Annotated in this window: 54 protein-coding genes (2 of these 54 running past the window's edge); 7 read left to right on the plus strand and 47 right to left on the minus strand. The window is 40.6% G+C overall.

The annotated features are described in order from the left end of the window. The 8 genes from I858_RS12555 to I858_RS12590 form a co-directional block, all read right to left on the minus strand. On the minus strand, window positions 1–103 hold the 5' portion of the coding sequence (locus I858_RS12555; RefSeq protein WP_049694702.1) for an MOP flippase family protein. The gene continues 1373 nt to the left of window position 1, outside the view; only the first 103 of its 1476 coding nucleotides appear in the window; it begins with the start codon at window positions 101–103; its stop codon lies off the left edge, out of view. A gap of 21 nt (window positions 104–124) precedes the next feature. Next, window positions 125–2242 carry a hypothetical protein gene (locus I858_RS12560; RefSeq protein ID WP_239457155.1) on the minus strand — a complete coding sequence of 706 codons (2118 nt, stop codon included), beginning with the start codon at window positions 2240–2242 and terminating at the stop codon, window positions 125–127. Between the two features lie 45 nt (window positions 2243–2287). Continuing rightward, window positions 2288–3304 (minus strand): dTDP-glucose 4,6-dehydratase, encoded by a 1017-nt coding sequence (rfbB, locus tag I858_RS12565; protein WP_049694701.1) that lies wholly within the window; start codon window positions 3302–3304, stop codon window positions 2288–2290. A 12-nt stretch (window positions 3305–3316) separates the two neighbouring features. Continuing rightward, window positions 3317–4207 carry a glucose-1-phosphate thymidylyltransferase RfbA gene (rfbA, locus tag I858_RS12570; protein ID WP_049694700.1) on the minus strand — a complete coding sequence of 297 codons (891 nt, stop codon included), beginning with the start codon at window positions 4205–4207 and terminating at the stop codon, window positions 3317–3319. A 17-nt stretch (window positions 4208–4224) separates the two neighbouring features. Then, window positions 4225–5376, minus strand: a complete 1152-nt coding sequence (locus I858_RS12575; RefSeq protein ID WP_049694699.1) for a DegT/DnrJ/EryC1/StrS family aminotransferase — start codon at window positions 5374–5376, stop codon at window positions 4225–4227. Between the two features lie 50 nt (window positions 5377–5426). Beyond that, the gene (locus tag I858_RS12580; protein WP_049694698.1) at window positions 5427–6893 is read right to left on the minus strand and encodes a lipopolysaccharide biosynthesis protein; all 1467 of its coding nucleotides are present in this window, start codon (window positions 6891–6893) and stop codon (window positions 5427–5429) included. 466 nt (window positions 6894–7359) lie between these two features. Further along, window positions 7360–8271 (minus strand): glycosyltransferase family 2 protein, encoded by a 912-nt coding sequence (locus I858_RS12585; protein ID WP_049694697.1) that lies wholly within the window; start codon window positions 8269–8271, stop codon window positions 7360–7362. Window positions 8272–8443: 172 nt separating this feature from the next. Continuing rightward, window positions 8444–9571, minus strand: coding sequence for a right-handed parallel beta-helix repeat-containing protein (locus I858_RS12590; protein WP_049694696.1), 1128 nt, complete (start codon window positions 9569–9571; stop codon window positions 8444–8446). A gap of 365 nt (window positions 9572–9936) precedes the next feature. Between I858_RS12590 and I858_RS12595 the strand changes: the two genes are divergently transcribed. Continuing rightward, window positions 9937–10926, plus strand: coding sequence for a GNAT family N-acetyltransferase (locus I858_RS12595; protein WP_049694695.1), 990 nt, complete (start codon window positions 9937–9939; stop codon window positions 10924–10926). Between the two features lie 48 nt (window positions 10927–10974). Here I858_RS12595 and I858_RS12600 read toward each other — a convergent pair whose 3' ends face one another. The 10 genes from I858_RS12600 to I858_RS12645 all read right to left on the minus strand — a co-directional run bounded on the left by I858_RS12600 (window position 10975) and on the right by I858_RS12645 (window position 21736). After that, window positions 10975–12438 carry a lipopolysaccharide biosynthesis protein gene (locus I858_RS12600; protein WP_049694694.1) on the minus strand — a complete coding sequence of 488 codons (1464 nt, stop codon included), beginning with the start codon at window positions 12436–12438 and terminating at the stop codon, window positions 10975–10977. A gap of 31 nt (window positions 12439–12469) precedes the next feature. Then, entirely contained in the window at window positions 12470–13435 is a 966-nt protein-coding gene (locus I858_RS12605; protein ID WP_049694693.1) for a glycosyltransferase family 2 protein, read from the minus strand. A gap of 253 nt (window positions 13436–13688) precedes the next feature. Continuing rightward, on the minus strand, window positions 13689–14654 hold the full coding sequence (gene galE / locus I858_RS12610; protein ID WP_049694692.1) for a UDP-glucose 4-epimerase GalE: 966 nt from the start codon (window positions 14652–14654) through the stop codon (window positions 13689–13691). Window positions 14655–14817: 163 nt separating this feature from the next. Then, window positions 14818–15945, minus strand: coding sequence for a right-handed parallel beta-helix repeat-containing protein (locus I858_RS12615; protein ID WP_049694691.1), 1128 nt, complete (start codon window positions 15943–15945; stop codon window positions 14818–14820). Window positions 15946–16064: 119 nt separating this feature from the next. Further along, window positions 16065–16316, minus strand: coding sequence for a hypothetical protein (locus I858_RS12620; protein ID WP_049694690.1), 252 nt, complete (start codon window positions 16314–16316; stop codon window positions 16065–16067). 188 nt (window positions 16317–16504) lie between these two features. Next, a complete protein-coding gene (locus I858_RS12625; RefSeq protein WP_049694689.1) occupies window positions 16505–16981 on the minus strand; it encodes a VanZ family protein in 477 nt (158 codons plus the stop codon). 614 nt (window positions 16982–17595) lie between these two features. Then, window positions 17596–18600: a GNAT family N-acetyltransferase gene (locus I858_RS12630; RefSeq protein ID WP_049694688.1), complete on the minus strand. Its 1005-nt coding sequence runs from the start codon at window positions 18598–18600 to the stop codon at window positions 17596–17598. 297 nt (window positions 18601–18897) lie between these two features. Then, window positions 18898–19770, minus strand: a complete 873-nt coding sequence (gene galU, locus I858_RS12635) for a UTP--glucose-1-phosphate uridylyltransferase GalU (RefSeq protein WP_049694687.1) — start codon at window positions 19768–19770, stop codon at window positions 18898–18900. Between the two features lie 340 nt (window positions 19771–20110). Then, the gene (locus I858_RS12640; RefSeq protein WP_049694686.1) at window positions 20111–21304 is read right to left on the minus strand and encodes a cation:proton antiporter; all 1194 of its coding nucleotides are present in this window, start codon (window positions 21302–21304) and stop codon (window positions 20111–20113) included. A gap of 84 nt (window positions 21305–21388) precedes the next feature. Further along, a complete protein-coding gene (locus I858_RS12645; RefSeq protein ID WP_049694685.1) occupies window positions 21389–21736 on the minus strand; it encodes a helix-turn-helix domain-containing protein in 348 nt (115 codons plus the stop codon). Between the two features lie 186 nt (window positions 21737–21922). On the opposite strand from I858_RS12645, the gene I858_RS12650 reads away from it, so the two are divergent. After that, complete coding sequence (locus I858_RS12650) at window positions 21923–22687, plus strand: SGNH/GDSL hydrolase family protein (protein WP_049694684.1); 765 nt, start codon at window positions 21923–21925, stop codon at window positions 22685–22687. A gap of 48 nt (window positions 22688–22735) precedes the next feature. Here I858_RS12650 and I858_RS12655 read toward each other — a convergent pair whose 3' ends face one another. From I858_RS12655 to I858_RS12700, 11 genes are all read right to left on the minus strand, one after another. Next, on the minus strand, window positions 22736–23710 hold the full coding sequence (locus tag I858_RS12655; RefSeq protein ID WP_338046091.1) for a N(5)-(carboxyethyl)ornithine synthase: 975 nt from the start codon (window positions 23708–23710) through the stop codon (window positions 22736–22738). 326 nt (window positions 23711–24036) lie between these two features. Then, a complete protein-coding gene (locus I858_RS12660; protein ID WP_049694683.1) occupies window positions 24037–24792 on the minus strand; it encodes an SDR family NAD(P)-dependent oxidoreductase in 756 nt (251 codons plus the stop codon). 110 nt (window positions 24793–24902) lie between these two features. After that, window positions 24903–25865, minus strand: a complete 963-nt coding sequence (locus I858_RS12665; RefSeq protein ID WP_049694682.1) for a hypothetical protein — start codon at window positions 25863–25865, stop codon at window positions 24903–24905. A 94-nt stretch (window positions 25866–25959) separates the two neighbouring features. Continuing rightward, window positions 25960–26985 carry a lipid II:glycine glycyltransferase FemX gene (locus I858_RS12670; RefSeq protein ID WP_049694681.1) on the minus strand — a complete coding sequence of 342 codons (1026 nt, stop codon included), beginning with the start codon at window positions 26983–26985 and terminating at the stop codon, window positions 25960–25962. 18 nt (window positions 26986–27003) lie between these two features. Beyond that, a complete protein-coding gene (locus I858_RS12675) occupies window positions 27004–28008 on the minus strand; it encodes a GNAT family N-acetyltransferase (RefSeq protein WP_049694680.1) in 1005 nt (334 codons plus the stop codon). A 134-nt stretch (window positions 28009–28142) separates the two neighbouring features. Continuing rightward, window positions 28143–29087: an acetamidase/formamidase family protein gene (locus I858_RS12680; protein ID WP_239457157.1), complete on the minus strand. Its 945-nt coding sequence runs from the start codon at window positions 29085–29087 to the stop codon at window positions 28143–28145. 55 nt (window positions 29088–29142) lie between these two features. Further along, entirely contained in the window at window positions 29143–30555 is a 1413-nt protein-coding gene (locus I858_RS12685; RefSeq protein WP_049694768.1) for an amidase, read from the minus strand. Next, a complete protein-coding gene (locus tag I858_RS17055) occupies window positions 30555–30731 on the minus strand; it encodes a hypothetical protein (protein WP_157886520.1) in 177 nt (58 codons plus the stop codon). Before I858_RS17055 ends, I858_RS12685 begins: the two co-directional genes overlap by 1 nt. A 273-nt stretch (window positions 30732–31004) precedes the next feature. After that, window positions 31005–31796: an ABC transporter ATP-binding protein gene (locus I858_RS12690; protein ID WP_049694767.1), complete on the minus strand. Its 792-nt coding sequence runs from the start codon at window positions 31794–31796 to the stop codon at window positions 31005–31007. Window positions 31797–31798: 2 nt separating this feature from the next. Further along, window positions 31799–33535, minus strand: a complete 1737-nt coding sequence (locus I858_RS12695) for a DNA/RNA non-specific endonuclease (protein WP_204249424.1) — start codon at window positions 33533–33535, stop codon at window positions 31799–31801. A gap of 145 nt (window positions 33536–33680) precedes the next feature. Further along, window positions 33681–33971 carry a hypothetical protein gene (locus tag I858_RS12700; protein ID WP_049694677.1) on the minus strand — a complete coding sequence of 97 codons (291 nt, stop codon included), beginning with the start codon at window positions 33969–33971 and terminating at the stop codon, window positions 33681–33683. A gap of 498 nt (window positions 33972–34469) precedes the next feature. On the opposite strand from I858_RS12700, the gene I858_RS12705 reads away from it, so the two are divergent. Together I858_RS12705 and I858_RS12710 are read left to right on the plus strand one after the other, a co-directional pair. Continuing rightward, on the plus strand, window positions 34470–35294 hold the full coding sequence (locus tag I858_RS12705) for an aldo/keto reductase (RefSeq protein WP_049694676.1): 825 nt from the start codon (window positions 34470–34472) through the stop codon (window positions 35292–35294). An 83-nt stretch (window positions 35295–35377) separates the two neighbouring features. Then, window positions 35378–35776, plus strand: a complete 399-nt coding sequence (locus I858_RS12710; RefSeq protein WP_049694675.1) for a DUF2512 family protein — start codon at window positions 35378–35380, stop codon at window positions 35774–35776. Between the two features lie 44 nt (window positions 35777–35820). On the opposite strand, the gene I858_RS12715 is transcribed toward I858_RS12710, so the two are convergent. The 6 genes from I858_RS12715 to I858_RS12740 all read right to left on the minus strand — a co-directional run bounded on the left by I858_RS12715 (window position 35821) and on the right by I858_RS12740 (window position 42987). Then, on the minus strand, window positions 35821–36348 hold the full coding sequence (locus I858_RS12715) for a DUF6241 domain-containing protein (protein ID WP_049694674.1): 528 nt from the start codon (window positions 36346–36348) through the stop codon (window positions 35821–35823). A 157-nt stretch (window positions 36349–36505) separates the two neighbouring features. Beyond that, window positions 36506–40654, minus strand: coding sequence for a tetratricopeptide repeat protein (locus tag I858_RS12720; protein ID WP_049694673.1), 4149 nt, complete (start codon window positions 40652–40654; stop codon window positions 36506–36508). Between the two features lie 220 nt (window positions 40655–40874). Continuing rightward, complete coding sequence (locus tag I858_RS12725) at window positions 40875–41360, minus strand: VanZ family protein (RefSeq protein WP_239457159.1); 486 nt, start codon at window positions 41358–41360, stop codon at window positions 40875–40877. Between the two features lie 117 nt (window positions 41361–41477). After that, window positions 41478–41774, minus strand: a complete 297-nt coding sequence (locus I858_RS12730; RefSeq protein WP_049694672.1) for a putative quinol monooxygenase — start codon at window positions 41772–41774, stop codon at window positions 41478–41480. Window positions 41775–41811: 37 nt separating this feature from the next. Next, complete coding sequence (locus I858_RS12735) at window positions 41812–42240, minus strand: MarR family winged helix-turn-helix transcriptional regulator (protein ID WP_049694671.1); 429 nt, start codon at window positions 42238–42240, stop codon at window positions 41812–41814. 99 nt (window positions 42241–42339) lie between these two features. After that, window positions 42340–42987, minus strand: coding sequence for a nitroreductase family protein (locus tag I858_RS12740; RefSeq protein ID WP_049694670.1), 648 nt, complete (start codon window positions 42985–42987; stop codon window positions 42340–42342). An 886-nt stretch (window positions 42988–43873) separates the two neighbouring features. On the opposite strand from I858_RS12740, the gene I858_RS12745 reads away from it, so the two are divergent. Next, complete coding sequence (locus I858_RS12745) at window positions 43874–45244, plus strand: LA2681 family HEPN domain-containing protein (RefSeq protein WP_049694669.1); 1371 nt, start codon at window positions 43874–43876, stop codon at window positions 45242–45244. Between the two features lie 54 nt (window positions 45245–45298). Here I858_RS12745 and I858_RS12750 read toward each other — a convergent pair whose 3' ends face one another. Beyond that, window positions 45299–45571: an AbrB/MazE/SpoVT family DNA-binding domain-containing protein gene (locus tag I858_RS12750; protein ID WP_049694668.1), complete on the minus strand. Its 273-nt coding sequence runs from the start codon at window positions 45569–45571 to the stop codon at window positions 45299–45301. Between the two features lie 220 nt (window positions 45572–45791). Between I858_RS12750 and I858_RS12755 the strand changes: the two genes are divergently transcribed. Beyond that, window positions 45792–46550 carry an SDR family oxidoreductase gene (locus I858_RS12755; RefSeq protein ID WP_049694667.1) on the plus strand — a complete coding sequence of 253 codons (759 nt, stop codon included), beginning with the start codon at window positions 45792–45794 and terminating at the stop codon, window positions 46548–46550. 172 nt (window positions 46551–46722) lie between these two features. Here I858_RS12755 and I858_RS12760 read toward each other — a convergent pair whose 3' ends face one another. Then, window positions 46723–47382: a class D sortase gene (locus I858_RS12760; protein WP_049694666.1), complete on the minus strand. Its 660-nt coding sequence runs from the start codon at window positions 47380–47382 to the stop codon at window positions 46723–46725. A 164-nt stretch (window positions 47383–47546) separates the two neighbouring features. Between I858_RS12760 and I858_RS12765 the strand changes: the two genes are divergently transcribed. Continuing rightward, complete coding sequence (locus I858_RS12765; RefSeq protein WP_049694665.1) at window positions 47547–48134, plus strand: CHRD domain-containing protein; 588 nt, start codon at window positions 47547–47549, stop codon at window positions 48132–48134. Window positions 48135–48271: 137 nt separating this feature from the next. Here the strand turns inward: I858_RS12765 and I858_RS12770 are convergent, their stop codons facing one another. The 10 genes from I858_RS12770 to I858_RS12810 form a co-directional block, all read right to left on the minus strand. Then, window positions 48272–49300 carry a threonine aldolase family protein gene (locus tag I858_RS12770; protein WP_049694664.1) on the minus strand — a complete coding sequence of 343 codons (1029 nt, stop codon included), beginning with the start codon at window positions 49298–49300 and terminating at the stop codon, window positions 48272–48274. A 137-nt stretch (window positions 49301–49437) separates the two neighbouring features. Then, the gene (locus I858_RS12775) at window positions 49438–50364 is read right to left on the minus strand and encodes a GntG family PLP-dependent aldolase (RefSeq protein WP_083553710.1); all 927 of its coding nucleotides are present in this window, start codon (window positions 50362–50364) and stop codon (window positions 49438–49440) included. 5 nt (window positions 50365–50369) lie between these two features. Beyond that, a complete protein-coding gene (locus I858_RS17060; RefSeq protein ID WP_157886521.1) occupies window positions 50370–50504 on the minus strand; it encodes a beta-eliminating lyase-related protein in 135 nt (44 codons plus the stop codon). Between the two features lie 81 nt (window positions 50505–50585). Continuing rightward, complete coding sequence (gene prpB, locus I858_RS12780) at window positions 50586–51497, minus strand: methylisocitrate lyase (protein ID WP_049694662.1); 912 nt, start codon at window positions 51495–51497, stop codon at window positions 50586–50588. Between the two features lie 10 nt (window positions 51498–51507). Beyond that, the gene (locus I858_RS12785; protein WP_049694661.1) at window positions 51508–52926 is read right to left on the minus strand and encodes a bifunctional 2-methylcitrate dehydratase/aconitate hydratase; all 1419 of its coding nucleotides are present in this window, start codon (window positions 52924–52926) and stop codon (window positions 51508–51510) included. 45 nt (window positions 52927–52971) lie between these two features. Then, complete coding sequence (locus I858_RS12790; protein ID WP_049694660.1) at window positions 52972–54480, minus strand: tripartite tricarboxylate transporter permease; 1509 nt, start codon at window positions 54478–54480, stop codon at window positions 52972–52974. Window positions 54481–54495: 15 nt separating this feature from the next. Continuing rightward, window positions 54496–54942: a tripartite tricarboxylate transporter TctB family protein gene (locus I858_RS12795; RefSeq protein WP_338046062.1), complete on the minus strand. Its 447-nt coding sequence runs from the start codon at window positions 54940–54942 to the stop codon at window positions 54496–54498. An 83-nt stretch (window positions 54943–55025) separates the two neighbouring features. Continuing rightward, window positions 55026–56051, minus strand: a complete 1026-nt coding sequence (locus tag I858_RS12800; RefSeq protein WP_049694658.1) for a Bug family tripartite tricarboxylate transporter substrate binding protein — start codon at window positions 56049–56051, stop codon at window positions 55026–55028. A 126-nt stretch (window positions 56052–56177) separates the two neighbouring features. Next, window positions 56178–56846 carry a response regulator gene (locus I858_RS12805; protein WP_049694657.1) on the minus strand — a complete coding sequence of 223 codons (669 nt, stop codon included), beginning with the start codon at window positions 56844–56846 and terminating at the stop codon, window positions 56178–56180. Window positions 56847–56864: 18 nt separating this feature from the next. Then, window positions 56865–57671: the 3' portion of an ATP-binding protein gene (locus I858_RS12810; protein WP_049694656.1), read on the minus strand. 774 nt of this gene lie beyond the right edge of the window; the window shows 807 of its 1581 coding nt (coding positions 775–1581); the start codon falls outside the window, past its right edge; the stop codon is at window positions 56865–56867.

The raw sequence follows: 57671 nt of genomic DNA on the forward strand, positions 1-57671 counted from the left end.
TCCCCAAAATCAGCAATTGACCCATTTGCAAAATGCTAGTGACGAGCATAGATACGGAAGTGAGCTTTACACTAGTTACTGCTTGATTTTTCAAAGACGCCATAAGCCACTCCTCTAATCGCGTTTAATATAAAATTTTTTTCCACATGTTTCGGCGTTGCTTTGGAAAAATTCCATACGGTCTGTCTGCAGTGAAATCTTCCGGAAAGCCATTGAGATCAAACGATTCTGTAACCTTAAGTGGTAAGTTGTCGTATCGGTACAAAAACTCAAAATCGATAATCTTTAATCCTTCAGAAGTAAGAAGAAGATTTCCCGGATGAAAGTCTATTAACGCGTATCCTTTGTTATAGAAAAATTCATTGATGCTGAAAATTTCTTGCTTATATTTTCGTTTCAAAATTTGCTTTTTAATATGCCAACTTTCCGATAACGGATTTGTTTTCAAATAAGGAATAATAATATAATTGTCACCACTGCTCAGTAGAGGCGGTATAAAATCACATTCTTTGCTCAGTTCACCGTAAACAAATTTTTCACGGTTTAAAAATCGTTCTTTGCCTGCTTTATACGTTTTTTTCACAGCTTTCTTGCCTTCATATCGAATCACTTCTACTTTGGCTCGTCGTTTTTTTTCAGAAACGTCTGCAATCACTTTTTCAGGTGTTCGATATGCCTCATCCCACTCTACAATGATTTTTTTGACTTCTGTTAACAAATCCGGTGTTATCGCCGCCATATAATCTAACGCTTCAATTTCATCATCTGCACTATGAAGTGGATTGGCGCGTTGATCTATAGCCAATGTAAAATTGATCTCTGAACGTAGTTGTTCTTTTAACAAATAATGCTCATTTGACACATGCGGATATTTTTTCTTCATTTTTGCATTTAGTTGTTTGGGATGATAGTCATACATCACCAACAACGTGGATGGCTTGCCTCCACTAACAGCCCATGGGCCTTGCCCCCAATTTCCACCTCTTAAATTTTGAGTTGCGTTTCTTTTTTGTTCTTCATTTAGTTTCACAGCTCGTACAAGACACAAGCCATTGCGTTCAAACCAATCCACAATTTTGCTTGTCAGTTGTCGCTCTTCTGCCCATTCGCGCACTACAAAGACCATCAACTCTCCGTCTTTTTCGAAATTATGTTCACTCGATTGAATAATCGATTCGAGCCATTTACCGCTAACGCCAATCAATTTGCGGATTGTATCTGTTGAAGGAGCCCAGCCGTGTTCATCCAATACGCGGTGAAAGGATTCAAGACTAACTTCATCAAGCTGGATCTTGTTTTCATCAGCTAATCGCTTTAGAATTCCCGGATAATCGTGGTCTTGTGGAATTTGTTTAACAACTTCTCCAGACCTTACGGGAATCCCTGATTTTTCTCCTTTATGATACACCGCATGATACATCAAACTGAGAAAATGATGAAAGCTTGACGGAACGTAATACTTGTCTTTCCACAATTGTCGTTGGTCAACAATTGTTTCAGCGATATACGGAGGATAATAAGCAATGTTTTTAAAATTACTTCCTGTTAGTCCGCCAACGCTATAAATATCAAATGGTAAAATGCCAACCGTTTCATTTAATAAGTCGCGTACGAGTTCGATGTGTTTATCGGAAACAAGTAAATCTACATCTTCATCGAGATCTAGAAAAGGAAGTTCATCAAACCAACGCAAAACCACATACTCCAACTGACGTTTGTTGAGAAGTTCAAAAAACCCTTCTATTCCAAGCTCAGGCGATAAGTATTGTCGTGCTGTTTTTTCTTGTGGATAGTTCCGTTTAAAAACAATTCCTGTTCTTGCTTTATCGGTATTGTCGAGAAAAGTTTCAAAAGAGAACTCCCAGTTTTTCTTTCGTGCCATTTTATAAGCCCAAAGCGGTAAAAAACTAGCGCGATCGATGATGTTTAAAGGCATATACACAATCAATTCAGCTGACGAATGAAACGCATTTTTCAAATCTAAAAAGTCAGCTTTGTTTATAACTAATACGTTTGCATTGTTTTTATACGTAATTGTTTTTTCAACAGTGTAATACAAATTAGGATCTCGACTAATTTTAGGCTTTTGTGTGCAAATACCTATAAAATTTTCATAGCCTGAAAATGCTAGTTGTTTTTTCAAGCTACTCGTTTCAGCATTGTATTCTAGTATTTTGACTGTTTTTTCAGTTGGATATGCAGCTGTTATAAATTCACTGATTGTCGGCTGATTTGCCATCATCCAATTCCTCCTCGTCCACCGGCAAGTCAGGTCATGCGCATTCTTTTATTTCTGCGCATACTGCCTGTCATAATACTGTTGGTATTCGCCACTGATGATTTGTTTCCACCAATTTTCGTTTTCTACAAACCATTTAATTGTTTGGGCAATCCCTGTTTCAAAATCGTATACAGGCTTCCAACCTAATTGCTCAATTTTTGTTGGGTCTATTGCATATCGTTTGTCATGTCCTAATCGATCTTGTACAAATTCGATGAGATTTTCTGATTTTTTAAAAGCTTGGATAATGGTTTGAACAACTTGTAAATTGGTTTTTTCGTTATGGCCTCCAATATTATAAACTTCACCAATTTTCCCGTTATGCATCACCAAATCGATCGCTGTGCAATGATCATGAACATGTAACCAATCTCGAACGTTTTGACCATTTCCATAGACCGGCACAGGTTGATTGTTTAATACACGTGATATAGTCAGCGGGATCAATTTTTCTGGAAAATGAAAAGGTCCATAATTATTCGAGCAGCGTGTAATATTGACAGGTAATCCATAAGTTTCGTAATACGCTCTCACTAACAAGTCCGACGATGCTTTGCTTGCGCTATACGGGCTACTTGGTTGCAACGGCGTTTCTTCTGTAAAGAACGTGTCGGGATCAAATTCTAGCTCTCCATACACTTCATCTGTCGAAACATGAACAAATTTTTTAATGCCTGCTCGTTTTGCAGCTTCAAGTAATACTTGCGTTCCCAATACATTGGTTCGGATAAAAATCTCTGGTTCCGTAATCGAACGATCCACATGACTTTCAGCAGCAAAATGCACAATATAACTAAAATTTACTCGCTCAAACAACGATTCTACTGCTTGACGATCTGCAATATCGATTTGGACAAAGCTATAGTTTTCATTGTTTTCGATGGATTGATGTTTGGATAAATCTCCAGCGTAGGTTAAAGCGTCTAGGTTATAAATATGGTAATTCGGATACGCAGCGACCATGTATTGAACAAAATTTCCTCCGATAAATCCCGCTCCACCCGTAACAAGAATATTTTCCATAGTTGTGCTCCTTTATAACTTATTCGGTAACAGTGTTTTTTCATGGGCAATATCCAATAAATATTGGCCGTAATCTGTTTTTTTCAATGACTGAGCGAGCTCGATTAAATCTTCTTGTGAGATATACCCTCTTCGGAAAGCAATTTCTTCAATGCACGAAACATACAAGCCTTGTCTTTTTTGAATCGCTTCTACAAAATTTGAAGCTTCTAACAAAGCTTCATGTGTCCCTGTATCTAGCCACGCAAGTCCACGCCCCATAATATTGACATGTAATTCACCTTGCTTTAAGTATTCGTTTATAATAGAAGTAATTTCTTTTTCTCCTCGTTCTGAAGGCACCACTTGTTTGGCTATTTTAACCACTTGATTGTCAAAGAAGTACAGACCAGGTATCGCATAAGACGATTTGGGTTGTTCTGGTTTTTCTTCAATCGACACGATATTGAGTTCATCATCTACTTCCACTACCCCGTAAGCTCTCGGGTCTGCTACATGACACCCAAAAATAATGCTTCCGGTTGTGAGTTCTGCCGATTCTTGCAAACGACTCCCAAAGTCAGAACCGTAAAACACATTGTCTCCTAGTACTAGCGCAACTGGAGAATCACCGATAAAGCTTTCCCCAATCGTAAACGCTTCCGCTAATCCATTGGGTTCTTCTTGAATAGCATATTCCAGTTTAATCCCTAACTTTTGACCATTTCCAAGTAAACTCAAAAATCCAGCAACGTCTCGCGGAGTAGAAATGATTAAAATCTCTTTAATGCCTGCAAGCATTAAAACCGATAATGGATAGTAAATCATGGGCTTGTCGTATACCGGCAACATTTGTTTTGAAATGGACTTGGTTAGCGGGTACAAACGTGTCCCAGTCCCACCAGCTAAAATAATTCCTTTCATGATCAGTCCCTCATTTCTTATAGTTGAGATAAGCTTTTTTGTTTTACATAAAGTTCACGAATAATCGTACAAATTTCAACTACTGATTGGATTGGCAATGCGCCGTAATAAGGCATAGCTAACACTTGTTGCACAGCCCTTTGAGCATTTGGTAAGTTTTCAGGGTGTGCCGATGGCAACTCGTTATACCATTCAAAATCACTGCACAAAGGATAAAAGTACTTTCTCGCAAAGACGTTGTATTTTTGAAGCTCTTTGTGAACGTAATCTCTCGATTGACCAAACAGCGTTTCATCAATGCGAATAACAAAATACTGGTAGCTGCTAGATTCACCTTCAAGTGTTGTTAATACACGAATGCCTTCGATTGCTGCCAAGTGTTCTTCGTATGCTTTTTTAACAGCATGGCGTTTCAGTCGCTCATCTTCCACCACTTTTAATACTTCTAACCCAACGCCTGCTTGCAGTTCATTTAGTTTGGCATTTAACCCTGACAACACGACTTCTTCTGTATTTAAAATGCCAAAGTTTCTCAGTAGCCCCAGTCGCTTATCAAGTGCTGGGTCACGATAGATTAAAGCGCCGCCTTCTATCGTATTGAAGAGCTTTGTTGCATGAAAACTAAACATGGTCATATCACCAAAGCCACTAATTGGTAGACCATTAAGTTTAGAGCCAAAAGCGTGCGCTCCATCGTAAATCACTTTTAAGTGATGCTTATCCGCAATGGCCTGTATTTTTTCCACATCACATGGATTTCCAAAAACATGAACAGCTAAAATCGCCGTTGTTTTGTCGGTAATCAAGGACTCAATTTTATCGGCATCAATATTGAACGTAGTAGGATCAATATCACAAAACACAGGTGTTAAATTGTTCCAATCTAAAGCTTGAACCGTTGCTGGAAACGTAAAAGGCGTTGTAATGACTTCACCGGTTAGCTCTAATGCTCTCAAACCAAGTAATAATGCGAGCGTACCGTTAGAAAAGATGGACATATGATCACTTTCTAAATAACGCTGAAGTTTCGTGCTCAGTTCATCATGTTGTGCACCGAAATTCGTGAGCTGTTTACTTTCCCAAACTGTTTTTAATCGATCGGTAACTTTTTCGAAATCTGGCAGTAAAGGCCGCGTCACATGTATTGGTTGTTGAAAAACTTTAGCCATTTCATTTCCTCCCAAGGGTCTGAATTTGTATTGTGACAAATCATTTCGTCTCAACGCTTACTTTTTTTAATCAGTGGCAATAATAGCTCGTAAACAGTAGCAAATTCTTCAATTTTCAATAATTTAGATACCGTGATGTAGAGCACTGCACCAATTCCAACCTGTAGAAGTAACGTTAAAAGCTCTGCGAACGGAACGACCGCACCTACACCATAAACAATCGCTCCCATTCCTAACGAAATCATGTAGATTGGCAATAAATCCAGCACTTGTTCTTTAATGCCGTATGCTATTTCACGTCCTGAAAAATAAATATTAATAAATAAAGATAAATGCGAATCCAGCACTATTGTAGCTACTAGCAGCGTAATTCCCCAATCCATCCATATCACAACCACTATTAAGATTGTTGGAATGATGGTTTTAATAATTTCTAAATAAAGAAATAAATCAGAACGTCCTTTAACTTGCAAAATATTCAAGTTTAACGCATGAATAGGGTACAACATGCTCGCAATGCACAAAAGCTGAAAATAAGGCACCATAGTCATCCATTTTTCTCCGAAAATCAGGAAAACTAATGGCTCTGCAACTGCTGCTAACCCAACCATCAGTGGAAAGATCAAGAATCCCGAAAGCTTAATGACTTTTTTAAAGCTTCGTTTTAGTCGTTCTTCTTGGTCTTGAATACCGCTCAATACGGGGTAGGTCACTCGCTGAATGGTCGCCGTTAAAGATTGTGTCGCTACATCACTAAATTTAGAAGCATTGGTATAGTAGCCGAGTGCACCAGCCGAATACTGCTTACCGATAATTAAGTAATATATATTGTTATAGGTTGTATCTATTAATCCTGAGACTAGGAGCTTCCAGCCAAATCCAAACAGCCGCTTGAAAGATGCCATGCTAAAAGCGAGTGAAGGCATCCATCTTCTAGTGAACACTAGCAATAATGCTTGCACTAAATTTAATGCCAACATGCGAACCACAAGGCTCCATACGCCAAATCCCACGAATGCCATAGCGACAGCAACTATTCCTGACAAAACACTTGCTGCTACATTGACCTTTGCTTGGACCTTGAAATTTACTTCTTTAGTAAACATCGCTCTTGGAATAATCGAGAATGCATTGATGATGACACCTAATGTCAGCACTCGAATAATAGACTTTAATTGAGACTGATCAAAGAAATTGCTGATGAGAGGTGCTGAAAAGAACAGAATACCGTAAATAAAAATGGAAACTACTAAGTTAAAATAGAAGACTGTTGAGTAATCCGTTTGATTGGCTTTTTGATCACGAATTAATGCTTGCGTAAAGCCACTATCAACAAGTGAATTCGACAGCGCCACAAACACCAAAATCATTCCAATCAGTCCAAAATCAGCAGGAGTCAATAGTCGTGCTAAAATAATTTGGATAATAAACTGAATGCCTTGATTGCCTATCATGTCTCCAAAACTCCAAAGCAGTCCACTGATTGTTTTTTTCTTTAATGAGTTTTCTTGTTTCATCAGCTTGCTCCTATCTTTATTTAAAAAAGGTTATTCACAATTCTTAAAACGCCATACATTTACCTATAAGAGTAGGTAAATTAAATCTATTTACTAAATCAATAAAGTTACCTCCATTTCAGATACATTACTTTGTGCTTATTTCTAGTACTTGCTTTTCATTCTAACACACTACATGTCTTAAATAACAGATAATTTAGATTATTTTTTATTTTCTTTTTTGCAAATTATTCCACTCTTTTTTATTAAATCAATAAATTGATTGTTTTTAAGTTGGAGTTCTAAGTAAGATTCTTCATATAACTGTTAGATATTTACTGTTTATTGGATATCTTTATAAAGGGTAACTTTTCAGCTTGTGTATAGATCAATTTTACTAATTTAAAATTGAACAAAACAAAAGACAAGTTTGAATAGCTGATGGTGCCAGCTGTCAAAATTGTCTTTTGTTGGTTTCTTATTCTTTTCAAATGATGATTCGTTTAAAGATCCGCTTAAAAAATTCAGGCTTTGCATAAAACTGTCGATATCCTTTTTTCAAGGTTTCTTTAATTTTTAATTGCTTGAGTAAGACGTAAAAACTGTCTCGCTTTTTAGTACGTTTAATCACTTGATCATACTTAAAATTCGTAAAGACATTTACTTCATCGAGCAAGTTTGCAACATCTTGAAGGTGTTTTTGCTTTGCGGAAATGTCATTCAAGTTGGTATCTGTCCAAGACCCTTTGACTTCTACTCGGTATGCAGCCATAGGTCGATCCATGTAATAAAACGTTCCACTCAGCGCTCCACAAATTGCTAGCGGGTAGTCACCAATTGTAGCATTCATATAATACGCTGGCATTTCGGGCATTTTTTCACGGGAATACAAAATTGAATTGGTGGCAAACAGTGCCCCTCCACCTTCAATCACTTCTTCCACAGAAAAAATTTTGTCTTTATGACTTGGACGAATAACATCCACTCTTTTTTTAGTTACTGCAGAGACCTTTTCTGCTGCATGCACGCACATGCTACATTCTGGATGTGTCTCCATATAGTCGACTTGTCTTTGTAGTTTTTCTGAGTCAGTCCAATAATCATCACCTTCGCAAATGGCAATATACTTACCTTCTGCACGCGCCATATTGGACAATTCAAAAGAGATGTTTTGTGAATATTGATTGATGGTTTGATAAATTGGTTTAACGATATCCGGGTATTTTTGTTCATAGCTTTTGATAATATCAGCAGTTCGGTCAGTAGATGCATCGTCATGCACTAAAATTTCATAGGCAAAATTCGTTTTCTGCATCAGCAGGCTATCCAATGCTTCCGCTATAAATTCTTCATGATTGTAAGCATTGCATTCAATACTCACTAGTATCTCGTTCGTCATAAGTGGCCATGCCTCCCGCAATCGAGTCGTTTTCTTTTTTAGTTACTGTGGATTGTGTTCTATTTTCACTAGTGGCACTATAGGCTCACAAATTTCTGTATGTTCTTACCGTTAGGATAAATACCGTAAAAGTAAATAGTCAACTACCATTTATATTGACTTGAACTTAAATTTACTTTGTATCAGAAACCATAAAGTTTTCTTTTAAATATCTATTCCTCAACTCTTTATCACGCAGAATCAGCTGGTTTTCCTCAACGGTATTTCCTTGGACAATGTGCTCATCTCCAATATTAATATAAATGCCTCTTTCTGAACTGTCGCGCGGATTTACTGCAAGATTGTTTAAGATACTAATAGCATGACTCGGAGCCATCAAGTTTTCCCCTCCATCTCCCGGTCTCACTGCAATATTGTATTCATTGTTATAAACCAGATTGCCTTTAATAACAGTAGATTCTGCTCCATTCTTGATATCGATGCCATAATAAAAGCCGCTAACTACATTTTTTTCAATCTTGCTTTCTTTTTCACTTTCAACTGTAATTCCTTGCTGGTCAGTATAGCCCGGACGATCTTCAGTCACCATACAGCCTTTTACTAGATTGTGTTTGCCTCCACCAAATAAAGAAAGATGACCATCTCCTGAATTTCTGACCACGCAAGATTCAATTGTGTTATAGTCCGATGCAAAATTAATAATACCAGAACCATAATTAAATTCACTCGTTACATTTCGAATAACATTGTTGTTGGCGTGGTGCAAATGAATGCCTTGTGAATAGTTTTTTGTATAAACGTCTTCAATCAGACTTTCTTGGCTACCTTGAAGTAAAATAGCAATATGAGAAACTAGCGATCCCGTTTCTGGCAGTGTGTCTCCCATTAAAAAACCGCCTTTGAGATGGACATCTGCTGTTGCCATAATCCAAAAAACTCCGTATTCACCAGCTGATTCTGTTTTAAAAATCGCCTGATCCATACGGATGGTAATAGGTTTGGAGATCTTCAAAGCAAAATAACTGTCACCGTATCCCGTACTGGCTTTTAAATTAGGATTTTTGGATAATTTGTAGATACCTGGTGGTATGTGTAGTTCTCCACCTATTGGCGTTTCGTCAATAGCTCGTTGAATTGCTTTCGTATCATCTGTCACGCCATCACCCTTTGCTCCGAATTGTGTTTTTGCACCATTCTTCTCTTCTGCGAAGAAAGAATGTTGTCCCATGATCAAAACAGCAACCAGTCCACATATCCCCAGCATGTATAGCAGCATATTTCTAAATTTCTTGTAGATCATTAACACCTCTCCCTCACCTTAAACACCTTACCGAAAGGTTTTGACACTGTTTTCTCGTTAATTACTTCTAGTATAAGCCAAAATTTCTTTAAATGCATACTTTTCCGAATATTTTGCTTTTAAACCGGCTTTATATTGATTTTCTTTCTCTAAAGTACAAGCCTTTTCCGTAAAGTTAACCAACAAAATGAAGAACTTCCTCGTATTTGCTCTTGTTCTTCGCTATAATTAATAAGATGACTATTTTATTTGAATATTTAGATATATTTTAAAAGAATTTTCTCGTTTGTCACACATTTATTTTGACTTAGTGAAACGATTGCTGACAAAACCAATTATAAAACAAAAAGAAATGGGGTTTTATTTTGAGAGATTTATTTTTTATAAAAGATTATGCCGAGCTATACGAAGAAATAGAAGGTGGAAACTGTGAAGTTTTTGAATTCGAACATCCCACTGGGTCGGTTTATCATCAATTTATTAAAAGAGAAATCCCTATCCCTTTAGAAGGTGGTCCTTATTTTGACTTGATGACGCCTTACGGTTACGGAGGTCCTGTCATTACAAAACTAGTGGAAGAAGCACGTAAAGATGAATTGGTTAGCCATTTTTGCAAAGCATTTAAGGATTATTGTCAGAAACACAACATCGTCAGTGAATTTGTTCGATTTCATCCACTTGCTTGTAATGCTAAAGACTTCAATTCCTGCTACACCGTTCATTTTAGGCGAAATACCACAGGCATCACGTTAAAAGGCTTTGAAGATCCAGTGCAAGAAGAATTTTCAAGTTCGACACGCAAGCGCATTCGGAAAGCATTAAGAGACGGTGTAACTTACCGCATCACCAGAAATCCAACAGACTTAAATCACTTTCAAGACATCTACACAAAAACAATGGAACGAGTCGGTGCCGAAGACTTTTATTTCTTCGACGATGTCTATTTCTCAAAAATGATGGATAATTTAGGTGAACAAATTATATTGGTCGAAGCTATCTTCGATTCCCAAGTGATTGGTGCAGAGTTGCATTTTCACTCAGGCTCCGTTATCCATACACACTTATCAGGCACTGTAGAAGGTGATATTAATCATTTGTCTCCTGTTTACGTCATGACTTACGCCATTGTCATGTGGGCCAAAGAAAATGGCGTGGAATATATCCATTCAGGTGGCGGGGTTCATCCTGGTCACGATGACTCCCTGTATTTATTTAAAAAGAGGTTTGGTAAAAACACAGAGTTTGATTATTATGTTGGCAGTAGAGTGTGGGATAAAGCTATGTATGACCAATTAAATCGAGTGACAAATGCCGATTCAGAAAACGAGCTTTTCCCTGCTTATCGCTGGTCATAAAAATAGAAGACGTACAAAACGGCAAGCAGTCGATCTGCTTGCCATTTTTTAGTTGATTTTTTTCAATAGCGGCTTGATTAGCCCATAAACTGTTTTTAGTTCTTTGATGTTCGCAAGGCGACACGTCACAACATAAAACACACTTCCTACAGTAACTTGTAAAAGCAGTTGAATAAGCAAATTTGTATCTAGTAGCGAACCAAACGTCCATACTACTCCACCCATCAAAAACGACAGCACATATACCGGCAACAAATCGTTCAGTTTTTCTCTAGCTGGATAAGGTATTACTTGTTTTGAGAAATGACTGTTAACGAAAAACTCGATATAGGTATTTAAAATGGCTGCGCCAATCAATCCAATAACTCCCAAATCAAATACAATAGCTAAAACAAGTAAGATGGTTAACGAGACTTTATTGATAATTTCTAGTTTCAAATACAAGTCGGAACGTCCTTTTACTTGAAAAATGCTCAAATCCAATGCCAAAATGGGGTACATCATCCCTGCGATCGATAATAGCTGAAAATACAAAATCATGTTTGCCCACTTATCTCCAAACACCAATAGGACTAACGGTTCTCCTACAGCTGCCATTCCAACCATTACGGGAAAAATTAGAAAAGCTGCAAGTTTTGTAATGCTTTTATACGATTGTGCTAACCGTTCATGTTCATCTTGAATGCTGCTAAGCACAGGGTATGTTACCCGCAATATCGTAGCGGCTAAATTTTGAGAGACAATTTCACTAAACCGCGAAGCATTTGTGTAAAAACCCAGTTGTTTTGTAGAATACTGCTTGCCAATGATTAAGAAATACACATTTGTATAAAACGTATCAATCAACCCTGATACGAGAAGCTTCCAGCCAAATCCAAACAGTCGACCAAATGAAGAAAAGCTAAACTCTAACGAAGGCATCCATTTTTTTGATAACGTAAATAACAGCGATTGAATGGCGTTCATCGACAACTGTCGGAACACCAAACTCCAAACCCCAAATCCCGTTAACGCTAACCCAATAGCAAAACCTCCGGATAAAAGACTGGAACTCAAATTGATTTTAGCTTGTGCTTTGAAATTTACTTCCTTGGCAAACATGGCTTTGGGGATGATAGCAAAAGAGTTGATGATGATTCCGATCGTCAATACACGGACTATAGACACCAGTTGAGGCTCATCGAAAAATCTACTAATTGCAGGAGCTGCAAAGAATAAACTTATATAAATTAAAACAGAAATAAAGAAGTTAAAGTAAAAGACCGTTGAATAATCTGTCTGACTCGCATTTTTTTCACGGATCAACGCTTGCGTAAATCCACTGTCGACAATTGAATTCGACAATGCGATAAATACCAAAATCATGCCAATCAATCCAAAATGTTCTGGCAACAGCATGCGTGCTAATACAATTTGAATGACAAACTGGATGCCTTGATTGCCTATCAAATCACCAAAGCTCCATACCAGACCGCCGATTGTTTTCTTTTTTAAAGAAGGTTGTGGTTCCATATAACGGTCTCCTATTCACACTCACTTAGACTTAATGAATCATTTTCCATTTTATTTTCCGAATACTTTCAGTAATTCTTGGGAAGCATCGCTTAAATTCCATAATCATTCGCTTTTTAATACTGAGTTCTAAATAAATCGTGCGGTATTCTCCATGTTTAGCCTCATTAAATCTTCCTTCTTCTAATAACAAGGAAAACTCATAACCGAGCTTTGCTTTTGTTAATGAATCGGTGTATTTATAATGTGTATACGCGTTGATTTCATCGAACATGCGCTCCATATCTTGATAATGTTTGACACGCTTTTCACTTGTCGCCAATTCGCGGTTTGTCCAAGAGCCCGGAACCCCTACGCGATAAGCTGACATGTTTTCATCTAAATAGTTAACCGTACCATGCAGTGCAGCCAAAATAGCTAATGGGTAATCACCTACTACTGCATTCAAATAAAAGGGAGGCAAAACAGCGACTTTTTCTTTTGAGTAAACCATAGAATTGGTCGCAACCAAGTCGCCCCCTCCTTCGATCACGCGTTCAATTGGCAAAATAATGTCTTCTTTCTCTGGCCTTACCGTAGAAAGTACTTTCTTTTTATCCGAATACACTCGATCAGCCGCATGAACAGTCATGCTACAAGCAGGATGAGCTTCCATATAATCTACTTGTTTTTGCAATTTATAAGGATCTGTCCAATAATCGTCGCCTTCACAAACAGCAATATATTTTCCTTTAGCACGGTTGTGGTTAAATAATTCAACACGCACACCTTGTGAGTACTGATTTTGGGTTTCATAAATTGGTTTGATCAGCGAAGGATAGTCACTTGCATACTGTTTGATTACTTGAGGACCGTGGTCTGTAGAGGCATCGTCGTACAGTAGAATTTCAATTTCAAAATCTGTTTTTTGCATCAAGAAACTGTCGATAGCATCTGCTAGGTAATCTCCATGATTGTAGCTAGTGCAGACAATGCTGACCATTGGATTTAATATCATATGTTTTTACTCCTCTTCGTTTAAAACCTATAAACTAGTATCAACAACAAGAAGCTGGATCTTTATGATAAAAATTTAGCATGTGACATATAGCAGACAAAACCATTACTATATGCTTACATTTGGTTTCTTTTTATTAGTTTAGCATAGACTAAATGGTTAAATATAGACAATTTGAATTATTAAGAAAATTATTTTCAGTTTACAAAACCCTCTTGAGCTACTCATAAGTTCAAGAGGGTTTTGTCATGTCTTATTTTGAATGCCATTTCCACGCACTCGCTATAATAGCCGTTAAATCAAAGTCTGGCTTCCAGCCTATCTCTTCATTAATTTTTTGAGAAGAAGCAACGAGTATAGCTGGGTCACCTGCGCGCCTCGGTGCATAGTCAATCGTCGCTTGCTTGCCGGATAAGCGCTCACAAGTTCGAATGATTTCATTAACCGAATACCCCGCTCCGTTTCCTAAATTATACACGTTATTTGCAACACGCCCGTCAGCCATTCCTTCATATGACAAAATATGCGCACGCGCTAAATCCGTCACGTGAATGTAATCACGCACACATGTGCCATCAGCTGTTTCATAATCTGTGCCAAATACCGAAATTTTCTTGCGCTGTCCTAGAAGATGTTGCAACACAATTGGGATTAAGTGCGATTCTGGATCGTGGCTTTCACCAATTTCGCCAGACTCGTGTGCGCCTGCTGCGTTAAAGTAACGCAATACAATATAGTGGAAGTCATAAACGTGTGCCATATCCGCTAAAATCTGCTCGATCATTTGTTTGGAACGGCCGTACGGATTGATTGGATGGGTCGCGGTTTCTTCTGTGATGATGTCTGTGTTTGGTATGCCGTACGTTGCCGCTGTTGAAGAAAAGATAAAACGTTTTACGCCGTGTTCGATCATTTTCTCAAGCAATACCAGCGTTGCTCCTACATTGTTGCGGTAATACGTTAATGGTTTTTCGACAGACTCTCCCACTAAGCTATTTGCCGCAAAGTGAAACACAGCATCAATTTTATATGTTGTGAAAATCTCATCTAACACTACTTGATCGCCAAGGTCTCCTTTTACAAATGTCGCTTTGCTGTCAATCAGCTTTTCAAAGCCTGTTGTCAAATTATCTAATACAACCACGTCGTATGTATTCACTAATTCTTTTACGGTATGACTGCCAATATACCCTGCGCCTCCGCAAACTAAAATTGCCATTGCTGTTTCCTCCTCTATTGTTTCAAAGCATTTATTATGCCAATTGTACCATTAGCTAGATACGCAACAGTATAAGTTTTCATAAAAAACAGCTGACCGCACTTTTAATCAAACATAAAAACACGTTTTCGTAAAGCTCATAAAAGCTTTCACGAAAACGTGTTCACTCCTTGTCTTCTTCAACAAAATAATTTTGACTTTCATAAATAGCTAACTCTTTTTCGGGCATGATTAAGTTATTAAAATTTAGCGTATTGCCAATTACGACATGTCCTTCACCCGCATCAACAAAAATCCCATTAGATGAATCGCCCCGTGGATCGACAGCTAGATTATTTAGAATGCGCGTATCATAGCTTGGCAACTGGAGATTGTTGCCGCCGTCGCCGCCTCTTACAGCAATATTGTATTCATTGTTAAACGCGATGTTTGACTCGATAACATTCGATTCTGATGCATTTTTCACATCGATTCCGTAATAAAATCCACTTACTGTATTGTTTTCAATCAAACTTCCTTTTTCGCCTTCAACAGTAATACCTTGCTGGTCGTCAAATCCTTTGCGATCTTCTGTCACCATACAATTGACGACATGGTTGTCTTCGCCTCCACCGTATAAAGAGACATGCCCATCTCCTGAATTTCGGACAACGCACGAATCAATCACATTTTGATCCGAGTCATAACTGATAATTCCCGATCCATAATTAAATTCAGATGTGACTTTTAGAATCATGTTGTAGTCAGCATGATTGAGATGCACACCTTGCGAAAAATTTTTTAAGTATGTGTTTTCGATCGAACTATTGTTTGTGTACAAAAACAAAATGCCGATATGAGAAATTAATGTACCGTCTTCTGGCAACCGTTCTCCCATTAAAAATCCACCTTTTAAGTGAACATCTTCTGTTTCATTGACCCAAAACACACCATAATCATCGTCTGTATCTGTTTGAAATACCGCTTCTTCCATTATAACCGTAATGGGCTTTGAAATCTTTAAAGCAAAATAGCTGTCGCCGTATTCAGTGACTGCTTTCAACTCTGGGTTTTTGCTGACTTGATAAACACCGGCTGGAATTTCCAAAGTGCCTCCTGCTGGCGTTTCATCAATAGACTTTTGAAGTTCAGCTGTTTTATCCTCTGATTTTTCTAAATTCTTGTTATAACTTTCTTGTTCACTTTCAGTTCCATTTTCTTGCGTTTGACTTTCAGTCGATAACAAGTAATAACTAAATCCAGCAATTGCTAGAAGTACGAGAAAAACAAATCCACCCACTCTTGCAGTCATCCACGATACCTCCTTTTGTGCAATCTTCCATGCTTCTTTATCATACAGAAAAATCACATAGAACAAAAGTATAATGACTGAAAATTCAAATTTCAACAAGATTCAGTAAAAAGCATCCCTCAATGTAATTCTGAAGGATGCTTTGTATTGCTTTCTTTATATATTTTCTTTTCAGGAATCATTTTTTTCTCAACCTTAACGTTTTGTTGTTCAGGTTCTATGACTACATCATCTGCAGCTCTTTTTTCTTGTCGTGCAAGTAACTCTTCACGATGGCCATGTGCTACTTTTTCACGCTTTGAACTTGCTTTTCCCAAAGAAAAAACAATCGTTAGCATAAAAACAATTCCGCCCGTTACTATCGCCCACATTTAATCCACCTCTTTTTACATAACGCCAAAACAATCATTATTTTATTACTCCTTATAATTACCATAATTCTTTATGTTAGGTGTCATTTTACGCTGTATTTTTAACATTTACTAGATTCATATGTACCAGTATACAAAAAAGTAATGCAACTTTTGATCTAAATAACCTGATTAGTAGTACCATCAGTTCATCTTTTACGGCTATTATCTGCTTTTTTCGACCAATGCAATGCTTTACCAAATACAAGATACAGCAAAACACCTAAACTTGCTCCGGCACTATCAATTAATACGTCTCTCACTTCGCCGCTTCGTCCGTCAATAAATAATTGGTGAATTTCATCTGTTATAGCAAACAAGACTGTTGTAGCGAGACTTAAAAGCACACGTGCTCCACCGCGAAAGCCACTGCTTGTCCACGCATTCAAACTTACTAAACTCAATATAAAGTAAGCAATAAAATGTGCATTTTTTCGAATAAATGTATGAAAGACTTCCACATCCAAATCGATTTCTGGCGCGAGTTGGTTGATAAAGTCTAGTAAACCCGCGACAATACCTGAACTTAAATTACTTGAAGCTGATCCCGGTTGATGTGACAAATAAAAAATAACAGCCATCCAAGCAAAAACAGCTATCCATGACATGCGCTTATAAGCAATCATAATACAAATCCTTTTCTACGAAAATCGATTTTCTTCATAAGAAATATTATAACATTCGCCTTAAAAAGTAAAAGTAAAAAAGGAAATCGCAATTTTTGCGACTTCCTTTCAGACTGTAGACAAAGTATCCTAAAAATGAATAACCGTATAAAAATCCAACCGGTCCGGCCACTTCGCTTTCCGGTGGGCTCAGCTTCAGCCTCCTCGTCACTGACGTGCCTGCGGGGTCTTCAGCTTTCGCTGTCCCACGGGAGTCTTCGTGGCCGGACCGGTTGGAAACGTGTAGCTTTAATCGAGATAAGCAGTCTGCTAGTCGGGTCCCATTAAAAAGAGTTCAATATGCTAGGTATTCAGGCCACTCCAAAATCCAAAGCGCAAGGCGGCGGGTAGAGAGGTGCTCCTGCATTGCTGCGCTAGCGACGTCTTAGCAACTAGCACGACGTCTTGTTGCGCCAGTTGCATAACCTACATCCTGTAGCCCCGAAGCGTCCACTTGGAGCGCAGGATCTAATCCAAATATGTTAAAATAACTATTCGTTTGTCTACAAGCTAAAAAGGAAATCGCAATTTTTGCGACTTCCTTTTTCGTTTAGGGAATACTGTTTAGCCACTAATCATTTTTTGGCTGTTACAAGAACGGCTGAACGATAAGCTGGAAACGAAAATCCCTCTTTGTCCACATCCATTTTCTCGCATAGCAAATCGTAAATTTTAGAGTTTTGAATTTTATTGCTGACGTAGTAATCGAATTCTGTATTTTTACCGAATTGTTTTTTAAATAAATACAAAGGATCATCAGCATTCCCCGTCACTCCGCCACCTTCATGGATAAGCTCCATCGCGTGTTCAGTTCCCCACATCACCAATGCATATCGCATCACAAATGCAGAGGACAAATAATGATATTCTTCTAACGTCCCTGATAAATGAATATGAACAAATTTCCCATAAGCTAAATTTAAGCCGATAGCAATTACTTTTTCTTCATAAAGAACCTCTACCAACACGATGTTCGGACCAAACGTTTCCAATAACTTATCAAAGTACTGATCATTAAAATAATAAACTGAATCTGCATTTCTTCTTTTCATTGTGGAATAATACAAGTATTTAAACTCTTCTAAATCAGCCGGATTTTCCCGCACACGAAATTCCACACCTGCAGCTAACGCTTTTTTGATGCTTTTTTGCTTAGACTTTGAAAACTCTGATTTAACTGGATTTTCAAAGTCTTTTAAGTTTGTTCCTGTTGTGTGACGGCGGAATGTTAACTCATAGCCACTTTGAAAGTCTTGAGCGTTTGTAAATAATGGATGAAAACGAACAAACTCACTTACGATGTTTTCTTCTTGACAGTATCTTTCAAACGCCTGCTCAAACGCTTGAACTACTTCGACTTTATTCTTTTGCTCACATTCTACTAGACGCGGTCCTCCGTAGCCATAAGGCGTTGTTATGTCATAATACGTTTCTCCATTGATTTCTACTGGGATTGGCCTTTTAATAAATATGTAGCTGATTTTGCCGTGCAGATGCTCAAAGTCAAAAACCTCGCATGTGCCATGCTCGATTTGTTCGTATAAACGACCATAGTTGGGTTCAAAATAAATATCGTTCACGTTAAAATTGCCTCCCTGTCCTAAGCTTTATTGAAAAGCAAAGGCAAATTTGCAGTTTCTCATTTCCATGTCTTTACAATTCTGCTCTATTTACTTTTAGCATATCATATCTTTACAAACTAAACACTAAAAAATCAGATTTTTTAGATTACTTTGTGCTAAGTAAAATAGATCTTGCATTTATATTCCAGTTTAATAACTGAGAATCGAATTAAAAAGCAGCAACGGTCCAAACCCGGTTGCTGCTTTTTAAGGGAAGAAGAACTTTCTTACGATGACACAGCTGTTCTTCTTTCGTTACGATTTTGATTCTTTTAATTTTTCTTCGAAGAGCTTTAACAACCGCTCTTTTAGTTCAGGTCGTTTTAAAGCAAATTCAATAGTGGTTTCAATAAATCCAAATTTTTCTCCGACATCATAGCGACGTCCTTCAAATTCAAACGCATAAACAGATTCTACTTCGTTTAATTTTTGAATAGCGTCTGTTAATTGAATTTCGCCTCCCGCTCCAAGCTGATGTTCTCCTAAAAAATCAAAAATTTTAGGTGTCAAAATATACCGACCCATAATGGCGTAGGTTGAAGGAGCTGTGCCTGCTGGTGGTTTTTCCACAAAGGTATCTACTTTGATCAATTTGTCGTTTACTGAAATCGGTTTAATAATCCCGTAGCGATGTGTCTCGTCTTCTGGCACTTGTTGAACACCAATAACGCTTTTTCCTGTAATTTCATTTTGTTTCATCAATTGAGCTAAACACGGCTCTTCGTTTTCAACAATGTCATCTCCAAGTAACACAGCAAACGGCTCATTGCCAATAAATCGGCGAGCCGACCAAATGGCATGCCCCAACCCCAATGGCTCTTTTTGTCGAATGTAATGAATTTCGACAGTGGACGTTTCCAGTACCGAATCGAGCATATCGATTTTCCCTTTTTTAAACAAATTATCTTCTAATTCAAAAGCGTGATCAAAATGGTCTTCGATTGCTCGTTTTCCTTTTCCAGTTACGATGATGATGTCTTCAATTCCCGAAGCAATCGCTTCTTCAACTATGTATTGGATTGTCGGCTTGTCTACGATTGGCAGCATTTCTTTTGGCATGGCTTTTGTTGCTGGAAGAAATCGAGTCCCCAAACCCGCAGCAGGAATAATTGCTTTTTTTACTCGCATGTCTTCACCTTCCTCTCCTTATTTGCTAACCCATTCTTGCTTAATGATAACACCTTTCTATAGTATAGCTATTTTTCATAGAAAAATAACAGAAAATTGAATTTTCATAAGCAATTCTATTAAGACATAAAAAGCTCCTGTCAGTTTTTCTGACAGGAGCTTAGACTGTAGACAAAAGAATGGGTTCATCAACTCATCCTGATAGAGTTTTCCATAGCATGGTTTTTTCAGTGACAAAAAGACTCGAGCTGAGCCCACCAGAAAGCAAAGTGGCTAGACCGGTTGGATTTATAGACGGCTATTCATTTTTGAGATACTTTGTCTACAGTCTGAACGCTTGTCAGTTACTACCTACTAATTTAGAAAGCGGGTGAATGCCAAGACTTTGAATAATAAGAGACAAAATAACAACTGAAAAACTAAGTGAAATCAAATCGTCTGCTCCATTTCCACTAGACATTACGCCTAATTGAAGCAACAAGAACACTGACATAGAGCCGCGTATTCCAGACCATGAAATCAACAATGACTTTTTCCAAATAGCTTCGTGTTTTCGTCCAGCCAATAGCTGAAACGTGCCACTAATGATTAGGAACCGAACAGCAATGCTCGCAAACAAAATGAAAGCCGCCAATAGCCAATTATTCCACGATAAGTATTGCGTTGCTTCTATGCCAATCAGCAAAAATAACAAAGACAATAGCGATGGCTCGACAACACTCCAAAATCCAGCTAATGCTTCACGGTAATGATCTTCTTTATTGGTATGAGAAAATTCCCATGATAGCATAATTCCAGCTGAGACGGTCGCAAGTACACCTGAAAACCCAAAACCTTCAGCCAGCTGAAACGTACCGTATGCTAGTATGATGCTCAACATCACTTGATAATCTTTATGGTGTGTAACGTGAACCGCTTTACTCAATAACCAGCCAAAACCTACACCTAAAATAACGCCACCTGCTGAAACATAAAGAAAATCACCTAATACAGACAACACGCTAAATGTTTGAGATTGAAGATACATGCCTGACAATACCGTAAATAACACAATACTCGTCCCGTCATTAATCATCGATTCTCCATCAACAATGTCTGCAATGCTTTTATCTGGTGCAGACTTTTTTAAAATCGACACCACAGAAGCGGGATCTGTAGGTGCCAAAATGGCTGCAGCTACGAATGCGCCCATTAACGAAATTGAAAAAAACCAGCCGCCTATCCAATAAATAGTCAGTCCCATTAACAAAATGGTTAAAGCTAGTCCCACTGTACTTAACAAGCCAATAATACCTGCATTTTTTCTTAGTGCTTTTGCAGAAAACTGATACGCCGATACGAACAATAATCCCGGCAAAAAGACATCATAAATCAATGTCTCTGGCACGCTGCTCCCTGTAAAATAAGGGATAAAAGACAGACCAATCCCGATTAAGACGAGTACGGCGGGCACTGGAACATTTTCTTGTTTTTTATCAATAGTAAATACTAAATACCCAATGCACAACAAAATCATTGCGACTGCAGCTGACATGTGTATCTCCTCCAAAACTCACTTGTTCTTTTAATCATAACAGAACAACCGGACAGCCTCTATTGCCTCCGGCTGTCCGGTTGTTCACATACTTTCTTCTTGTAATCGCCGCTTAATTTGTAAGTAGGATGTCACTTCAGCTAGTTCTTCTTTGTTAACATACTGGTCATCTACTACTACTTTGATCGAGTTGGAAAGCGGAAGTTGAAGTAAATCTAGCGTATTAGCCTTTTGGTTTCGCTCTAATAGATAATCTACGGAGACATCATAATAATCTGCAAATAATTCCAAATGAGATACACTTACTTGTTTTTTAGCACTTTCATAACCCCACACTACCGATTTTGCAAAGCCTAGTGCTTTTGCTACTTCGTCTACACTCATTTGACGTTTTTCTCTTAAACTCTTGAGTCTGTTGCCTATTCTCTCCATTTAAACGCCTCCTGCTATGGGAATGTTAGTATCTCTAATATGTTACCCACTCTACAGCTGTTTAAAAACTAAAAAAGCCATGTTCCAATCCATTTAACTGCTAAGTACCTATTAAAATCTGAAATTTCAGCCTTTTCTACTTAAGTTGTGCTAGAATAGAACTAATTCAACGTGAAAGTAGGTCTTATGATGCTCAAAAAAGCCAGCTTCTTTCTATTTATTGCACTAATCATTATCGTAATCGCCGGAGAAAAAAACTTAAAAAACGTACAATACTCACAACAAGCAGCTTTTCTGCCGGAAATTGAAACGGTGCAAGCACAGCCTGTAAGCTTTTCTGAAAAACTTGCAACAGGCCTCCCTGTAACGATCGTCTTTCTTGGTGATTACGTTACTTCTGCAGACTCATTGCCAGATGGCAACCCGAATCACGTTCTGTTGTTAACCGAATGGTTTAATGACCAATACCCAAACCAAGTCACCACCATTAATGCTGGTATGAACGCCAATACAATTTCCCATATGAAAGAGCGAATCGAAAGTGATGTGTTAACATACACACCCGATTTGGTGGTCATTTCTACTGGATTGAACGATGCTCTTGGGGCATGGAAAATTTCAGTAGATGAGTACGACAAAGATTATCAAGCCGTGATTGATGAAATTCTTGCTACAGGTAGAAGCGAAGTATTGATTCGAACACCCAACCCGACCAATTCAGTGGAAAAAAACAAAACGATGCGCCCTTATATGCGCGTGAGTCGAGAGCTTGCCAAAAGAGACAATGTCTATGTCTTCGATTTTTACAACGTAATGGCAACTGATATACACGCAAAAGACATTTCTCAAGTGGCTTTTATGCAAAATACATTTTATCCGAATACAAAAGGACAAGCCTATTTGTTTGATAAGTTTAAAACTTATTTAACCACTGAATTTATTCAACCATAAAAAAGCGTTTGGCGATAACTCTCTCGCCAAACGCTTTTTTTATAGTAATTATTTCACTACTAGGTTTCTTGCTTCTCTAAACTCTCTAATGTGACGATCTAAAATATGGCCTTTTTCAATGACCATTGATTTTTGAATCATGTTCGTCCACTTGCCTTCGACAAAGTGATCGACCATTGGTGAAAAACCTTCGCTCAATACTTTTGTTACCGTATGCGGGAACATAGCTGGTGTATTGTCTACCGTGTAATGGATGATGCCATCAATCGTATAAACCGGATCATCAATCGTAGATGGACGCGAAGTTTCGATTTCCATGTTCGGGTCACAACTTACATCAACGATCATAGCGCCTTTTTTAAGACGCACTAAATCTTCTTTGTAAATAATACGATCTGTACGATTCGTATCCCACATTACGCAGTTAACTAACACATCGTAATTGCCCATGTTTTTCATAAACAATGATTCTAGTTTACGCCCATAAACATCAACATCTGCCCCTAAGCCATGAAGAATGCGGAGAACGCCTTTTGTTGTATGTCCATTCCCAAGAACTGCTACTTTTGTTTCATATGGCATTTTGCCGCAATATTGATAAGCTTGTAAAATCGCTGCTTCTCCCGCAACTTCACGGTTGCGATAGAAAATGTAACGCCCATCTTCGAACATTTCTTCCCAAGCGACAACTGTGTGGTCACCTGCAAGAACGGAATCGGTAAATGCGATATCTTGAACAGCATGAGCCCATCCAATCAACAATTTCCCAGGTGTAAGTTGATCAAAATAATCCGCATTGCCCAGTTTCACATCAACAATCGCGTCACATTGTAACACTTCTTCACGTGACACAAATTGTGCTCCTGAAACTTCGTATTCCGCATCTGCATAACCAAGTGCTTCGCCGTATCCTACTTCAAAGTACAATTGCTCGATGTTTTTAATATTCGGCATGTCCTTTGGCAAAAGCGCTCTTCGTTTTTCATTGTTTTTGTGACTGATAACAAATCCTATTGTGTAAATAATAAAACCTCCAATAAATGAAATAATATAACGCTTAGTCTGCACCCACTAGACATGTCCTAGAACAGCGACCAAACAAGCTTCAAAAATTGCTAAGTAAATTTGTCTATTCATGTCTCTTCCGCAAAGCTGACCTACTCTAAATCATACCATATGTCGGAAAGTTTAAACGTACTTTGGAACGAGCTGAAAAAATAAACATATCGCGTGTTCATAGAAAATCTATGAAAAGTTGATCGCTCAAAAATAAAAGTCGACTATTCATTTATACTTCAAAAAAACCCAGTAGAAACCTATTAGGTTCCTACTGGGTTTTACTTAAAAAATTAATGCAACATGATCGATCCACCATCAGCCATCAATGTTTGGCCGGTCATGTATTTCGAATCTTCCGAAGCTAAAAATACAGCAACCGGTCCGATGTCATGTTCCAAGTCACCAAAACGACCGAGTGGAATGTTGTTTTTTACTTTTTCGTAGTATTCCGGTTGTGCTTTGGCCCATTCGCGTACACCAGGTGAGTCCGCTACTGGACTGATCACATTGACGTTGATACCATACTGACCCCATTCATTTGCAGCCACGCGCGAAATGCCGCGGATGGCTTCTTTGGCAGCCACATAAGCAACTTGTGTCGAATGCCCTTCTAAACCAGCTCCTGAGGCAAAGTTGATAATGCTTCCTTTTGTTTCTTTTAAATAAGGAAGTGCTGCTTGCATCAAATAGAACGTTGGATAAAAGCCCGTACCGAAAGACAAATCAATGTCTTCTTGCGTAGTATCTTCGATTAGTTTTTGTTTAGACGCATGCGCATTGTTTACTAAAACATCTAACTTACCATACTTCTCAATGACTGTATCAATAATGTTGCTAAGTTTTTCACGTTCCATCAAATTGGCTTTAATAAACGACGATTGAGGTGAAATAGCTTGAAGTTCTTTTTCCATTGCTTTGCCTGTTTCTTCGTTTAAATCGACAATCGCAACAATCGCCCCTTCTTTGACCATTGCTTTTGCCATGCCTCCGCCAATACCACCAGCACCGCCAGTAATAATGACTACTTTATCTTGTAACTTTTTCAATCCGAACATCTCCTTAGCTAATATCTACTCTTCTAGTTTACTACTTAACTGAAACATATCAAAAAGTCAGCTCACAAGATCGGTAAACAAGCATCTTGCGAGCTGATATTCTACTCTTTGTAAACAACCTGACTTTTCAACATGTTCACTAAATAATCCATATCCTCTTTGTTGTAACGTTGGTCGCAAGGCAACGGCAAAATATTTAAAGCATAGTGATATTCGATGCTATCTTGTGGGCAATCTTCCAGAACATTTGGCCACAACAGCGGTATGTAAATGTTTTGTTCGGCTAGTTTTTTTCGAATGATCATGCCATTTTCTACTAGCAACGGATATGCAAACGGACCCGTTGGCGTTGTTAGCTTTAACGGATTTTCAGTTTCTAGCAATTCATGCAAACGAGCATAGTTCTCATTTCGTTTTTGAATCGCACGATCTGTGTCGACGGCGCCCATTAAGTGACTCGTCACTTTTGACATAGTTCGGAGCGGTACATGTGACAGTTTATCGTTACTGTCACGAAACTCAGCATAATAATCACTAGCTGAACTTTCACTGCGACCGAGTACATGCGCCATTCGATCTTTTGATTGATCTTGCTCGAGTGATTCAGTGAGCTGTACATCAGTTGCCAAATAAGCTCCATCTGGCAAACCAAAATATTTACGGCATGAGTAGATGGTATCGACTCCTTCTAGTGGTCGCTGAAAAAAAGCTTGGCTATGATCCATAATTAGCTGGGGGTAGCGCGTCTTTAAAGCTTTGATCTTTTCATCTGTAATTTGACCATATAAATTAACAACATATACGTATTCTCCTGCACCCAATTGTTGATCGAAAATGGGTTGAAACTGCTCGTCTACTGAATAATAATCAAACTGACAACCACTTTTTGTGATCAAGTCACTAACCGAATCGCATAAATACCAAGGAATGTGGATTTTTGTCATGTGGCGTGCTTTGATTAAATACAGCAAGGCATTACTGCCACTATTGAGTGCCACCAATTCCTTATAAAATGGTTGATCGACCAAATCCCCTAATCCAAAATAGCCACCTATTTCTTTCATGTTGAACCCTCCTGTTATCGGACGTAGTTAAGCCGACTGCACTTCGTGATCTATTTTCCGCACGTCAAAGCCAACAAACCGCGCCTTTTAGCAACTACCCTCGGTATAAAGGAAAATAACCGGCATGCTCAATACCCACTGTGTTTTTCTTCGCTTCGACCAGGCTGTCGTACGCTTCTTGGTCGTGAATGCGTTTTCCCATCATTAATTCTAGTGGTTCTGTTTTGTTGAAATTCCGTTTAAACCGATACAATCGTTTGTCAGGTGCCCCACCAAGTTGAACTTCTTTTTTGCCATGTTCGACTCCCCATCGGCACATTTCGTAAACAATTAAACTATTGCCAGAAAGAGATGAATATGCAGGATCATTTGCTGTCAAATGATAGTGGACGTATTCACCGTAATGAAGGATAAACGAACACGAAATATAACGTCCGTCATGCTTGGCAAAAAGAAAAAATTGCTTTCCTTTAAATACCTCAAATGACTGACGCAGTGATTCTATTGAAAACACGTAATACGGATCGATGTTGTTTTTAGTAACGGTCATCATATACAGCCGGTGAAATTCCGCTACATGCTCACCTGTATAATCAAATTCAACTTCCACATCGTTCTTCAAAGCCTTTCGCACTTGTCCTCTTGAAACAGAAGCAAATTGATCCATAAAAAAATCTTCGCCTGTCAAATCAATAAACTGCACATGACCATTATCGCGAAAATCATAAAGCGCTTTAAAATCCAACCGATTTTTTAACCATGGACTAAACCGAACATACTCGGTCACGATTCTATGCTCTTTGCAATAGTCTCCAAATTGGGCTTCGAACAACTCAATCAATTGCTGTTTTTTTTCAGGATTTCCAGATAAAATAACGGGTCCACTAAAGCCGTAAGGAGTAATAATATCGAAATACGTCAGCCCTTCTAGTCTGACTGGTACTGGACGAACAATAAATTGATAAAAAATATGACCCCATTCATGCTCCACTTCAAAAACAGCATGCTCGCCTTGCTCTTCTTTTGTTTCGTAAAACTTTCCCCATTCCGGTAAAAAATAAATATCCGGATATATCAAATCCAGCGGCTCTTTTCCACTATCTGCTACTAATTTAATCATGCTCACCATCTTCTCTATTTACTTTGTAGATACGTGGGACTGACGGCTTCGATATGCCGGAAATCGATCTCTGTCATTTGTTAAATGAGCGGCTTGCTCCAGCCGCTCATACGTGGAGCGATCCCATATTTTCTGACCGGTGTAATATTCCAATTCATCATGACGTCCAAATTTTTTCTTGAACAGATAAAGTGTGTCATCTGCCCGACTTGTTCGTCCTCCCCCATGATGAATTAACTTTTTACCTTGCTGTTTCCCCCATAACGCGAGGGCATATTGCAAAATATAAGCAGGTGCTAAGTGATGATATTCTTGACATGTTCCGGTGAGGTGCACATGAATATAATCGTCGTTAAAAAAATTTAAACTCATTCCAATAATGTTGCCATGATAAGTCACTTCTACAACAACTAACTGTTCAGTAAAGCGTTCTATGCAATTTTGAAAATATGCATCATCAAAATAGTAAACCGTTTCAGCCGCATTTCGCTTCATCGTGGAATAATAAAGTTTCTTGAACTCGGTTAATTCTGTAGGATGCAGCAAGATGTGATACTCTACTCCATTTTTTAATCCATGCCGAATATCTCTTCTGCATGAAGGCGAATACTCTGTCAAAATTGGGTCGTCAATGCTTTCTAATCGCGTTTGTATAGTAGAGCGTTTAAACACCAAGTCATAACAAGCAGCAAAATCCAAATGGTTTTTGAGAATAGGATGAAAGCGAACTAATTCCGAAACAACGCTGTTTTCACGACAGTATTCTCCAAAGTCATCCCAGAATGCTTTCACCAGTTTTGGAATTTCTTCTTTTTTTCCTTCAACCACATGCGGACCACCGTAACCGTAGGGTGTCACTAAATCGTAAAAAACGTGTCCATCTAACTTGATGGGGATTTCACGTTTAATAAATAAGGAATGGATCGTTCCTAGCGCATGTGTGAAAATATATTCTTCACATTGACCTTGTTCAATGGTTTCATACAACTGGGCATACTCTTTTTCAAAATATATATCTTTCATGTGAAGAACCTCTTCCTGAAAAAGTATGAAGGAGTTGACTAGCGACGTAGCAGTGACTTTTTACCTGTATTAAGTTTATCGTTTAATTAACTAAAAATACAGATAACTTAAAAAAATACATATCTTCTTTATTGCTATTCATGAAAAACAGCTAGCGGTAATAACGCACTCACGATGTATTGACCAGCATCGACAATTTCAGAAATCTTCAAGTCAACACAAGCACTTGATAATAAGTAAGCATCTTTGGGGTCAAGAGCGTACGTGCTCGAAATGTGCTCAACCATCGCGCGAATAGCATCACGCGAAGCTTCCATTAAATCAGGACCCACACCGGTTGTTCCGTAAAAGCCTTTATGGTCAACTTTTGGAGTCAAGGCACCCGCTGTTTGGAATTGTGGTGCTGGAATTGTTTTGCCTTTAATCAATCGGAATTTTAATGATGCGTGTGCCGAACATTCGACGGCACTGACGCAAACTTCACCGTCTCCTTGTGCCGCATGAGCGTCTCCGCAACTAAACATGGCACCGGCTACTTGCACAGGTAAATACAATTTCGTGCCAACAGTCAAGTGACGCGTGTCCATATTGCCGCCGAATGTGCCCGGTGGCATAATTACTTGCCCTTCTGCTTTTTCTGGTCCTACACCCATTGTGCCTAAAAAAGGAGTAATGGGGACTTTGATGGTATCCGTAAAATGAATAAATTCACCATCGCTCAAATCAAATATGCGCAAATAGGCATCTGGAAATTCGTCTGGTAACAAGCCCAGTCCTGGCAAAATCGACATCCATCCCCAGCTGCCTGTCACCAAATCTACCATTTCGACTTCCAACGTATCTCCTGGTTGGGCGCCTCGAATTTCAACGGGTCCAGCAAGCGGATAAACTCTTGCCCAATCAAGCGTTTCGATATCTTTTGTTGTGGAGTTTTCATCAAATTGATCATCTGCTACTTCTCGCGTGAAGAAATCCACTTGGTCTCCACTGTCGATCGTTAGCACCGGTTGCGGATCTTTTTCCCATGTGTAATGAACGCGGTCTTCTGGAAATGTATGCGTCTTGGACAAAGTGTTCATCCTCTCTCATTTGGTTTTTCATAAAACAAAGAAAGCGCTTACTGCGCTTTCCGTTTCAACTTATTAAATCAGGTTTTTGCCCTTTCATAAGTTCTAACTTTTCTATTGCATACGCAACATTCAATACTTTTTCTTCTTGGAACGCAGGCCCCATAATTTGCAGACCTACTGGCAAGCCGTCTTTAACGCCGCACGGAATGCTTAATGCAGGTAGACCCGTCAAGTTTCCAGGGCCTGTGAACCGAATCACTTCATCTAAAAAGCTTAGCGATTTGCCGTTAATATCAACGACGCTGTCTCCTATAGCTGAAGGCAAAAACGGCAATGTCGGAGAAATTAAAACATCTACTTTTTCAAAAGCTGCTGCAAACTCTAGATTTAATTTGCGTCTAATTTGTTGCGCTTGTACATAATCCACACCTGACATCAACTCGCCTACTTCAAGTAAAAAGCGAACATCTTCTCCAAATTTCTCTGGTTGTTTTATGAGATTGTCATGATGAATGGCACTTGCTTCTGTCGTGATCGTCACGAGTTCAGCAAATTCGGCTTGTGCTAGAGATGGAATTTTAACCGGTTCAATCCGTGCACCTAGTTTTTCTAATTGGTGCAACGCATGTTGTACAGCTTCATTGACGCGATTGTCTACATTATTAAAGAAATAACGTTCTTCAATACCGATGACCATGCCTTTCACGTCTTCAGTTAACTGACCAGAATAGTTTTGAGTGGGTCGGTCGACAGAACTTGGATCTTTTGGATCGTATCCGCCGAGCATTTCTAACAATAACGCAGCGTCAAAAACTGTTTTGGTCATGGGGCCAATGTGATCGAGACTCCACGCGAGTGGAAAACAACCGTATTTACTAATGCGGCCATGCGTCGGTTTTAGTCCGATAATGCCACAACTCGCTGCTGGAATTCGAATCGACCCACCCGTATCTGTGCCAAGCGACGCAATCGTCATATTCGCAGCGACTGCAGCACCTGATCCACCACTCGAACCACCTGGAATTTTGGTGAGGTCCCACGGGTTTTTGCAAGCGCCGTAATGCGGATTGGTTGTTGTCGCTCCCCACGCATATTCATGCATATTCAGCTTGCCATGAAATGTCACACCTGCCATTTTCAGTTTCGAAACTACCGTAGCATCATAGGTGGGAACGAAGTTTTTATGAATTTCCGAACCCATAGTTGCTGGTTCGTCTTTAAAATACATGATGTCTTTTAACGCCATTGGAATGCCGTGTAAAAAGCCACGGTAATTTCCGCTTTGAATTTCTTGCTCTGCTTGTCTTGCAGATTCCATTGCTTCGTCTTTTTGCATGCGAATAAAAGCGTTAATGTTCTCATCATACGCGTCCATGTTCGCCAATACTGCGCTTGTTACTTCTACGGGTGACACTTGTTTATCACGTAATTTGGGTGCTAATTCTCCAATTGATTGTGCGGCTAAATCGTTCGTCATCATCGCTCACCTCCAGGAACATGCGTCAATGCCATGTCAAAATCCTTTAGTTGCGAATTGTCTACCGTGTCTCGCAACTTCTGCACGGCTTGCATTTGTTGTGTCAACATTTCTTGATGCGCTTCGGGTACTTGAATTCCACGTTTTTCTAAAATCTTGTGAATGCCTTCTGCCATAGAAAGTCCCTCCAGTTTAATGATTTTAAAACGTCTGAGAATCTAAGCTGTCTATCCCTAGTTTAGCATAGTTTACAGATAGCTCAGACTTTTTAGTCGGATTTTATAAAACGAAAACCCTGTCCGTCAAGAAGTTGTCTTGACGGACAGGGTTGTTTTGGGAAAAGAACGCGACTAGCGTTTTTCTGCATGGTTTCTCTTACCTAGAAATTCTTTGAACTCGTATATGATTAGCTCTAAGCAAATTTCACTTAAAATCTGGCACTTACTCATTCATTCTTTTTCACTTCTAATTTTTGATAGTAACGGACGACCCTCTTTCCACGTCACATTTACCGGAAGTTCAAAAAATGCGGTAAGCTGTTTGCTAGTAACGAGTTTTTCCGTATCTCCAGAAGCGAAAACGCGACCCGCTTTCAACAATAAGGTTTTATTGAATTCCGGTAAAATTTCTTCGATATGATGCGTGACGTAAATGATTGTGGGACTGTGTGCCTTTTTGGCAATGGTGGCGATCGACTCGAGCAATTCTTCTCGTGCAATAAAATCCAGTCCCGCTGTGGGTTCATCGAGAATAAGCAGTTTGGGGTCTGCCATTAACGCACGTCCAATCAATACACGTTGCTTTTCACCTTGTGACAGCGAATGGTAATGTCGATTCGCATACTCCAAACACCCAAGTTCACGAAGAATGTGGATCCCTTTTTGGTCAAGCTCTGCGGTTGTTTCTTGATGCAACCCGAAAGACGCAAATGCACCGCTCAACACCACTTCATATGCATTGTCAGTAGCCGGCAATTTTTGTTGAATTAATGCAGACACAAACCCAATTTGACTGCGCAATTTCTCTGCTAAATACGTTTTGCCAAATTCCATGCCGAGTACAGTTGCTTTCCCTTGTGTTGGGAAAAAATAGCCATTGATTAAATTGAGCAGAGACGTTTTTCCAGCACCGTTCAAGCCGTATAACACCCAATGCTCGCCTTCTTGTATTTGCCAATCCACACCATCTAATAGCAGCTTTTCATCTCTTCTACGCGTAACTCTTTCAAGTTCTAAAATCACCGTCATAAAGAAAGATCTCCTGATTTTTGAACTCGCGCGACTTGTCCTTTTGCTAATGGATCGGCTTGTCTTAGTTCGCCAAAATCCAGCCCAGTCAACTTTTCAATTTTTGTGATTGGCACTTGATACGTTTCAAATTGGCCATACACAAACTCCAAATCGCCACCTATCAAATCTTCTTGTGTTTGTAAGTAAGCCGTAGCTGACATTTTCTCTCCATCTTTTACCATGACTGCTACTTTCCAAAACTGATTTGGAATTTGCGCACCTCGGTAAACACGATCACTGTCACCGAATACGGGCCCTGTGAATAGAGACACTTTCATATTGTAATCACGCGCGTTATCAAGTAAATAATCTTCTAAATCAAGCCATACTTTTTGATTGAAGTTCTTATGTTGTGGTGAACTATTGGTAAAATGGAACGTATGCTCATTGGCTCTTACCGCATCGATGCCCCAGTTTGGATCGCGGCGCCGCACAAGATGCCCTCGATCAATATCATTTGATTTATAAAATTCGTTCCCCAGTTGGTAGGCTTGGTCAATACGCGGATCAAAATACCAACGGTCGTTGCTGCGCTTAACGTCTATGAGCTGATTGCCATCGATGTTGACCGCCGTGAAAAAAGCGAGACGACGCGACTTGCTCATCGCAATCGAAAAATGAGTGTAATCCAGCACGACGTTGCCGTCTGCTGTTTTCGCAACATCTTCCATCATCGTGTCACTTAAAGTTGGCAACGGCACAGTAAATCGACTGCCTAAAAAGACGCGGTCATATCCCGTTGCATCGGCATACCAATTTGCATCCAACACGCCAACTTCCATCGGCGGCGCCATCGTCCCTGGCATAACGACTGCCAGTAATTGATCTACTTGCTTGCGCGACGCTTCTTTTTCTAAGCTGCTCCGTTTTTCACCCACGTATTGAATGATCGAACTGATGCGAATGCCTTCGTTTGCAATCCAGACCTTGTTGTCATTTGGATCTGGAATTCCGGCGTGATGCAGCGCCACAACCATCCATTGATCATTGAAAACGGGTGAGCCCGATGACCCGGGTTCCGTGTCACTAACGTACTGAACAAAATCAGATGATATGAATTTCACTTCGTTTTCACGGATAGTGATGGCTTTAGGTCCACCATTTGGGTGTTGGATGATGCTAACATACTCGCCTTCTAAAATTTTCCCCGGTTTTGGAAGTAACGGCAAGTAGCCAAAATCCGAAATGGCAACCGCATTGGAGTTATTGGGTTCAATCGCAACAAGCGTGAAATCGAGTGCTTTATCAGTCATAAACAAAAGATCAGGGTCGAGTCGGAAGCTAATCACTTCAAGTGGCATAAAATCGACATCATCTTGGTAATTAAATTCAGCTACCGCGTACATCGCGGATTCTGCTGTTTCTAAAACATGATTGTTTGTCAGCAACAAATTAGGAGCCACAAGAAACCCGGTACCATAGCCTTCGAGTTGCCCCGTGCGTCCTCGAATGGCAATGCGGCATACCGCTTTGCTGACATCAAGTCCAGCTTGCAAATACGCGATAGGAAACAAATCACTTTTGTTGATAATGCGTTCAACCGCTAAATTGTCGTGTTGATTGATAATGCTCGACCGCGTTATCATTTTTTCTTGTAACGCCACTGCTTGGTCTTCTGCTTTGCGTTCTTTTTCAAATGCCAAGTAGCGGTGCAGCGCATCTTGTTGAATTTGTTCCATACTGTTGACCACATCGTTCAACTCCTCTCGATGAATTAAAGCTTGTTTTATTTTGCATTAAAAATTAACTATTCTAATAATTACCTTTAAGAAAAGTTTATCACAATTAATGAAATAAAACCCCTTTCGCAGAACGGAAAGGGGTTTCTTCTAGTGATCAACGTGACCAATTTTTGTTGTCGTTTTTGATAACGGTTTTTTCACCTGTTTTTACATCGCGAATGACTTTGTCTTCAGTCGGAACATCGCCTGCACCTTCGTCGGGAGTGTTTTGAAAATCCGTTTTTGTGTCCGTGTTGTCGTGCGCTTCGTTTTTTCCAGACGATTCCCACGCTTCGTCGCCACCGCTCAACATCTCGCTCGTTTTTTCAAGAATTTTATCAGCAGTCGATTTGTTATCGTCTTTTTGGTGATCCATGTTTCTTCCTTGTGGATTGTTTTTTGTCATCGTGAATCCCTCCATTGGTTTAGTTGATATCCTTTACCCTGTGTGAAGCAAAATAATCTTTTGAATAAGCAAAGGGGATGTGCGCAATTTCGTGAAAATGGGAGTGGGACAGTATTTTCCGGATTCGGACAGTATCTTGTCTCAAACGGACAGTATTCTTACCAGTTTGGACAGTATTCAAACCGATCCGGACAGTATTCCCAGGTTCTCCCACAAATAAGTTTACAACCGCATTAGATGCCCAAACCCAGGAAAGCGCGAGTTCGCGCTTTCCGCTAGAAGAGCTTCTTTTCAGCACTTGGACAGTATTTTCGGGATTCGGACAGTATCTTGTCTCAAACGGACAGTATTCTTACCAAGTTGGATAGTATTTAAGCTGATTCAGACAGTATTCCCAGGTTTTCCCACGAATAAGTTCAAAATTAAGATGATTAATGTTCAGGGATACGGGGTAAACTAGAAGTTCAATCGACTTTACATAAAAAGGAGCTATGCTTAATGGATTTTATTACGTTGAATAATGGACTAAAAATGCCGCAGCTGGGCTTTGGCGTGTGGCAAGTGGAAAATGACGAGGCGACGCAAGTTGTTGCAAAAGCGCTGGAGACGGGTTATACGTCGATCGATACAGCGATGATTTACACAAATGAAATTGGTGTAGGACGTGCGTTGAAAGATGCAAAAGTGCCTCGCGAAGATTTGTTTATTACGACAAAAGTGTGGAATACGGACCAAGGGTATGACAATACGTTGCGGGCATTTGATGAAAGTCTTGAGCGTTTGGGTCTTGACTATGTGGATTTGTATTTGATTCATTGGCCGACCCCTGAATTTGATGACTATGTTGACACGTATAAAGCGTTAGAAAAACTGTACAAAGACGGTCGCGTAAAAGCGATTGGCGTTTGTAATTTTGAAATTGAACATTTGCAGCGTTTGCTAGACGAATGCGAGGTTCCACCTGTATTGAACCAAGTGGAATGCCATCCTTACTTGGCGCAAAAGAGCTTGAAGGAATTTTGTGCCAAGCATGATATTTACGTGGAAGCGTGGAGTCCGCTTGAACAAGGTGGAGACGTATTGAAAGATCCGACCGTTCTTAAAATTGCTGAGTCGAAAGAAAAGTCACCAGCTCAAGTTGTCTTGCGCTGGCATTTGCAAAACAACACAATTGCGATTCCAAAGTCGGTTACTCCGTCACGCATCGAAGAAAACTTTGATGTCTTCGATTTTGAGTTGACCGAAGACGAAATGGAATCCATCAACGCTTTAAATAAAGAAAAAAGAAACGGACCGCACCCGAATGAAATGAACTCGCGTTAATGTTGGCAAGCCGCTCTTTTTGACTTTAAAAGAGCGGCTTTTTGTTTTTGATATAGTGAATTTTATGAAAAGAGGCGAAGCTCGTGAGACACCTTGTTGCACTTGTGGTTAAGTTTGTACTGATTGCTGTTGTTTTGTCCGTTATTCTAAGCTTGATGTTCCACGTATCCATTGTTAATGCGTTGCTGATCAGCTTGTCTTTAACTCCGTTGTCTTATGTAGTGGGCGACTTGCTGATTTTTTTAAATGCTGGCAGTCCCAGAAACCAAAAAACGCGCAACAGCATTGCCGTTTTTGTTGATTTTGTGATGACGTTCTTATTCATCTGGTTAATTGGCTGGTTGCTAACAGGTGACAATTTCGCGATGGTGACACCTGCATTAATTTCAGCCGTAGTGCTCGCGGGTGGCGAATGGTTCTTCCACCTATTTGTTGACCGGTATGTGGTGCCCAATTACAACAACTTGAGAGCACATCAATAATAATGCATAAAAAAAGGCGTTCCTGGTTAAGGACGCCTTTTTGTTTACCTAAAATGTTGTTCCACAAATTCCTGTTCTTGTTCAGCACTCATTAATCCTGTAGCTCTTCCGATAGTTCCATTGTGCCAATCCCAGATGGTGTTGTGAACAGTTACAGCGTTGGAGAAGTTGCCTTCTTGCCACTTTGCTAATGTCGATTCATAAAAGTCTGCGTGTTCGTAATGATCTGCGTTTTCTTGAACAATCAGTAATAGGGATTCGATGTTCACAGGACTCATCTCGATCACACCCCTCTTTTTAGTCGCAATGATTTTTTGGTGTGTCATTTGGTGCATGTAGATTTGTAGTGTAACTTCTTTCATATCTGCGTCTTTGTCATTCCATTCACCGTCTTGTGCTACTGTTTGTTGTTCTGCTGAAGTCTCACTATCGTCGTGCTTTGCGATTTCTTTGGCCACTTTTGTGATGGCGCTCTCTCCTGCGGCATTTTGCGTAATGAAATAATAACCGCCGGCAACAAGCAATGCCAGTACACCTATAGTCACTACGATTGTTTTGATTAGTGATTTCATGTTTTACAGCTCCTTGGGTTAGTCTTTTTACACACGACCATACTCCTATTTTAGTATGGAGGATATGAAAGTTGCTTTCAACCCTTTCTTTCGGACGCTGGTCTACTAAAACAAACGCCGCCATGAAAACCCATGACAGCGTTGGCTTTAATGCTTATTAACCCTCTACAGCAAAAACATCTTCTAGTATGTCTTCAAACAATTCCTCTTCGATGGCAGTGGCAACAAACTGTTCGCCGCCTTCTTTTTTAAACAATTGCGTGAGTAATTGTTTTGCTTGCGTTACTTGACCGCCTGCCATGGTGGCACGTGCCAGTTCATAACTGGCTGGCAAATAGCTAGGCAGTTCTCGTTGCAACGCATGCAAACGAGCGATTGCTGAAACACTGTCGCCTGTGGTAATCGACATAGTTGCGAGTGTTAAACAAATCCACTCGTTTACTCGTAACGCTTCTGGCAACCGTTTTTCAAAGCTTGCTGGTTTTTCGCCACGGCTTTCGGCGAGCACGTGCATTAAGCGCACATAACCGTCACTGCGATACGGATTCAAGGCAATGGCGCGTTCGTAGCGTTTTTCTGCACCGTCCACGTTGCCGCGAATCACTTCTATATCCCCTTGCCATAACCACACATCCACATCTTCCGGCTGTTTGTTGCTAAGTTTTTCCGCTAGCTTGGTGGCTTTATCGAGCAATTTGTCCGATTGCTCCAGATTTGCTTGTTGAAGAGTGGCCTCTAGCCATAATTTTTCAGCCACTGCGTGATCTTGGTGTTTCAGAAATTGACCCAGCACTCGAACTGCTTCTCCAGGCATATCGCGCGCCATGTAAAATTCAGCTAAGTGAAGCACGGGCACAACACTTTGTTTGTACTTTTTCATGGCGTCATTGTATAAGGCAATAATATTTCCAAGCATCATAAAGCGCCGCGATTTGCCGCGCAACTTACCGAACAGATTTTCCGAGTCGCCTTCTTCAGCTTCTAGCCACATCACTAATTGAGTGGCGCTATAGGTTTCCGCCATAGCTAAAGCTTCACCTGATAAACGTTTTTTCAATTGCTTATGAAGTCTGCTTGTTTTTCGCAGCTCCACGAGTAGCCGAACGTATTCTGCGTAAAACGTTTCTTCTGTTGGGTCTTCAACAATCAACTCTTCTAGTAACATAACCGCCTTTTTGTGATCACCTTGTCTGACACAAAATTGAACATGTTGATAACGAGATGACAATGCACCGTTACTAGCTTCGGCTTTTAGTAACAACGACTCTGCACGTGCAACATCTCCTTGATTTTCTGCCAAATGAGACTTAGCGGACAACAGCCATTCTTCTGGTACTTGTGCCGACACTTTTTCTAAAACTTCCTCGATCTGCTGTCGTTTTGACTCATTGTCTATAAGTTCAAACAGCTCGTGCAACTCTACTGATAATGGCTCGTGTTCAAGTACATGTAACGCTGCTTTCAACGCACGGTTGTTGTCTTCTAGTGCCACATAACAACGCATTAAGCCTTCTTGAGCTGGTGTAAAACTCGGTTCTGTCTTTGCGCATGCTGCGAAATGGTCGCGTGCTTTAGTCCATTCGTCGAGTTGTTCGGCCAAACGCGCTAAATGGAAATGCGCCATATAAAAACCGTCCAACTCGATAGCTTGTTGATACAACACTTGCGCAAATCGCTGATGATCTTCCATTTCATAAACACTGCCTTCAAAACACAGCAGCACTGAATCTGCCTTGTTTGCACGGATCGTTTTAAAACGATCCAATATGCGACTGCGAAATTGCGGGGCTTCTCCAAACTCTGCATATTGCTCCGCTAGTGAGTAACGTGTCACCCCAAGGCGCTCTAAGCCGTCTTCGAGCAATGTTAGCGCAAGCGCTTTTACTGTATCGTCTTCTGATTCTTCCCAAAGCATAGCAGCTGTTCGGTTGAAATACGCCGTATCGTCTTTTTCCGTGTGTTCCATCACCAATGCTTTAAGTTGATCGATGTGATTTTGCTTGAGCAACGCGTGCGCGATATGCGTGATGATATACAAATCAGACGGTTCTAGTTTCTGTGATTTTCGGTAAGCCACTTCTGCATCTTTAAACCGCTCTTGTTCCATAGCAATATGTCCGATATACATATGCAGCAAATCGGTTTTATCGCTGTTGTCGATGCCTTCTTGAAGCACGGTTTCAGCTTGTTGCCACTGTTTTGCATCCATGTGCATTTCAGCAATCCGCAAATACGCAAACGGCTCTTTTGCATCTATTTTTTTTGCACGTTCAAAAGCTTGAATGGCCGATTCTTCTTCACCTAGCGCTACGAGACAACGACCCGTTTCGTATATAAAATAGCCATCGTCTGGTTGTTCCTGTGACAATTCACGAAAACGCGACAACGCTTTTTCGTAAGCACCCAAATCAAATTGAATCAAGCTATGCGTAATGCGTGCATAAACGTCTGTCGGTTCTTGGTCAAGTGCAATGCCCGACCATTTAAACGCTTGATGGATTTTGTCTATTTCTAAATAACAACGAGCCAAATGACTATAGGCAATGGGCTGGTAATGATCCAATTCAATGGATTTTTTCAACAACGGAACTGCATTCATGTGTTCATCTTGACTCATCAAAATTGCAGCTTTTAAAAATAACGCATACGAACTTTTCTTTTCTGACACAAACTCTAAACTCACAAGCGCTTGCGCGTATTCTTCTTTTCGAAAATGCATATGTGCCGCAACTAACGCCACTTCCGCATCTTTTTTCCCAAGGTCTCGGTACAACTTTTCGAGCCACGACGCATGAAGCTCTTTTGCTTTTTCTGAATACTGCGTTACTAGCCCCACTACCGCTCCGTAACGTTCTTCTGGATAGTGTGTTAAAAATTCGACGGCTCGATCTTTTTCATCACCGGTTTCTTCGTCTGCCCAAATTTCAAACAGCTGAGTGAAAAAGTGATGTTCTTTTTTGTTTACTAACGTCAAAAACGATTCTTGTGTTGGCAATAAGAACACCATACTCAATCCATCCGTTAATTTATACGTATCTGCAAGATCTTGATACGACAATAAAAATGGACCTAAATCGTTTGGATCTTGAATGAGTAACGCTTGCAAGCGGTCATCATATCCGACAACAACTTGAACGTGTGCGGTATTTTCAATCAGCATACTGAGGAGTACTGGAATACCTGCATCAATAAACTTTTTATAAAGATCCAGCGTGCCTTTAAAATACCGTCCCGTAAATCCGAGCGACTCCATATACGCCAACGTCGTCTGTAAATCCGAGCCCGTTACATCAAAAACGTGTTCGGCAATTTCGTCTTGCCCTTTTTTCATATCATAGGCTTCGAGCATGAGCGATAGCGACGCCGGCACACAATAATTGAGTTTTTGAATGTTTGGCGTCAAGCGAATTTCACGACGTTCAGCATCTTGCCGAATTTCATTTTTGCCGAATACTGTTTTTTCAAGCACGCTTTGATGTTGCTGGACCCAGTCTTTTAATGCTTCCCAGCGTTCGAGTTTATACAAACAGTCGGCTGTCATGTGAATCCATGATTTTCGGTACCCATGATACGGATTTTCTTTCGTGTAAAGCGCAATCGCTTCTACTGCTTTTTGGTAATGCCCAAGGAAAAACAAGGTGCGAATAATATCTGCGCGGAATGTCCAACTGTCAGGCGCTAACTGTTGACCTTGTTCGAGTACCGCCAACGATTCTTTTTGCCGTCCCGTCATTGCTAACACATCGGCATACAGCAACCTCACATAATGATTGCGTTCCGTCGCAGTGCTGTTTATTTCTTTTTCGAGTACGCGTTCTGCCTTGTCCCATTCCCCACTATGAATAAAATAAAAGCCTTCCAAGTCTGGCCAGACAAATCCCTTGTGCTTTTCATAAAGTGTCAACTGGGCTTTTGCTTCTGGCAAACGATTTAGCTGCGCAAATATACGCAGCAGCAGTTGATGTGCCGCTGCTAATTCGTCTTCTGAATCATTTCCAGATTCGACATCTTGCAGTCGGCTGCTCATGCGTTCTTCAGCTTCTAAGCTGCGACCCGTTTCAAGCAAACGTGCACATTGCCACGTAAACGTGCGCAACGTTTGGAAGCGTTTATGCGCTTGCGTTGCAAGGAGATGACTATATGTATGTAAATCCGCTTGATCCGCGAGTTTGATTAACTTAAAAAATTCATCTTCTGTTTCGAGTTGCCCAATAAATTCACGCACCTCTCGAATTGAACGTGCTTGCCATAATTGATGGATCGCACTTATTACTTGTGTCGCTGTTTCGATTTTGTTCGCTTTCATCCCGTCATCATTCCCGCCTTTCCCATAGCCCCTATAAATGTGGTTGATTTATTATATAGTGGAAAATTCTAGTGCGCAATACAAATTCAGGGTTTTAGAGAAATTTAGCTGGAAGCCGTTTTGATCATGCCCCCGGGTTTAGACTGTACTTTACACCTTCTGCGTGAAAACGGCCAAACACAAAAAAACCAACTCTTTCTATAGAAGAAAGTCATCGGTTTTAGTTGGATTTATCGTCTGAAAACACATCTCCGATTTTTTGTAGCGTTGTCCAAAAAGCTGGCACCAAGCCGCCTTGTTCTTTTATATAACCGCTCAAGCGGTAGGCTAAGTAAATGCCGCCAATATCAATTAACACATCTGTTAGTCTGCCGGTTCGGTGAAAAAACAACTGCAAAACTTCTGTGAAAAACGCAAACAAACTGCACAACACAATCGCCTTTGTATTGTCGCCAATACTGCGAGCGGCAAGCCAAAATAATATTGCGAACGATATGACATGTCCTATTTTTTGAAATACGTACAATCGACTGTCTAAGTGGATGCTGCTCAGATCAAACAAATCCGAGAAGTCAGGAAATAAATAAAGATCAAAGTTTATTTCACGCGCAAACAGCAAGGCTTGGAAATTGAAGTTATTGGTCGCCACTAAAATGCACAGCGCCCAAAAAATGACCGGTATGTGCTTTGTTTTCAATTTTCTCATCACATCAATTCCCACTTTTTTATCTCTACTTAGTATAAGTCGCGTGATTCCAAATAACTAGTGCTTCCCTACAAAAAAAAAGAGCAGCACAGAGCCGCTCTTTTGAGATCAAACCGATTACATGTTGATAGGTTCCGCGCTGTACACATTCAACTCAATGGGAGCTGCCATAAATGCGGCTGCTTGTTTAGAGAATGCTTGGAAGTGTTCGCTTTTGTTGTGAACTTGAGTTGCGGCTGCGTCTTCCCATAGTTCAACCATTGTGTAATGGCAGTCGCGGTCAGTTGATTTTTTTAAATCGTAGCTGACGTTGCCTGTTTCTTTTCGGGATCCTTCTACTACTGCTCGAGCTGCTTTTAAAAATGCCTGTTCTTGATCAGGTTGTACTTGTAAGTTGGCGTGAATAATAATCATTGGGATTCATCCTTTGTGTTTTTATTTGGTGGAGCTATTAGTACTCGCTTATGTTGTGCTGCATGCGATTGAGCATGCCAGACAAGTGTTCGATTTCTTCATCTGTAAAATCATTGAGCAGTTGGTTGACAAAGCCCATATTTTCTTTCCGGTAACCAATAATTTGAGTGCGCCCTTGGGCTGTCAAACTAACAAAAATCACACGGTTATCGGCAGAACTTCTTTTTCTTGTCACCATGCCATCTGATTCAAGTTGTTTCAAGTGACGCGTAACAGCGGCACCATCAATGTTAACGGCTTTTTGAAGAGTTGATTGGTTGATTTCGTCTGTATTGTAAAGCTGGTAAAGCAATTCGTAGCGCGATGCACTAATGCCTGTACAGCGTTCAAATTTTGGACTGAGTTGATTGGTTAGTCCTTTGAATAACTGCAAGATTTGCTCTTGCTTTGAAAATGAACATGCCATCTACTGACCTCCTCTTTTATCGATCAAGTCAATTGAAAGGCGCATTCACTCTTCATTGACCATTCTCTAAACATAAGCTGAAATCAACCGGTTTTCAAGTTATTTCCACTCGGTAATGGTTTCAACAGGCAAGCGGTACGAGGGATAGCCTTCTGATAAGGCTTTGCCGATTGTCATCAACATCACTGGAACATAACGTTCTTTATCTAAGTCTAACACTTCTGCGATGTTTTCTTTATCATAACCGCCGATTGGGTTGGTGCCGTAGCCATGCGCACGGGCAACAAGCATCAATTGCATGGCTACTAAGCCTGAATCCAGCATGACGATGTCTTTCATTTTATCGTAAGGAGCATTTTCATAAGCAGGCTTGAAATAATCCAATTGCGCTTGCATGACGTCTTGTGGCATGTAGCCAAGTTCAACGGCTTTGCCATAAATTTCTTTGGCGTATTCGATGTTTTTCATATCACCAAAGACCGCGATGACCGCAGAAGCGCTCATCACTTTTTCAACGTTAAATGAAGTAAGCGGTCCAATTTTTTCTTTCCCTTCTTGTGTATCGATCACGACAAAACGCCAAGGCTGCATATTAATAGAAGATGGCGCTGTAGACGCTTGCTCAATGATTTGACTCATTTCTTCGCGGCTGATTTTCACCGATGGATCATATTGCTTGATCGATCGACGATTGTTGACAATGTCATTAAAATCGTTTGTTTTCTGAAAGGTTTGTGTTGTTTGCATGAATGTCGTGCTCCTTTTTTTGTTAGATCTGTGTGATTCGTCATTACTTGACGCATCAACGATTGACGCCTCATTTAATATAAACTCATTTGCAGAGATATACAACGATGACGTCTTGGCGATAAGTTCGAACTGCTTTTTCATGCGCGTGTGCGTATTTTTCGCTGAGCGTGCGTAAGTTGTGTCCGACCGTGCGTATTTTTCGTTGAACGTGCATAAGTTCCACCCGACCGTGCGTATTTCTCTAGAACCGTGCATAACGCACACCGAGTCTCGTGTTTGCGGTTCACAAACCCGATCAATTTCTCCAGTTCAAAAGAAAAGAACAAGATGCCTCGCTTTTCGCGAGCGAAAAGCACTAAAAACTTAGTGAAAAAAGTAAAGTCTACTGCTGGACATGACTTTTTTACGATTTTAACTCAATCGTGCGTATTTTTTACTGAGCGTGCATAAGTTATGTCCGACCGTGCATATTCTTCGTTGAACGTGCGTAAGCCACCGCGGACCGTGCGTATTTCTCTAGAACCGTGCATAATGCGCACCGAGTCTCGTGTTTGCGGTTCACAAACCCGATCACTCTTTCCAGTTCAAAAGAAAAGAACAAGATGCCTTGCTTTTCGCGCGCGAAAAGCACTAAAAACTTAGTGAAAAAAGTAAAGTCTACTGCTGGACATGACTTTTTTACGATTTTAACTCAATCGTGCATATTTTTCGTTGAACGTGCGTAAGCCACCGCGGACCGTGCGTATTTCTCTAGAACCGTGCAGAAGCTCCGCTAATCGGATCTCGTCCAAACCAAATACCCAAAAATTCCGACAAAAGCGTGAACTATCGGTTCAACTTCGATACAATGAAAACAGATGCACCGATTCAAGGAGGGTTTTTGATGTCCACATTAGAAGAAATTGCCCAATCAGACGATTATGGGCAATTTGAAGTGAAAGAAGTTTACCAAGCCGCTCAACACTTGTTGCAGCAGTTTCAAAAAACGCGCACTGAGCCAGATAAGTTAACTCCCCTTATCGAGCACTTGAAAAAACGTCTCGAAGGTCAAGCGGCTTACCCGCTTGCCATCTTACTTGAATGCAGCAAGCTAGGCGTTGAGCACCAGTTGCAAAAAGACTGGAACAGCGCAATGAAACAGCGCCAACTTTTCCTATTTGAAAGTCTGTATGCGCAGTTTAAAGGCAAAGTGCCACCCACGATTTGGAACCAAATTTGCCTGAATTACGCGGAAGCACTGATATACGTGGGACGCTCTCTCGATGGTCTCGACGTATTGGAGCAAATGACCGAAGCCGAGAATGATCCATCGTACGACCGTTTAGAAGCTGAACGCGGATGGGGATTATTGTTTTACTCGACTTTTTTACGCGATAAAGATCAACGTGCCGAAGCACTTCACTTGTCACGTGAACTATTGCAAAGCGGCATCAAAAAAATCACCAATGTTAATGGACAGGCTTTGTACGAAGACCGCTTGAAACTTGCTGTCAAAATGCTTGAAGAAATCGGGCCGATTGATTTGACCGGCAACTACAAGCCAAACTTTTTCGAAGGCCGCGAGCGCGAATACCGCGACTGGTGTGCTGAGCACCGGTTACTTTTGAATGACAACAATGAAATCGATCCAAAAGGCACGATGAAAATCGATACATTGACTTATCGCCACAAAGGTTCGGACACCGAACAAGCCTTGTTCTTGGAAACGTTTATGGACGCCATGATTACGGAATTTACTGCGCTGCGTTGGAATCTTTACGAAGCGCTTGAAAAAGAACCCAGTTCTGAACGCAACGAACAACTAAAGACCGTTTACCGACAATCATTCACGCTGTTTTCTAAAGTGGCTCAGTTTGTGGGCTCGTACTATGAACTCGACTTAAAAAATCCACGTGCCGGCATGCAACGCATTTGGTTTGAAGACGAAGATCCCAAAAAACCACTCAAGCCTTTTATTCAAGACAGCAAAAACGGTGCATTAAAAGCGTTATACTGGTTATCAAAAGAACTTTTTGGCTACGAGCAATCGGCCGTTCAAAACATTGCAACCATTCGTGCGCTGCTTTTACGCGATCAAATGGAACGCAGCTTTGTTCACGTCATTACTCAAAAAGAAGAAATCGCCCAAACCGGCGATTTGCGCAAGCACCAACTGACACAAATCGAACTCGAGCGTTTGGCCATGACCACTACGTTTAAAGCGCGTAACGCGTTAACGTATTTGGGCTTTGCGATTGGGTTGGAGAAAAAATAGAAACACAAAAAGGGAACGTCTCAGCGGACGTTCCCTTTTATATTCCTCGCCGTGTTACGCGCGTTCGCTCTTCAACTTCTGGAATAACATATCAGCGCCTTCTGGACTTAAGATCAGGCCCGGTGCGAATTCTTTGTTTTCGTCCAACACTTCGCCGGTTACGGCACAGGCTCCTGTCGCTTGGTATTTTTTCATCAAAATAAAGTCACCGTCAACGAAAATCTCCATCGCATCGCCTTCTCTTAAATTTAAGTTTCTGCGCAGTTCTACAGGGAACACCACACGACCTAACTGATCGATTTTTCTTACAACACCGGTGCTTTTCATAAAATGCCTCCTTTGGTTTTTATCTATTACTTATTTTATCTTACTTTAGAAGTATTTAACATATTTTTTTAATATCTATGAACGACAAATTTCTCCAGAAAAGCCTAACTAGTAAAAATAAGGCCCTTTCTAAAGCCTTTACTTTACGCAATGCTTTCAGAACGACTTAATCTATCGCAAATGGCGTATACTAGAGGTATTACACTTAGGAGGTTTTTTTATGCGTTTAGCAAACAAAGTAGCCATCATCACAGGTGGCGCAAATGGCATTGGCAAAGCAATTGCAACAGCTTATGCAAAAGAAGGCGCGAAGATTTCAATTGCAGATTTTAATGAAAAAGCGTTAACCGCTACCGTCGATGAATTTACGGCGCAAGGGTTTGGAGCGTTTGGCGTAAAAGTAAACGTTGCTTCTGAAGAAGACATTCAAAAAATGGTAGACGACACCGTAGCTCATTTTGGCCAAGTCGACATTTTGGTCAACTGTGCAGGTGTCTTAGACAACATTCAAGCGGCTCATAACGTAGAAGACGCTATTTGGAACCGCGTGATGGACATTAACGTTGGTGGCGTCATGCGCGGATCGCGTAAAATTTTGCCGTTGTTTACAGAACAAGGCAGCGGTGTGATCATTAACCTTGCATCTATTACGGCACTTACGGGCGGACGAGGCGGCTTGACCTACACCGCAGCCAAACACGCAGTTGCTGGCATGACAAAAAACATTGCGTCAATGTACGGGCCACAAGGCGTTCGCTGCAATGCCATTGCTCCAGCACAAGTCGAAACAGGACTCACGCAATCAATGGATGGCTACGACATGTTCGGCTTTAAACAAGCCACGCGTGCCGTTGACTTGATGGGTCCTCCTGCATTGCCAGAAGACATCGCCAACATCGCGCTGTTCTTAGCAAGCGATGAGTCCAAAACCATTAACGGTGTGGTGCTAGCTGCAGATGCTGGTTGGAGCGCTTACTAAACTGCTGACCATTCAGAGTCTCTCAGTAGTTCTCGAATGGTCCTGTATTCACAGTTCAACATCACTACCTACACAAATGCCATCTTCGAAATCAATTGATTTCATTGAAGATGGCATTTTTTCTATTGCTATATTTGGACAAATAGACTTTTTTTGCTCACAGCAACTCTTCTTATAAATTCATCTCTGTCACATTTACCAGAGGGGCTTCAATAATATAGCGATCCGGAGCTGCGCCTAAAAAGGTAAACGGATAACAAGTGGTAAGCGTGAGTACCGCTTCATCTTTTGACACAATCACGGTCCGGTCTTCTGCAGCGGTGATCCAGCTTTTTGTTAGTTGATATTCGTATTGCTTTTCTTCAAATTGGATAAACAAGCTGTCGCCTTCTTTCAACTCGCCAAGCTCTCGAAAAACCGTGTCTCTGTGGCCAGATAAAACGGTGTGGCGCTGACCATCTGGAGGAAGCGTAAACTTGCTGACGTGGTAGCCGACTCCTTGCGTTAACGTATCTTCATCTGTGCCCCAGTACACTGGATACTTTTTATCGAGAGAAGGAATCAGCAACCAGCCGATGTCGTCACCGCGTTTGTATTCTTCATATGTTCGTAGCTTTGGCTCTAGCGGTTTTTCAACTTGCTCCGGAACTGTTTTTTCTTCAATACGCTCTTCTGTCGGAACCGCGACAGGACTAACGTCATCCGTTTTAACGATATCGGTTTCACTGATTTCCTGCTGCCCTGAAGCCGTTTCAGAAAGCCACTTATAGCCATTCCAGCCGGCAAACAGCAAGCCTATTACAATGAGTACCATGCCTATTTTTCTGGTCATTTTTTGACACTCCTTTACTCGCTAGAACAAAATCTACTCGTTTCTAAATTGGTAAATCAAGGTTTTTATATAGGATTTTATCAGAAAATTCCAACATTACCTAATTATTTATTGTATAATATGTTATCGCCTACTGGCGAAATTTGCAAGAAGGAGACTGATGTATGAAAAAATTCATGGCTTTACCAGTCGTTTCAGTATTGGCAATCGGAGGGTTTGCAGGATCGGTTTTTGCAGCACACGAAGGACAAGAATTCATGGCAGAGTTGACGCCAGAACAAGAAACCATGGAAATCGAAAGCGATGCTACAGGAGACGCAAGTATTATGTTTAGCGAAGATGGCATGTCGTTGGATTTCACGGTTAACGCTAATGAGTTGGACGACGCGGTGGCAGGACATTTTCACAGTGGCGCTACTGGAGAAGATGGTCCTGTAGAAATCATGTTATTTAAAAATGACGCACCTATGGATTATGACGGAGAAGTCGCAACGGGCACGTTGACCGAAGCCGACCTTGCCGGAGACATGAGCTGGGAAGACTTCACAAAAGCGATGGTCGCGGGTGACATTTACGTCAATCTTCATACAGAAGAGTATCCGGATGGCGAAATTCGCGGGCAAGTCGAAATGGCTGGAGATGAAATGCCAACAACCGCTACAAACGGAGCTTTGTATACGATGCTTGGTGCGTTTATGGCGTTAATGGGCGGCCTATTGGTATTTGGTAGAAAACAGAAAAAAATCGCATAAAAATTTATAAAAAAAGCTAGACTCTTCCTCGGATAATTGTTGATCTAGGAGACGAGTTTAGCTTTTTTGTGTGCTTGGAATTATTTAACCCGGATGTTCGCTTTTTTAACCGGTATCATCGAAAAAACAGAAGTCCCTCATGAAAAGCTGTTTTTAACATCCGCAAGAAAGTGCGCGATGTCTTCTTTTTCAGTATCGAAAGAAGTCACCAACCGAATTTCATCTTTTTCTTCGTTCCATAACGCAAACGAATGTTTTTTCTGAAGGTGTTGGATTTGTGCTTTTGGCAATAAAGCGAAAATCGCATTTGACTGAACCGGCTGAGAAAGCGTGATTTCTGGAAATTTGACTAACCCTTCTGCAAGTAGCTGCGCCATATGGTTGGCACTTCGGGCATTGTCTAGCCATAGGTCATTCGTTAACAATCGGTCAAATTGCACCGCCAGAAAGCGCATTTTAGAGCCGAGTTGCATGCCTTGTTTTCGAATGTATGTGATCTCAGACGCCAATTCCGGATTGAAACAGACGACCGCCTCGCCCATCATCAAGCCATTTTTCGTTCCCCCAAACGCCAGCATGTCGATACCCGCATCTACTGTCATTTCGGCAAAACTGCAACCGAGGTGAGCTGCTGCGTTGCTGAGTCGTGCTCCGTCCATATGTACATACAGTCCATTTTCGTGGGCAAAACGAGTGATTTCCTTGATTTCGTCAATTGTGTAAACCGTTCCGAGTTCTGTGCATTGTGAGATCGAAACGACTTTTGGCTGGCTTCGCTGCGGGTTGCCTATGTGATGCAGTTGACGCTCGATTTGGCTAATCGTCAGTTTGCCATCCGCTGACGGAGACGTTAGCAGTTTCCCTCCAATAAACCCTTCTGGTGCGCCGCCTTCGTCTGAGTTAATGTGCGCGCCGTCTGTGCAAATAATGGCTTGATGCGAACGCACCATTGCTTTTAATCCTGTCACATTGGCACCCGTGCCATTAAAAACAAATGCCACTTCGCACGCTTCACCAAAATGAGCTTTGAATTTTTGAATAGCCTCTGCCGTGTACGGATCGTTTCCGTAAGCCGCAACATGTCCTTGATTCGCTTGAACGATGGCTTCTAAAATGAGCGGGTGAACTCCTGAATTGTTGTCGCTTGCAAACATTTTCGTTGTCATTGCGTTCGCCTCCTTTCTCCAGTTTAAAGCAGATTTTCTGACGTGCAATGGTTATGGTTGGAATGAATTCGTAAGAATTTTTTTGTAGTATGCAAATTTCCATGGCTCGGGAACTTTTAATCCGGGTGTTCGCTCCCTTACCCGTCGCTCACTCTAATCTTCTCTTCTAATTCTTCAACACTTTCATTAAAAATCGCTGCTGCTCTGTAAATATCGTCTTCTTGGATTTCTCGATATGTGGTGAGTCTTAAATAGTGGTCTGAAACACGTTTCACTTTGAGGCCATTGTCAAAAAGCAGCTGCTCGAGTTCTTTTGCCGAAAACTTTGTTTGAGACAAGTCTAGTTTTACGATATTGGTCTGTGTTTTCTCTACCTCGATTTGAACATGACCTTTTCTAGCTATTTCTTTTGCTAACAAAGAAGCATTTCTATGGTCTTCTTCGAGCCTAGTCACTAATGAATTCAACGAAACAATTCCTGCAGTTGCGATCACACCTGCTTGTCTCATCGTGCCACCGAGTAATTTCCGCACTTGTCTTGCTTGAGCAATAAATTCGTTACTGCCACATAATACCGATCCTACCGGAGCGCTCAGTCCTTTAGACAAGCAAAACATGAGCGTATCTGCACCTTTTACAAGTTTTTCTAAAGGTACGTTTAAATAAACAGCTGCATTAAAAATTCTTGCTCCGTCTAGATGTACCGGTACGCCTTTTTTATGCGCAGCATCACATAGCGCTTTCATGTGCTGTGGAGATAAACACGTTCCTCCCATAAAATTATGCGTGTTTTCTAAGCACATGAGCTTTATGTCCGCATTTCCCAATTCTTCTTCCACGTTGCTTACATTAGGAAAGCCTTGTTTATCTTCTTCAAAAAATACGGGATCGAGTCCACCCCAGTCCTTCATAAATGGAGCTTTCTCATTTTTATACAAGTGACTGTTCGTGCCAACTAACACTTTTTCTCCTCTTTTGCAATGCGTTAACAACGCTACATAATTCGCCATTGTGCCACTACCGCAATACAAGGCGTCTTCTTTTCCGGTCATTTCCGCAGCCACTTGCTCTAACTTCGCAACCGTGGGATCTTCGCCTTTTCCATCCTTGCCACTGCGTCCATCATCCCCACTTCTGCTTCCCCCATCGCGGTTCTCATTTCAGCTGTAGGTTTTGTTAAAGTATCGCTTCTCAAATCAATCATCGTATCCCTCCTATGATCTAATTAAACATCCATCTATAGAAAAAAGAGCTGTTAAACACAGCTCTCTTCTAAACACACCAATTACTCATGATAGTTCTCTGAAGTTGTCTTAGCAATTTCTTTGTCCATTTCCTCGTAATCATGGTATTGGATCACTTCATACAGTTCTTTTCGTGTTTGCATGTCTTCTAGCTTTTCTTTTTGGCTGCCAGTTTCGTAAATTTCTTGATACACTCGCTCATACGCTTTAGCCGCAACTCTCAATGAGGTGACGGGATAAATGACAATGTCACAGCCGAATTTTTGAAATTGCTCTGCTGAATAGTAAGGCGTTTTGCCGAATTCCGTCATGTTTGCTAAAATGGGTGCCTTTGTTGCGTCTTTGACTTTTGAAAACTCTTCTTCTGCAATCAAAGCTTCTGGAAAAATCACATCTGCTCCTGCATCCATATAAGCTTTTGCTCTTTGTATAACACCATCTAAATTTTCAACACTGTGCGCATCTGTTCTTGCGACAACTACAAGCGTCGGTGCTACTTTCTTGATTGCTTGAATTTTTTGGACCATTTCTTCAATTGACACCAAGTTCTTGCCATTTAAATGTCCACATTTCTTCGGCATGGATTGATCTTCGATTTGCACTGCGGCGACACCGGCATCGAGCATTTCTCTTGCAGCACGTGCTACATTAAGTACGCCTCCATAGCCGGTGTCAATGTCTACTAATACCGGCAATTGCGTAGCTCTGATAATGTCTTTGGCGTGATTTGCTATTTCAGTCGAATAAATCAAGCCAAGATCGGGCAATCCTTTGCTTGCTGTATAAGCAGCACCGGATAAATACAATGCTTTAAATCCAGTGCGTTTGGCCATCAATCCGGCCATGGCATCGTGCGCACCGACAAGTTTTAAAATGGGTTCGTCTCTTACCAATTGTAAAAACTGATTGGCTAACTCTTCTTGACGCAATTCTTCATTTACTAACCAAGACACAAAATCCCTCCTAGACGGTCATTTTCCCCATAAATTCAGCTATGCTCATGTTGTTTAACTTGTCTTCTTGATTGCAAAGCTCGTAAATTTCAGTGGCTTGTTTATCAGCGAAAACCGTTGCTAAATTCGCTTGGAACTTTTCTTTCAATTTCGGTATAGCTTCTTCTCTTCTGAATTTATGGCCAATTGGGTATTCTACTGCAATTTTTTCTGTGTTACTGCCATCGGTAAAGAATACTTGAACCGCATTGGCAATCGAACGTTTATCTGGATTCATGTAATCTTCTGTATAGGATTTATCTTCTACTACATGCATTTTATCTCGCAATTTATCAATCATAGGGTTTTTAGCTGTTTCTTCTTCGTAATGATCTGCTACCACGTCGCCGTAGATCAGTCCAATCGCCGTGATGTATTGCAGCGAATGATCGCGGTCAGCTGGGTTATGCAGCGGTCCTTTTTTGTCTATAATGCGAATGGCTGATTCATGAGTGGTGATTTCAATTCGTTCAATGTCGTCCCATTTATCTTTGATGTCTGGATAAAGAGCAACCGCGCATTCTGCTGCTGTTTGTGCGTGAAATTCTGCTGGGAACGAAATTTTAATCAAGATGTTTTCCATCACATAACAACCAAACGGTCGTTCTAATGTAAATTCTTTGCCTCCATACACAACGTCTTGGAATCCCCATCTTGGAGTTGAGAGAACAGTTGGATAGCCCATTTCGCCTTTTAAAGCCATGAACGCCAGTCGAACGCCGCGACTTGTAGCGTCTCCTGCAGCCCACGATTTTCTAGATCCTGCGTTTGGAAAATGACGATACGTCCGTAGCGGCCCATTATCGACCCAAGCATTTGTCAACGCATTGATAATTTCTTGTTTGGTGCCTCCAAGCATTCCGGTTACCACTGCAGTAGTGGCTATTTTCACGAAAAAGACATGATCGATTCCGACTCTGTTCATGCTGTTATTGAGTGCTAAAATCCCTTGTATTTCGTGCGCTTTAATTGTGGCTTTCAAGATATCTTCTACGGTGAATGGCTCTTTTCCTTCTGCTATGCGCTTCCGGCTTACGTAATCTCCTGTAGCCAATATGCCACCCAAGTTATCAGACGGATGGCCCCACTCAGCAGCTAACCACGTATCGTTATAGTCAAGCCATCTAATCGTTGCTCCAATATTAAAAGCCGCTTGAACCGGGTCTAGTACAAAAGAAGTCCCTGGCACTCTCGCGCCATTAGGAACAACTGTGCCTGGCACAATCGGTCCAAGTAGTTTGGTGCAAGCCGGATAACGCAACGCTAGAAACCCACAGCCTAAAGTATCCATCAAAATGTACCTTGCTGTTTCTAAAGAAGTTTCACTGTAATCTTCAAAATCCAATACATAATCTGCAATATCGACGATCAACTGATCTGGCTTATTCATCTATCTTCCTCCTACAAAGTATACTCGTTACCTATTTTTCACTTTCTACAGACCCGTATTTTTAGAAGCAATTTTCTTACTTCTCCAGTTCAAGAACACAGGAACAAACAGAGACAATAGCGACACAATGATTAAAGCTAATGGCAGTGGGCTATTGACAAAAATGCTTAAATTGCCATTCGAAATCGTCATTGACTGTCTAAATGACTGTTCCATCATGCCTCCTAGAATAAAAGCTAAAATAAAAGGCGGTGCTGGAAAAGAGAAAATCCTCATGGCAAACCCTAAAGCTCCAAAAATTAACAACATATACAAATCAAACGTATTGAAACTGATCGAATACACACCAACTAAACTAAACATAATCACTAAAGAGATTAACAGCGGTCTTGGAATACTCAATATTTTGGCCAAGTACGGGATTAACGGCAAATTGAGAATCAATAAGAATATATTCCCTACATACATACTGGCGATAATGCCCCAAAAGATTTCAGGTCGATCCGTCATTAACAGCGGACCTGGTTGGACGCCGAGCACAAGAAATGCACCTAGCATGACAGCCGTCGTTCCTGAACCTGGAATTCCTAAACTTAATAATGGAACAAACGCACCGCTTGTGGCAGCGTTGTTGGAACTTTCAGGAGCAGCAAGGCCTTTGATCGATCCTTTGCCAAATTCTTCAGGATTTTTGGCTATTCGTTTTTCGAAAATGTAACTGATAAACGAAGCAATTGTCGCTCCAGCACCTGGTAGCACCCCAATAATAAAGCCAACCATTGATTGACGCGTCATGGGGCCGCTCATTTCTTTTAAATCTTCTTTTGTTAACTTTAAGCTTCCGAGTTTTTGATCTTCGCTCAAGCTTAAATTTTTTCTGTTCAAAATCAACATACATACTTCAGCAATGGCAAATAAGCCAAGCGCAATAATAAGAAAATCAAATCCATCCAATAAATTGATATTGCCAAACGTAAAGCGTTGCGTTCCTGTTTGCGGATCAATTCCGATGGTTACAACCATGATGCCTGCCACAGCAGAAATCATCGCTTTGATCGTCGAACCTTCTGATAAACTTGAAATGGCTGTCAGTCCCATTAACATGAGCGCGAAATAAGCAGGAGGTCCAAACGAAATCGCAACACTTGATAAAACCGGCGCCAGTATCATCAGCAAAATAACAGATACTGTCCCGCCAAAGAAAGAAGCAATCGCAGCAATCGCTAAAGCTTTTCCGGCCTTGCCTTGTTGAGCCATCGGATAGCCGTCAAAAGCAGTAGCGACTGTTCCCGAAATGCCAGGAGCGTTTAGTAAAATAGAGGAGGTTGATCCTCCAAATACGGCGCCGTAGTAGACACCAGCCATCATCACAAGCGCTGGTGCTGGATCCATTCCATATGTAATTGGAATCATAATCGCAATGGCGCTGATTGGACCAAGTCCTGGCATCATGCCGATTAATGTTCCGACAATAACACCGATCAGGACAAACAAAATACCTTCCCAACTTAAAGCGACTTGAAAACCAGCCAGTAGACCTTGAAAAGCATCCATTTAATCAAGCCCCCCTCATAATGGCAATATCCCGCTTGGTAACGAAATGCCAAGCGCATTTACAAAGATGACATACAAAACGATCGGAAATAATAACGAAACCAGTATGTTGACTTTCCACTTTTGATATCCCAAAAACCACGAACTAAAGAAAATAAATAAAGCAGTCATGACAACAAATCCAATGGCTTCAAAAAGCAAAATGTAAACAAAAATCATCGCAAATACGGCTGCAATCACTAGCAATTCGCGTGTTGGAATGTCTCTTTTCTTTTTTTCTTCTGCCGTTTCTTTTGCGCGTGAAAAGTAAAGAGCCACCGACAAGATGAGCATCAATACACCAAGGCCTTTAGGAATCACATCTGCGTCTACTGGCGTGTAAGGATAGTTGGGTAGTTGAAAACTAAAATACAAATAAACCGCTGCAATCAGAAAAAGCAAAAACCCAATTCGTTGATTCATGGTCGACATCAAAATAAGTTCGCCTCCGATACGTGTAGACTTTAATAAAGTAAAACCGGTTTACAAAAACCGGTTTTACTCGTTTAGCTTCCTAATCCCAATTCATCCAGTACTTCTTTAATGGCGACTTTTTCTTCATCTAAGAATTTTTCGTACTCTGCTGCGTTCATGTACATTTCGTTCCACCCGTACTTTTTACGAACTTCAGCAAATTCATCTGAACCACTCAACTCTTCAAATTTCGCTTCGTAATACTCGACCGCCGCAGGCTCCATATTCGGGGGTCCAAAGAATCCGCGCCAGTTAACGAACGATTCGTCAATGCCTTGTTCCATCGCTGTCGGGAAATCCGATAGCACATCTCCTTCTAACCGTTCTTCAGCCGTAATGCCCAAAACTTTAATGTTCCCAGCTTTTACTTGTTCAACCGTTTCAGCAACTCCTGTTGAATAGACATCAACAGAACCGTTTAACAACGCCGTCAATGCGCCGCCTTCTTGGTCTGATACGTATTTGATTTTTGTTGGATCAACGCCGGCTGCTTTAGCAATTCGAACAAATTGAATATGATCCATACTGCCCGGTGAAGAAGCGCCAATTATCGTCACGTTTTCCGGGTCTTCTTTCATATCTTCAAACAAATCATTCAAGTCTTCCCATTCGCTATCTGCATTGACAGCAAATGCACCGTAATCGGCAATCATGTTCGACAAAGGTGTAAAGTCTTCATGTCCGTATTCCGATTGGCCATTTAATGGCACAAACATAATCGGTGGTGACGAAACAAACAAATTGTAAGGGCTATCGTCTTTTTCATGAATATACGCCCAAGCAATTGCGCCTCCGCCACCTTCTTTGTTTACAACTGCCATTTTCTCATCCACAATGCCGGTCTCACCAAATACGCGAGCCACTTCACGAGCTGTTGTATCCCAACCGCCGCCAGCTCCAGCTGGAGCCACAATTTCAATGGCACTCGTTGGTTCAAATGCTCCCGATTCACCGCTTCCTGCTCCATCCTTTTTTTCATCTGCAGCGTCATCGCTGCCACATCCAGCAACTACCAATGCTGCTGATGCGACCATCCCTATTAGCCATCTCTTCTTCATGCGCCCATCCCCTTTTTTATATTGTCTACAAATAGAATGTTAACTCTGAATAATCTGAATGTATACGCTTTCAAATTGAAACTTTAAAAGCCGTAATGTTCATTTTGTTCATAAAGTTCACGAGAGTTAACGCTTGTAATAATAATGCCGCTCGGGTCTTCCCACAATGCCATAAGCTAGTTCGGCATAACATTTCTCGGTAGACACCAAATACTCTAAATACCTTCTCGCTGTCGTTCTAGAAGCTTTCATTTTTTTGCCCATTGCTTCTATTGTGATGCCTTTTTGTTCAGTTTTTAAAATGGTTTCAACTTTTTCTAAAGAAAGCGGATCAATGCCTTTTATAAATTCTGTCGGCTTCGTCGTAGAAGGTGTTCCAAAAAACTGATCGATGACTTCTTGGTCGACCACTTCTCGGTTTTCCAATAATTTTTGTTTGGCCACGTAATTCTCAATCGTTGCGACAAAATTTTCGCGTGTTGCGGGTTTAATAATGATGCCTTTTACCCCTTTTCGTAAAGCCTTCTCAAAATAACGCATTTCGTTTTCGGCAGACACTAAAATAATATCGATTTGCGGACTAATAGCGTGTATATTGTCGATCAAATCAATGCCTAACCCATCAGGCATGTAATTATCCAGTAAAATCAAATTTGGTTGTTGAGTTGCAACAAAGTCCAACGTTTCTTTGCAAGTTGACGTTTTTCCAATGACCGTAATGCCATCGATTCCCGCTAGAAATTGTTCGTGAATATGAGCCACTCGAAAGTCATCTTCCGTAATCAATACATTCATGAAATCAATCCCTTTTGTTTATTTTGGTAAAAACACCGTAAAGACCGTTTTGTCTTGATGATTGGAATACACTTCGATTGTGCCTTTTAAATCATCCACTGCTTGTTTCACAATGGCTAAGCCATACCCTCTGTCTTTTTTCTCTAACTTGGTTGAAAACCCGATCGCGAACAATTGATTGATTTCTTCTTCTGAAAACCCTGTGCCGTTGTCTTCGACTTCAATGACTACATCATTGCCGATATCCGTGATAAAAAAACTAATTTCTTTGGTCATTTTCTTTGTGACTTCTTCAATGGCATTGTCGATTAAATTCCCTAAAATGTTAATAATCTTCAAAATATCAATATGCGCAGGCAATGAAGTTAATGAGCTGTTTGCATCAATTGAAAACTCCACTTTTTGTTCTGACGCTTTGCCCATTTTACCGAGCAAGATGGCTTGTACTTTCTTATCGTGTATTTGTTCAAGCATGTGCTCGGTTTTTACTTTGTGCGTTCGTTTTTCCATTTGCAGCAAATCAATGGCTTCTTCAGTCTGCCCTAATTCAAGTAAACCCGACACAGCGTATAACTTATTTGTGTATTCATGCGTTTGTGCACGCAAGCTCTCAGAGTATTGTTGTATTTCGGATAGTGCACGAAGCATTTCTTGAATATCTGTTTTATCACGAAACGTAGAAACAATGCCGACAACTTCATCGTCTTCTCCATAAATAAAGGTGCGGTTTAAAATCAGCACTTTGTTTTCTAAAAGCATTTCCTCGTTTCGAACAGCAGGTCCCGCTTTAAAAAACTCTCTCATTTTAGAATCAGGCAGCACTTC

The sequence above is a fragment of the Planococcus versutus genome (assembly GCF_001186155.3).
GTDB classification, from domain to species: Bacteria; Bacillota; Bacilli; order Bacillales_A; family Planococcaceae; genus Planococcus; species Planococcus versutus.

Bases quoted from the DNA above. Each gene is read 5' to 3' on its own strand.
- I858_RS12665 (WP_049694682.1), bottom strand. From the start codon at position 25,865: ATGAAAGAAATAGGTGGCTATTTTGGATTAGGGGATTTGGTCGATCAA.
- I858_RS12580 (WP_049694698.1), bottom strand. From the start codon at position 6,893: ATGAAACAAGAAAACTCATTAAAGAAAAAAACAATCAGTGGACTGCTT.
- rfbA (WP_049694700.1), bottom strand. From the start codon at position 4,207: ATGAAAGGAATTATTTTAGCTGGTGGGACTGGGACACGTTTGTACCCG.
- I858_RS17060 (WP_157886521.1), bottom strand. From the start codon at position 50,504: ATGATTGATTTGAGAAGCGATACTTTAACAAAACCTACAGCTGAAATG.
- I858_RS12725 (WP_239457159.1), bottom strand. From the start codon at position 41,360: ATGAGAAAATTGAAAACAAAGCACATACCGGTCATTTTTTGGGCGCTG.
- I858_RS12585 (WP_049694697.1), bottom strand. From the start codon at position 8,271: ATGACGAACGAGATACTAGTGAGTATTGAATGCAATGCTTACAATCAT.
- I858_RS12795 (WP_338046062.1), bottom strand. From the start codon at position 54,942: ATGAATCAACGAATTGGGTTTTTGCTTTTTCTGATTGCAGCGGTTTAT.
- I858_RS12620 (WP_049694690.1), bottom strand. From the start codon at position 16,316: ATGTGGGCGATAGTAACGGGCGGAATTGTTTTTATGCTAACGATTGTT.
- I858_RS12685 (WP_049694768.1), bottom strand. From the start codon at position 30,555: ATGACGAACGATTTAGCCGCACAATCAATTGGAGAATTAGCACCCAAA.
- galU (WP_049694687.1), bottom strand. From the start codon at position 19,770: ATGCGAGTAAAAAAAGCAATTATTCCTGCTGCGGGTTTGGGGACTCGA.
- I858_RS12765 (WP_049694665.1), top strand. From the start codon at position 47,547: ATGAAAAAATTCATGGCTTTACCAGTCGTTTCAGTATTGGCAATCGGA.
- I858_RS12650 (WP_049694684.1), top strand. From the start codon at position 21,923: ATGATGCTCAAAAAAGCCAGCTTCTTTCTATTTATTGCACTAATCATT.
- I858_RS12730 (WP_049694672.1), bottom strand. From the start codon at position 41,774: ATGATTATTATTCACGCCAACTTACAAGTACAACCTGATCAAGAACAG.
- I858_RS12605 (WP_049694693.1), bottom strand. From the start codon at position 13,435: ATGATATTAAATCCAATGGTCAGCATTGTCTGCACTAGCTACAATCAT.
- I858_RS12785 (WP_049694661.1), bottom strand. From the start codon at position 52,926: ATGAATAAGCCAGATCAGTTGATCGTCGATATTGCAGATTATGTATTG.
- I858_RS12640 (WP_049694686.1), bottom strand. From the start codon at position 21,304: ATGTCAGCTGCAGTCGCAATGATTTTGTTGTGCATTGGGTATTTAGTA.
- I858_RS12760 (WP_049694666.1), bottom strand. From the start codon at position 47,382: ATGACCAGAAAAATAGGCATGGTACTCATTGTAATAGGCTTGCTGTTT.
- I858_RS12715 (WP_049694674.1), bottom strand. From the start codon at position 36,348: ATGAAATCACTAATCAAAACAATCGTAGTGACTATAGGTGTACTGGCA.
- I858_RS12675 (WP_049694680.1), bottom strand. From the start codon at position 28,008: ATGAAAGATATATATTTTGAAAAAGAGTATGCCCAGTTGTATGAAACC.
- I858_RS12615 (WP_049694691.1), bottom strand. From the start codon at position 15,945: ATGACTGCAAGAGTGGGTGGATTTGTTTTTCTCGTACTTCTAGCAATT.
- rfbB (WP_049694701.1), bottom strand. From the start codon at position 3,304: ATGGAAAATATTCTTGTTACGGGTGGAGCGGGATTTATCGGAGGAAAT.
- I858_RS12770 (WP_049694664.1), bottom strand. From the start codon at position 49,300: ATGACAACGAAAATGTTTGCAAGCGACAACAATTCAGGAGTTCACCCG.
- I858_RS17055 (WP_157886520.1), bottom strand. From the start codon at position 30,731: ATGGCAGAAGGCATTCACAAGATTTTAGAAAAACGTGGAATTCAAGTA.
- I858_RS12750 (WP_049694668.1), bottom strand. From the start codon at position 45,571: ATGAAAAGCACCGGTGTTGTAAGAAAAATCGATCAGTTAGGTCGTGTG.
- I858_RS12805 (WP_049694657.1), bottom strand. From the start codon at position 56,846: ATGAATGTATTGATTACGGAAGATGACTTTCGAGTGGCTCATATTCAC.
- I858_RS12590 (WP_049694696.1), bottom strand. From the start codon at position 9,571: ATGATCTACAAGAAATTTAGAAATATGCTGCTATACATGCTGGGGATA.
- I858_RS12575 (WP_049694699.1), bottom strand. From the start codon at position 5,376: ATGGCTAAAGTTTTTCAACAACCAATACATGTGACGCGGCCTTTACTG.
- I858_RS12755 (WP_049694667.1), top strand. From the start codon at position 45,792: ATGCGTTTAGCAAACAAAGTAGCCATCATCACAGGTGGCGCAAATGGC.
- I858_RS12600 (WP_049694694.1), bottom strand. From the start codon at position 12,438: ATGGAACCACAACCTTCTTTAAAAAAGAAAACAATCGGCGGTCTGGTA.
- I858_RS12700 (WP_049694677.1), bottom strand. From the start codon at position 33,971: ATGACAAAAAACAATCCACAAGGAAGAAACATGGATCACCAAAAAGAC.
- I858_RS12740 (WP_049694670.1), bottom strand. From the start codon at position 42,987: ATGCAAACAACACAAACCTTTCAGAAAACAAACGATTTTAATGACATT.
- I858_RS12735 (WP_049694671.1), bottom strand. From the start codon at position 42,240: ATGGCATGTTCATTTTCAAAGCAAGAGCAAATCTTGCAGTTATTCAAA.
- I858_RS12705 (WP_049694676.1), top strand. From the start codon at position 34,470: ATGGATTTTATTACGTTGAATAATGGACTAAAAATGCCGCAGCTGGGC.
- I858_RS12560 (WP_239457155.1), bottom strand. From the start codon at position 2,242: ATGATGGCAAATCAGCCGACAATCAGTGAATTTATAACAGCTGCATAT.
- I858_RS12670 (WP_049694681.1), bottom strand. From the start codon at position 26,985: ATGATTAAATTAGTAGCAGATAGTGGAAAAGAGCCGCTGGATTTGATA.
- I858_RS12625 (WP_049694689.1), bottom strand. From the start codon at position 16,981: ATGATTGCTTATAAGCGCATGTCATGGATAGCTGTTTTTGCTTGGATG.
- I858_RS12720 (WP_049694673.1), bottom strand. From the start codon at position 40,654: ATGAAAGCGAACAAAATCGAAACAGCGACACAAGTAATAAGTGCGATC.
- I858_RS12645 (WP_049694685.1), bottom strand. From the start codon at position 21,736: ATGGAGAGAATAGGCAACAGACTCAAGAGTTTAAGAGAAAAACGTCAA.
- I858_RS12745 (WP_049694669.1), top strand. From the start codon at position 43,874: ATGTCCACATTAGAAGAAATTGCCCAATCAGACGATTATGGGCAATTT.
- I858_RS12800 (WP_049694658.1), bottom strand. From the start codon at position 56,051: ATGAAGAAGAGATGGCTAATAGGGATGGTCGCATCAGCAGCATTGGTA.
- I858_RS12680 (WP_239457157.1), bottom strand. From the start codon at position 29,087: ATGAACACTTTGTCCAAGACGCATACATTTCCAGAAGACCGCGTTCAT.
- galE (WP_049694692.1), bottom strand. From the start codon at position 14,654: ATGGCAATTTTAGTTTGCGGAGGCGCAGGGTATATTGGCAGTCATACC.
- I858_RS12790 (WP_049694660.1), bottom strand. From the start codon at position 54,480: ATGGATGCTTTTCAAGGTCTACTGGCTGGTTTTCAAGTCGCTTTAAGT.